Origin of the sequence: Ochrobactrum sp. C6C9 (assembly GCF_022627935.1) — a bacterium.
GTDB classification, from domain to species: Bacteria; Pseudomonadota; Alphaproteobacteria; order Rhizobiales; family Rhizobiaceae; genus Brucella; species Brucella teleogrylli.
The window spans coordinates 228,498-285,860 of the sequence record NZ_JABXGB010000001.1 but is presented as its reverse complement, the minus strand read 5'-3'; the positions used below and the strand labels follow the sequence as shown (position 1 = coordinate 285,860).

Genomic DNA, 57,363 nt, shown 5'->3' with positions numbered 1-57,363 from the left:
GCTCGTTTCGAGCCCGGCGATATTGGCGAAGACGAAGCGGCGCAGTCGATCGGGGCCGCCCTCACCTCGCAGACGATCCATACCGGCACGGCGACGACCGGACGCATCAATCTTTTTGCCAGCTTCGATGGCGTTTTCTGCGTGAATGCTTCAACAATCGATACGGTCAACGTCTATGACGCGCGCATTTCTCTAGCGACAATACGCAATCATATGCGCGTGGAAGCAGGCCAGATGGTCGCGACGGTCAAGATCATTCCCTTTGCCGTACCAAAAAATATTGTCGATGCCATCTGCCCCCTCCTCCACGGACAACAGGCGATGGACGTCAAGGCGTTTCGCCCGCTGCGCATCGGCCTGATCCAGTCGCGACTTCCCTCGATCCGCGAGACCGTGCTCGACAAGACGCGTGAGCTGATGGAAAAGCGCGTTGCGCGCAATGGCGGCACGCTCATCGTGGAAAAGCGTGTCGCGCATGACACGGAGGCGCTGGCCAGCGCGATTTCGGGCATAAGCATTGGCTGCGACATTCTCGTGGTTTTCAGTGCATCGGCGGTTGCCGACGCCACCGACATCGTGCCGCGTTCGATCCTCCAGAGTGGCGGAGAAATTCTGCGCATCGGCATGCCGGTCGATCCCGGCAATCTGCTGGTGCTTGGAAGGCGCGACGGCAAATATATCATCGCGGCACCGGGTTCGGCCCGCAGCATGCGGGAAAACAGTCTCGACTGGGTGCTGGACCGCCTGATGGCAGGCATCGACCTCAATTCGACCGACTTGTCCCGCATGGGCGTGGGCGGGCTTCTGTTATAGGCTAATGGTCAGATGTCGAAATCGAACACCAGAATGCCGTCGACACCGCCTTCCGCAGCTTCGACGAGAGCCTTACCAACCTTGACGTGTTCGGGATGCGGCAGATAGGCGTCACGCGCCGCAGCATCGGAAAAATCCACCACAAAACCGTGGCGAAAGCCTTTTTCCAACCCTTCGGGGCTGTTGTTGGCCCCGGTCGTGACAGAAACTATGCCGTCGATCTTGCCTTTGAGAGCAACAACCGAAGCAAGTGCCCGCTCGATGGCCGCGCCATCAAGTTCCCGCTTGAATTTGATGAGAACGATGTGGCGTATCATGGAGCCTATCCGTTTCCAGAAACAGTGTTCCGTCGCCCCTGCCTGAAAAGCGGAAAGCCATAGGCAAGGAAACCAAAACGAAAAAGGCCGGGATGGACCCGACCTTCCGCTTTCACCTGAGTTGACGCCGGTTCATCCGCGGTCGTCGTCCCAGGTGAATTCCCGATACGGAGGCAGATATAAACCCTCTCCGTTTCAAGATTGTGACATCCCCCGAGATTTCTGCCAAAGAGCAGAAATCGCCCGCCGAAAATGAGCCACCCGATATCAGGCAGCCATCGCCGTTTCGGCAAATTCGGGATGGTTATAGTTCCAGACCTCGACCAGACACTGATGCATCAAATCAAGATCGACCGGACCAATCCGGCTCAAGACCAGATCAAGATCATCGCGCTCAACACCACGGTTAAGAAGCTCGACAATCGCTTCCGTGAGAATCATTTTATCGTCAAATCTGTAGCGCTGCATAAACCTGCTCCGCTAACTGCCCCAGCTTTTCATGGATTCAGACTAGACACTTATAGTTAACCGAAGCTTAAGCCACGGAAAACCAACGCAACTTTGACTGACGCCACGCAACTGACGCGAATGCTTGCCCCTGACGGCTTATGGCCGTCGCCCGATATGAAATATGTAACCAAAGCTATCCAAAAAACGGCCAGAATATCGCCAGGCCGAACAAGAATAAGTCTCATTCTTACTCCATGCTCCGCCAAAGCCAAGCAAAAACTGGCGATAGAATTTATTTCATAAAACTCTTTTAAAGTGTTCCCATGAGCTTTTTCAAAATATACGCCCAATGGTCCGTCAACCGCGTCAGAATTGGCGCTCTTGCTGCTTTGGTGGGAGCAAGTATGTTGGGCGGCTATCTCTATACGATCCAGTATAACGGCAATGTCCATGAAATTGTGCCCGGAGAGGCCTATCGTTCGAACCAGCCTGATCCGGCGCGGATCGCAAAACTGCAAAAGGCCTACGGTATCAAGACCATCATCAATCTGCGCGGTCCGGAACCGGGTGCGGATTGGTATGACGACGAAATCAACGCTTCACAAGCGCTTGGCATCCAGCATGTTGATTTTGAAATGTCGTCCAGCAAGCGGCTGTCGCCCCAGCGCGCGCAGGAGCTGATCACGCTGATGCAGAATGCCGAAAAACCGATCCTCATTCATTGCAAGGCTGGTGCCGATCGCACTGGCCTTGCCGCGGCGCTTTATGTGGCGGCTATCTCCAAGGGCGGCGAGCGCAAGGCCGAGGGGCAGATGTCCATAGCCTATGGGCATTTCGGTTTTCCGGGCAGTCCGACCCATGCGATGGATGACACCTTCGAAGAGCTTGAACCGACGTTCAACTTTTCCGGGTCCTGAACTGCCTTCTAATATTTATCTGAACGCAAAAACGCCGGGACAAGCCCGGCGTTTCTGATTGTCTGTCGAGGGCGTCTTATTCGAGGCCGACGATCTTGCCGTCATCCCACTTGAAGATGTCGAAGCTCGGCGAGCTGAGGTCGCCATTTTCGCCATAGGTCAGCGTGCCGATTGCGGTTTCGATCGGCTTGCCGTCATGCAGAGCCTTGGCAACGGCAGCCGAATCTTCGGCAGAACCAGCGCTTTCGATGCCAGCCTTGATGACTTCAACTGCGGCATAGGCGTTCATGGTGAAGGCTTCAGCCGGGATACCCTTGGCCTTCAGCGCTTCGATGGCGTCCTTGGATGCGGGGTTCTTCGTGGCGTCCTTGGCATTGGTGAACAGCGTGCCCTGGGCGTTGGTGCCGCCGATTGCCCAATATTCGGTGTTGGACAGGCCTTCGCCACCGAGAACCAGCGCCTGCATGCCAGCGTCATGCAGCTGACGCGACAAGAGACCGCCTTCGGCATGGTAGCCGCCGAAATAGACGACATCAGCGCCTGCCGACTTCAGCTTGGTGACCAGTGCGCTGAAATCCTTGTCGCCCGGCGTGACGGAATCGTAATGCACTTCCGTAACACCGCCCTTATTGATCGCAGCCTTGAAAGCGTCGGCCAAGCCCTTGCCATAGGCGCCCTTGTCGTGGATCACAGCGACCTTCTTGTCCTTGAAGTTCTTCAGGACATAATCGGCCATGACTTCGGCCTGCTGGTCGTCGCGGCCGCAGGTGCGGAACACGTTTTCCAGCTTGCGTGCGGTCAGATCCGGGCCAGTTGCGGTCGGGGTGACCATCAGCACGCCGTTTTCAGAGAAAACGTCGGATACCGGAATGGCAACGCCGGTCGTGACCGGGCCAACGACGAACTTGATGCCATCGCCGACGATCTGGTTGGCAGCAGAGACGCCCTGCTTCGGTTCACCGGCGTCGTCGGCAAACTTCAGAACGATCTTCTCGCCCTTGATGCCGCCAGCCTTGTTGATGACTTCGGCAGCGGTTTCTGCGCCCTTCTTCACCTGATCGCCGAAAGCGGCAACCGGACCCGTCAGCGGTGCAACCACGCCGATGGTGATGTCGGCATAAGCAGCGCTGGCAAAACCGAGAGTAGCAGCGAAAGCTACGCTGGACAGAAGTTTCAGGTTCATTCTTTTTCTCCTTTGGTGGGGCGCCGTCCTGGGACGCGCCCTCATCTAACCCATGATGGCAACCCATCCGGTCAATTGTCAGCGCTTACGTGCTGCCGAATTGCCGGGCCCTCCCTTTTGTTTCATCTTACGATCTCAAAGGGTCGATCCAAAAGCGCGCCGCACCGCACCCAAAAAGGGACTGGAGCCATAATATTATCCAAAACAGCCTCGGCGGTTTCGGAAAACTGCTCCAAAACGGGAGCCGCTTTCGTGATGTGCTAAGAATGCATTTCCGGCTTTCGATTGCAAGGGGCCAAGTGCCCACAGTGACAGCGAAAATCGGCCTCCTCCCAAAGTCTAACTCCCTCCCTTCCATGATGGTGATTGCTTCGCAAAAAAGGCCGCGATCCCTTCCGCGGCCTCCGGTGTTTCCCATGTGTCGGCAAGACGGGTGAGCGTCATGTCGATGACGGCTTCGTCAATCGGCGCGACCAGCGCGCGGACGAGCCGTTTCGACGCCGCAACCGCCGCCGGTGCGGTGGAAAAATACGGTTTGATCTCCGCCTCGACCGCCACATCCAGCTGCTCAGCCTCGACCACCTCATGAAGGAGGCCGATACGCATTGCCTCCTGCGCGTCGAACAGTCGGGCAGAGGTAAATGTGCGCAGTGCATGGGCCTGACCAATGCGCGCCACGACATAGGGGCTGATGGTGGCAGGTATCAGACCAAGCTTCGTCTCCGTCAGGCCGAAGCGCGCGCCGGACACGCCGATGGCTGCATCACAGACACTGATGAGGCCGATACCACCACCATAGGCTTGTCCATTGACGCGCGCGATCAGCGGTTTTGGCAGATCGCGAAGCGCCTTCAGCATCAAGGCGAGCTTGCGCGCTTCCTCGATCCGCTGCGCACGGCTGGCATTCACCTGCGCCTGCATCCAGCCAAGGTCGCCGCCCGCGCAAAAGCTCGTGCCCGCACCGGTCAGAACCACAATCCTCACCTTCGGATTATCCGCCAGATGCAGCGCCGCAGTGGTCAGTTCATCGATCATCAGGCCGGACAGCACATTGTGCTGCTCGGGCCGGTTCAGCGTCAGCGTTGCGACGCTGCGCGCGTCAATGGCAAGCTGAATGGTCTCGAAAGGGTTCATGCGGCTCTATCCTGACGCAGCGCCTGCGCGAACAATGCCGCCGACCGCAGCTTGTCCAGATCAAGGCCGGTTTCAAAACCCAAACCGTGCAAAAGTTCGGCCACTGCCACCGTATCGACATTGCCCTTGGCACCCGGCGCAAAAGGACAACCGCCCAGACCGCCGACCGATGCATCGAACACCCGCAAGCCCTTTTCCAGACTGACGCGAATATTGTCGAGCGCACGTCCGCCCGTGTCGTGATAATGGCCCGCAAGGCTGTGCGCAGGGGCGATGGCAAGCACCGCATCCAGCATGGCCGCGACCTTGTCGGGCGTACCGCGCCCAATCGTGTCGCCAAGGCTCACCTCATGGCAACCGAGCGAGAACAGCTGCTCAGTCACATCGGCAACGGCCTGTGGCGCGGTCGGCCCGTCATAGGGGCATTCGATGGCGCAACTGACATAGCCGCGCACCGCAAGCCCGTCATTGATTGCAGCGCCAATCACCGGCGACAGGCGTTCGATGCTCTCGGCAATCGTGCAGTTGATGTTGGCTTTGGAAAAACCCTCCGAGGCGGAAATGAAAACCGCACACTCATCGACATTGGCCGCAGCCGCCGCCTCATAGCCCTTCATGTTCGGCACGAGCACAGAATAGCGCACGCTGTCGGCGCGACGAATGCCCGCCATCACGTCTGCCGCATCGGCCAGCTGCGCCACCCATTTCGGGCTCACGAAACTTGTCGCCTCAATGCGGGCATAACCGCAGCCGGACAGGCGGTCGATCAGCGCGATCTTGTCCGCCGTCGGCACAAAACGTTTCTCGTTTTGCAGGCCGTCACGTGCTGCCATTTCAACGATTTCGACGTGTTCAGCCATGTTCATCCTCCAATTCGACAAGCAATGCGCCTTCACTGACCTGATCGCCAGCCACAACGGTAATGGATGTGATCTTGCCGTCGCGTGGCGCAGTCAGTGACAGTTCCATCTTCATCGCCTCCATCGTCACCAGCGGATCGCCTTTGGCGACGCTGGTGCCTTCCACGGCGGATACGAGCCGCACGAGTCCTGGCATCGGTGCAAGAATGCGGCTTTCCGTGGACGCATCATCTTCCGCTCCGGCAGACAACACATGATGAAATATGGTGTCGCGCCCGTCGAACTGCACCGTCACATCATGCCCGATGCGAACGACAGACGCTTCCGACACACGAGCATCGACGGAGAACCGAACCAGCCCGTTTGCGTGACTGCGGATTTCGACCGCGCCGAAATCGAAGCTGAAACGCCGTTGATCATTGATCGTAAAGCTGATTGTCCGGCGTTCGCCCTGATGGTCGAGCAGCACCGAGCGCGATGCATCGCCCCACAGACGAAATCCGCGCAGGCTCGACCATGGATCGTCGCTCAGCGGCGCATCCAGCAGATCGAGCGCCGCCAATGCCGCCAGTGCAAAGGCGATTTCCGATGGCGGCTCGTCAGCAAATAATTGCCCTGCCTCGCGGGCAATCAGCCCGGTATCGACATCGCCGGTGCGAAACGCATCCAGCTTGCAAAGCGCAGACAGGAACTGCCGATTGGTGACAAGACCGGCAATGCGGGTCTTGCCCAACGCCGTATCCAACCGGTTCAGCGCCTCTTCGCGATCCCGGCCATGGACGATAATCTTCGCGATCATCGGATCATAGAACGGCGTGATGGTATCGCCTGTCCGCACACCGGAATCGACACGCGCATGTTCAGGCGGCGCGAACAGCGCGAGCCTGCCTGTCGCAGGCAGGAAGTCGCGGGCCGGGTCCTCTGCATAGAGCCGCGCTTCAAAGGCCCAGCCGTGGATGGCAAGCTCGTCCTGCCGCTTCGGCAAGGTTTCGCCCGAGGCCACGCGCAACTGCCATTCGACCAGATCGAGACCGGTGATCGCTTCCGTCACCGGATGTTCCACCTGCAAGCGCGTGTTCATTTCCATGAAGAAGAACCGGTCAGGCCGCAGCCCTTCCGACACATCGGCGATGAACTCCACCGTGCCCGCGCCGGAATAGCCGATGGCCAAAGCGGCCTTCACCGCAGCTTCGCCCATCACCGCGCGCATATCCGGCGTCATGCCGGGTGCAGGCGCTTCCTCGATCACCTTCTGGTGGCGGCGTTGCAGCGAGCAATCGCGCTCAAAAAGATGCACCGCATGGCCGTGATTATCGCCGAAGACCTGCACCTCGATATGGCGCGGCTTGGTCATATATTTTTCCACCAGCACGGCGCTGTCGCCGAACGAGGCTTCCGCCTCGCGACGCGCGCTGTCCAGCGCTGCTGCAAAATCCACCGCCTGATCGACGCGCCGCATACCTTTGCCGCCGCCACCCGCCCGGGCCTTGATCAGCACCGGATAGCCGATGCGATCCGCCTCGCTTTTGAGGAAAGCGCCGTCCTGGTTGTCGCCGTGATAGCCCGGCACGACGGGAACACCGGCTTTTTCCATCAGCGCCTTGGCGGCATCCTTTAACCCCATGGCGCGGATGGCTTTTGCCGAGGGACCGATAAAGACCAGCCCTGCTGCCTCGACGGCATCCACAAAACCGGCGTTCTCCGAGAGAAAGCCATAGCCCGGATGGATTGCCTCCGCGCCGGTTTCAAGTGCAGCTTTGATAATCGCCTCGACATTGAGATAGCTCTGCGCCGAAAGCGCTGGACCGACGCGAACGGCCTCATCGGCCATTTCCACATGCAGCGCATTGGCATCCGCATCCGAATAGATCGCCACCGTGGCGATACCGAATTGACGCGCCGTACGGATAACCCGGCAGGCAATTTCCCCGCGATTGGCAATCAGTATCTTTTTGAACATCTGATCGCCCCCTCACATTCTGAACAGGCCAAAACGCGTCGGCTCGACTGGCGCATTCAGCGTTGCGGAAAGCGAAAGGCCCAGCACTTCGCGGCTCTTGCGCGGATCGACGATGCCGTCATCCCAAAGCCGCGCCGAGGCATAAAGCGGATGGCTCTGGCGCTCGAACATTTCAAGCGTCGGACGCTTGAACTCCGCTTCCTCTTCCGCCGACCATGTTCCACCGGTGCGTTCGATCCCGTCGCGCTTGACGGTCGCCAGCACGCCCGCCGCCTGCTCGCCACCCATCACGGCGATGCGGCTGTTCGGCCAGGTCCACAGAAAGCGTGGGGAATAGGCCCGTCCCGCCATACCGTAATTGCCCGCGCCATAGGATGCACCGATCAGCATGGTGATTTTCGGCACATTGGCCGTCGCCACCGCCGTCACCAGCTTGGCGCCGTGCTTGGCGATGCCTTCCGCCTCATATTTGCGCCCGACCATGAAGCCGGTGATGTTCTGCAAAAACACCAGCGGAATATTGCGCTGGCAGCAAAGCTCGATGAAATGCGCGCCCTTGGTGGCCGCTTCGGAAAACAGCACACCATTATTGGCGATGATGCCCACCGGCATCCCGTAAATGCTGGCAAAGCCACAAACCAGCGTAGCGCCATAACGCGCCTTGAACTCATCGAAATCCGAACCATCGACCAGCCGCGCAATCACCTCGCGCACATCATAGGGAATGCGCGTATCGGCGGAAACCACGCCCAGAAGCTCTTCCGGGTCATAGAGCGGGGCCGAACCGTCGCCCTTCGCAATGAAGGAGCGTTTCTCACTGTTGAGATTGGCCGCGATGGCGCGCGCAATCTGCAAGGCATGGGCATCGTCATTGGCCAGATGATCGGCCACGCCGGACAGCCTTGTATGCACATCGCCACCGCCGAGATCTTCCGCCGTCACCACTTCGCCGGTCGCGGCCTTCACCAGCGGCGGGCCAGCCAGAAAGATCGTACCCTGATTGCGCACGATCACCGTCTCGTCGCTCATGGCAGGCACATAAGCGCCGCCCGCCGTGCATGACCCCATGACCACGGCGACCTGCGGAATGCCCGCTGCCGACATCTGCGCCTGATTATAGAAAATGCGTCCGAAATGGTCGCGATCCGGGAACACCTCGTCCTGATTGGGCAGGTTGGCCCCGCCTGAATCGACCAGATAGATGCAGGGCAGACGATTCTCGCCCGCGATCTCCTGCGCGCGCAGATGCTTTTTCACCGTCACCGGATAATAGGTGCCACCCTTCACCGTTGCATCGTTGCAGACGATCATACATTCGCGGCCCGATACGCGCCCAATGCCGGTGATGATGCCGCCGGAAGGAGCTGCACCGCCATACATGCCGTGACCCGCCGTCAGACCGACTTCCAGAAAGGGCGAACCCGGATCAAGCAATTGCGCAACGCGGTCACGGGGAAGCAGCTTGCCGCGTGCGACATGACGTTCGCGCGCTTTCTCGCCGCCGCCATCGATGGCAAGGCGGGACGCCTCGGCCACGATATCGATGGCCTCAAGCATGGCCTTGCGGTTAGCCTGATAGCTAGTGCTTCGCGTCGATATCTCGGATTTCAGAACCGGCATCAACGGGTCTCCTGAAACAATTCCCGCCCGATCAGCATACGCCGGATTTCCGACGTACCCGCACCGATTTCGTAAAGCTTGGCATCGCGCAGCAGACGCCCGGTCGGATAGTCGTTGATATAGCCATTGCCGCCCAGCGACTGGATTGCCTGCAAGGCCATCTGGGTCGCATTTTCCGCGGTGTAGAGAATGCAGCCCGCCGCATCCTTGCGCGTCGTCTCGCCCCGGTCGCAGGCCGCCGCCACGGCATAGGTATAGGCACGCGAGGCGTTGAAGGTCACATACATGTCGGCGAGCTTGCCCTGCATCAGCTGGAACTCGCCAATCGGCTGATCGAACTGCTTGCGCTCATGCACATAGGGCACGACGACATCAAGACAGGCTGCCATGATGCCAAGCGGGCCGCCCGCGAGCACCACACGCTCATAGTCGAGGCCGGACATCAGCACGTTGACGCCCTTGCCGACCTCGCCCAGCACATTCTCGGCAGGCACTTCGCAATTTTCGAACACCAGCTCGCAGGTGTTGGAGCCGCGCATGCCAAGCTTGTCGAGCTTTTGCGCGGTCGAGAAACCCTTGAAACTTTTCTCGACGATAAAGGCACTCATCCCGCGCGAGCCAGCCGACGGATCGGTCTTGGCGTAGACCACCAGCACATCGGCATCCGGGCCGTTGGTGATCCACATCTTGTTGCCGTTCAGCACATAGGCGTCGCCGCGCTTTTCGGCGCGAAGCTTCATCGAAACCACGTCCGATCCGGCTCCCGGCTCGGACATGGCGAGCGCGCCGACATGTTCACCGGAAATGAGCTTTGGCAGATATTTGGCGCGCTGCTCGCTTGAGCCGTTGCGCTTGATCTGGTTGACGCAGAGATTGGAATGCGCGCCATAGCTGAGGCCAATCGAGGCCGAGGCGCGGCTGATCTCTTCCATGGCCACGCAATGGGCGAGATAGCCGAGACCCGCGCCGCCATACTCTTCCGGCGCCGTGATGCCCAGCACACCCAGCTCACCCAGTTCACGCCACAGATGCATGGGAAATGCGTTATTACGGTCGGTTTCAGCGGCAAGCGGCGCAATGCGGCTTTCCGCGAAACGGCGCACGGTCTCACGAAGGGCTTCGATCTCCTCGCCAAGACCGAAATTCATGCCCGAAGCAAACATACTCGTCCTCCACAAGTTCTGCCCGGTATCCATCTTTTTCAAGACGGCTATGTCTGGTCAGAGTGTCCCGTGGCGGTCAAATAGGCAATGGCTTTGCGCGGCGTTCTGTGGCTATTTATTACCGGATAAAGAAATTTTGTTGCGCGAAAACCGGCGACCTTCGTCGCCGGTTTAGACTTTTTTTCGCATTTCCGAACGCAAAACTGCTTCACACTTTTGCTGGAAATGCTCTCGATCAGTCCGCTTGAAGCTCCGCAATGTCGCGATAAAGCTCCAGCGCTTCCGGATTGGCCAGCGCCTCACGGTTTTTCACGTCGCGGCCATGCACGATATCGCGAACGGCAAGTTCAACGATCTTGCCCGATTTGGTGCGCGGAATATCCCGGACGGCGACGATCTTTGCCGGAACGTGGCGCGGCGTAGCGCCGGTACGGATCTTAGTCTTGATGCGCGCCTTCAGATCGTCATCCAGCGTCACGCCTTCAGCAAGCCGCACGAACAGCACAACCCGCACATCCTTGTCCCAATCCTGACCGATGCAGAGCGCCTCGGCGATCTCCGGCATCTGCTCGACCTGATTGTAGATTTCCGCCGTGCCGATGCGCACGCCGCCGGGGTTCAGCGTCGCGTCCGAACGTCCATGAATGACGATGCCGTCATGTTCGGTCCATTCGGCAAAATCACCATGGCACCAGATATTATCGAAGCGCTCGAAATAGGCGGCCTGATATTTCGCCCCGTCCGGGTCGTTCCAGAACTGCAGCGGCATGCATGGAAACGCCTTCGTGCAGACCAGTTCGCCTTTCTGCATGCGCACCGGCTTGCCGTCGTCGTTCCAGACATCGACGGCCATGCCGAGGCCAGCGCCCTGAATTTCGCCCAGCCAGACGGGTTCCGTCGGCACGCCCAGCACAAAGCAGGACACGATATCCGTTCCGCCGGAAATGGACGCAAGATGCACATCCGGCTTGATGGCATCATAGACGAAGGCAAAGCCTTCCGGCGACAACGGCGAGCCGGTGGACGAAACAGTGCGCAGCGCCGAGAGGTCGTGCGTTTCGCCCGGCTTCAGCCCGGCTTTCAGCACGGCGTCGATAAACTTTGCCGATGTGCCGAAATAGGTCATGCCTTCGGCGGCGGCATAATCGAACAGCACATTGCCATCGGGATAGAATGGTGAGCCGTCATAGAGCAGCAAGGTGGCCCCGGAACCGATGCCCGACGCCAGCCAGTTCCACATCATCCAGCCGCAAGTGGTGAAATAGAAGAACTTGTCGCCTTCGCGGATATCTGCATGGAGGCGCTGCTCTTTCAGATGCTGCAACAGCACCCCACCGGCGCGATGGACGATGCATTTTGGAATGCCGGTCGTGCCGGAGGAAAACAGAATATAGACCGGATGATCGAAAGGCAGGCGTGTGAATTCGACAGGCTTTGCGGCAAAGGCGCTCAGCGCTTCATCAAGCGCAACGCCCTTCTCGGCCTTCTGCGCGACGGCTTCCGCTTCGCCCAGATAGGACACGATCACCGACCGACGCAATCCCGGCAGCTGTGCCGTGACCTGCGCCACCTTGTCGGCCACCTCGATGCGCTTGCCATTGTACCAATAGCCATCGCAGGCAAAGAACAGCTTCGGTTCGATCTGGCCGAAGCGGTCGAGCACACCCTGCACGCCGAAATCCGGCGAGCACGACGACCAGACGGCGCCGATGGAGCTGGCGGCCAGCATCAGCGCAACGGCCTCCGGCATATTGGGCATCATGCCCGCGATGCGGTCGCCCGGCTCTACGCCTTCGGCCAGCATGAATTGCTGGAGTTTCGAGACAAGCGCGTGGAGATCGTTCCAGCTCAGGCGACGCTCCACCTTGTCCTCGCCACGGAAGACGATGGCGTCGTCATGGCCCTGCTGGCGCAGGAGATTTTCCGCGAAATTAAGCCGCGCTTCGGGAAAGAATTTCGCCTCGCGCATGTGTCCCTTGTCGACAAGGGCGGTTGCACCGCGCTCGCCAATGACCTCGCAGAAATCCCAGATGAGCGTCCAGAAGCCCGCGCGATCTTCCACCGACCAGCGATGCAGCGCCGCATAATCCGACAGGCTGAGGCCGGTGCGCTGTTCGGCGCGAATGCGGAATTGTTCCAGCGCGCTGGCTGCGATGCGTTGCGCATCGGGCTGCCACAGCGGATGGTCGTGCGAAAACTGCGTGGAAACGGGCTCGGTGCTCATCATTCCTCCATGACACGGGCGCAGCAGACACCAGTTACGGGCTGCGCCGCCAGAGGTTTCTAAAAGAGACTTTCCGGTACGTCCATGCTTTTCCGGGTCATGCGTCGCGTCGGCGCATCATCGGTGCGCTTTCACCCTGTCTGTCCATACACAAGTCGATGCGGCGCACCGCCCAGCGGTGGATCGGATTTTCAAACAGATGCCATGCAGCAATGGCGACAAGCACACTGATCAACGTGCAGCCGGAAATCAGCAGAAGCGCGCTGAAGCCACTCTGCGCGGCTTCTGCCGGAAGTATCGCGAAGGCGATCTTGAAGAAAAACTGGCCGACCAGAGGGTGAAGAATGAAAATTCCGAAACTGTAACGCGACAATTTCACGAAGCCGTTCCATCGCAACGGCGTGTAGATGTTCTGCATGCTCGCGGCATAGAGAATATAGGTGCAAAAATAGAGGAAGACGAGCCGCCAGGGCCCTTCCAATGTTTGAACGCCATCCATCGCGCTTTGTGGATGATAAAACAGAAACACCACCAAACAGCCGGCGAGAGCGAGCATAATCAGCGGTTTCGGCAGATCGGTATGCTTTCGCCGCGCCAGCCACATGCCGAACAGAAACGACGGCAGCGCGCGAAACACGCCGATATCGGCAAATTGTATCCGCGTCAGCGATGCTGTGCCGACCGAGCGCGCCAGATATTCGCCGCCCAGCAAGGCAATGGCGACCACAACCAGCACACCGCTGCCCAGCCGTTTGCAGAACCAGTCGAAGAGCGGGAAACACAGATACATCAGGAACAGCGCGCTGAGCGACCAGCTGACGTAATTATAGGACAGGCTTTCGCCGAATCCCCAGCTTTGCACGAGGAACAATTGGGCCACACCGTCCCACACATTCATGTTCGGCAGCACAGCGGGGTGTAAAAACCCCTTGGCCGTCAGCACCGATATGAGCGCGAAACAGAAAAAGGTCACCAGATGCAGCGGATAGATTCGCGCAAGGCGCTTGCCCATAAAAGCAGCGTAGTGGCGCGGGTCCCAGATATAGTTTGCGCGCCGCGCCAGAAAGAGACCGGAGACTATAAAAAAGACATCGGTAAAATAAGCAAATGTTGATATAAGATCAGACAGTGCATCGTTCTTCACGGAAATCCGAAAAGAATAATGGAAGAATGCGATCCCGAGACACAATACAAACCGGAGACCGTCGAAGTCAGGAAGCCGTTTCATTACAAGACATCTTAAACAATATGCACAGGGATGTCAGTATATGCTTCCGCGATAAAGTCGAGTGTGAAATGATCTTGCGGACAAGAAATTCGACAAAAATCGAACGTCGGGCTCTCAGAGCCTGAATCAAAAAGCGGCATGTGTGCGAAAATGGTGATTCTCGAATACCAGAGCGAAGCGTATTCATGGCACGTGAGCACCGGAAGCCTCGCATAATCCCAAAAAGCTGCAGACTTTTCGGTTCAGATTATGCGAAAGCAAATCTCAAATTGCCATTTTCGCATATATAGGACGTTTTTTGGAACAGGCTCTCAGCAATCACCGTCTTCTGGCTTCCGCGATGAGCCTTGAAATTAAACAGGATGAACCATCCGAGCAGTTAACGATTATTCGAGAAGAAGCATCGATAGCACAGAAGTTGAGATGTCATGTGGCACAATACGGGATAAACACTTAGTGGAACTATCCGTGACAATCGGATTCTGTATCTGGTCTTCCACTAAAGAAGCACTCCTCTTCTGTCGTGTGTGTCTCCTTATTTGATAAAGTCGCCCTCCTAAAACGCCAACTCTCTCCCACTGATCAGGATCTAAAGGTGTTATGCGATAATTTGTACTGCTTTCTCTGTAAAGATGCGTAAGATCAGCAGATATTTGTCGAAGCAGCCCTTCATTTCCTGATGGATCTTGAATATAATTATACATATTGCGATTAAGTCGACTGAGATACTGAAATCTATCACGTCCTACAATGTATTCTGCATAAATTTCAAAACCTTCATTCTCGTTTTGATATCGAGGATCATTTCGCGGCGCGTGCGCGGGATCATCCACTCTATTCATGCCTGATGGCCCCTCAAACAAGTTTCCCGGAGCCCACAAAAAATAGTCGCTGAACGCATCTAAGCCCTCTGGCTCAATCGTTCCTCCAGGCACCACTCGACCACTCGCAAAACCATCCGCAAGATCCATAGCCTGTGCAACTTCAGCATACGTTATTGCAGGACAAGTAGCCGTTCGCCTGCGATCAAGAGAATCCGCAGCCATCCGACCAAACGTACTCCGCGCCATAGTCCTGAAATTAACCCAGGCTGTATGCAACCTCCGTAAATGGCCTGGGTGCGCCACTACGGTTGCAAAAAAAGCTCGAAGACGTTCTTGAGGAATAATATGGTGGCGACTTGCCTCAATGGGAAACTCTTGCGGAGAGCCTTGACGAGTCGCTGTATTCCTCGTCAGATCAAGCGTGTATCGGGACAACGAAAGAAAGGGGGCGACCGCCCTTAATTGACGCGCTAATGAAAATGCACCTTTGAGAGGAGGATCAACTGCATTGGCCCTCATCGGAAAAGTAACGAGAACGACTATAAGAGAACCAAGGATAGCCTTCTTTATATACATATGATTACTCAATAAATTATATAAATATAAAATAATATCAGAAATTATTTCCAATATATTTAACAAATAATAAAAATATATTACTTTGGATCCATATCGATTTTATTTACATCACCAGTACTATTATCGCAAAATAAATTTACAGGATAATAACCAGATTTAGCTGCAAGCAAAAGAGCATAAATAGCGCGACCATATTCTGTGTTTAATCCAGATTTTTTCGACAAAGTTAGCCACGTATTTCTATTATCCTCTTCTATCGAAAATGTTGGGTAATAATTAGGTGCTTCATAGGAAATCGCCTTAATATGCACCTTGGTTGTATTGTCCGGACATTTTTTGTAATCATTAGCGTAAGCATTCTCATGCATAGCGATAAATGAAAATACGATCGAAGCGAAAGTAAATAATTTAGAGGGAATTTTCATAAACTATCCTTTTTAATTATAATAATATAGTATGCTTCAAAATTAATAACATGAAGATATTTCAAGCGATTATCAGCCGTACTTAGAGGGTTCTATTCAAGATATTTTAATAAAAAAAGAATTATACAGAACTGGTTCCAACAAAATATGCTTTGTATATTCTAGAGCAGTTGCGGTTGAAACGGAATCGTGGGACCGCTCTATCCATTTGTTTATAGGCATCGAAGCGGGATCAGACACCAGTCCAGTCGACTGATTTCCCCGCGTAGACGCTACGCACTTTTGCTGGAAATGCTCTAGTTGCAATAATTAGCAGAAGCTTACGCAACAATATACAGCAGTATATTGCTACATATTCGTCTTTCGCAGATTTTGCGCTTAGAGCCTGAATCGTAATGAATGGAGCGAATCAGACAGATGCAGGTATGAACTTGGTCAGTACCGTGGTACGCGTTTGTGGCACGCGAGCGAATGTGGCGTCATGCCAAGACATCGAAAATCAAAGGGAAATTCAATTCACAAAGTGAATGGTGGAGCCAAGCGGGATCGAACCGCTGACCTCCTGCATGCCATGCAGGCGCTCTCCCAGCTGAGCTATGGCCCCATCAGACCTCTTTCGAGGTGGGCCAGACAGAACTTGCTGTCCGGTGTGGCGGCTTATTAAATGGCGTTTGCCAGAAGATCAAGAGCTAAATCGCAACTCTTTTCACATCTGCGAAAATAATTTGCCGATTGTCCGCTTCTGCCGCCGGAGGCTGTGGAAAGCTGCCTCTGCGCAGGCCGAAAAAGAAAGGGCAGCCCGTGGGCTGCCCTGTCGTAAACACTGGGAAATCAAGCTGATTCTGCGGGATCAGCCTTCTTCGTCGTCGCCACCGACGCCACCACCGAGGATGCCCGACATATCGTCGTCCTCGTCTTCTTCCTCTTCGAGGAAGGTGTCGTCATCGTCGTCGCCCAGATCGACATCGTCGTCGTCCAGATCCGGCAGATCGTCGCCGCCACCCTTCGCTTCATCGTCGGCGTCTTCAAGAGAAACGAAATCCGGCTTTTCCAGTGCCGTATCCAGTTCTTCCTCTTCGGCTTCTTCTTCAACGACGCGCGCTTCTGCATTCGCGTCGAAATAGGACCGCGGATAGGCGATGCCGGTGTAAGGCGAAACGATCGGATCGCGATTCAGATCGTAAAACTTCTTGCCCGTTTCCGGGTCGATGCGCTTGGTACCAAGTTCAGCTTTTGCCACGTTGAGCCTCGTGAGTTTTATTCCCGTTACGCCTGTGGCGGGGGCCACTTTTCATCCGGGGGCATAAATTCATTTCAAAAACGCGCCGGCTGATCCTGTCAGACCACCCATATGCCCGCAATATACCGAAAGACCGGTCCACAGCAGGAACAGCGGAGGGTGCCGCGTCTTTGCCTTTGTTGTTCGGTGCATAAACGCAATTTAGCGGGTTTGTCAAAGCGAAAGACGCCGAATAGCCAAGACTCTTTATTATAGGCGTGTCCGGCAGACCATCGATGGCGTATTCGCGGATGACCGCATGGTATTACTATGCTAGTGAAGCCCCGCTTATCTCTCAATCCCGGCGCGCGATCGCGCCAAAAATGCGACAGTGAAAAATCCATGTCCCATTCCGCTTCCCCGAAACCTGCAGTCGCCCGCCGCTCGGAGGCACTGGCCGGCGAAATTCGCATTCCGGGCGACAAGTCCATTTCTCACCGTTCCTTCATGTTCGGCGGCCTGGCATCGGGCGAGACCCGTATTACCGGCCTGCTTGAAGGTGAAGACGTCATCAATACCGGTCGCGCCATGCAGGCCATGGGCGCCAAGATCGAAAAGGATGGCGATACCTGGATCATCCATGGCGTCGGCAATGGCTGCCTGCTTGAACCCGAAGCACCGCTCGATTTCGGCAATGCCGGCACGGGAGCGCGCCTGACCATGGGCCTCGTCGGCACCTATGACATGACCACAGCCTTTATCGGTGATGCGTCCCTTTCGCGCCGGCCGATGGGCCGCGTGCTTGACCCGCTGCGCCAGATGGGCGTGCAGGTGAAGTCAACCGATGGCGACCGCATGCCGCTGACCCTCGTTGGACCGAGCGTCGCCAATCCGATCACCTATCGCGTGCCAATGGCTTCCGCGCAGGTGAAGTCGGCAGTGCTGCTGGCCGGTCTCAACACGCCGGGCGTCACGACCGTCATCGAGCCGGTCATGACCCGCGACCATACCGAAAAGATGCTGCAGGGTTTTGGCGCTGATCTCACCGTCGAGACCGACAAGGATGGCGTGCGCCATATCCGCATCACCGGACAGGGCAAGCTGATCGGCCAGACCATCGATGTTCCGGGCGACCCATCCTCAACGGCTTTCCCGCTGGTTGCAGCGTTGCTGGTCGAAGGTTCGGATATCACGATCCGCAATGTTTTGATGAATCCGACCCGCACGGGCCTGATCCTCACCTTGCAGGAAATGGGCGCTGATATTGAAGTCCTTAATGAACGTCTCGCTGGCGGTGAAGATGTCGCCGATCTGCGCGTGAAATCGTCGAAGCTCAAGGGCGTCACCGTTCCGCCGGAGCGTGCGCCTTCGATGATCGACGAATATCCGGTGCTGGCCATCGCTGCGACTTTCGCGGAAGGCGAAACGATCATGGACGGGCTTGATGAGCTGCGCGTCAAGGAATCGGATCGTCTGGCAGCGGTTGCCCGCGGCCTCGAAGTCAACGGCGTCGATTGCACGGAAGGCGAGATGTCGCTCACCGTTCGCGGTCGTCCCGACGGCAAGGGCATCGGCGGCGGTGTCGTCGCCACCCATCTCGATCACCGTATCGCGATGAGCTTCCTTGTCATGGGCCTTGCCTCTGAAAAGCCTGTGACCGTTGACGACAGCACGATGATCGCAACCTCCTTCCCGGAATTCATGGACCTCATGACCGGAATGGGCGCGAAGATCGAGCCGAGCGAAGCCGAATGAAGCCATTCATCGTCGCCATCGATGGACCGGCAGCCTCGGGCAAGGGAACCCTTGCCCGGCGCATCGCCACGCATTACGGCATACCGCATCTCGATACCGGGCTGACCTATCGCGCAGTCGCCAAGGCGCTTCTCGACAAGAACCTGCCGCTTGATGATGAGCTGCTGGCAGCCGATGCGGCCCGCCATCTCGACTTACGCGAAATGGACAAGACCGTGCTCTCCGCCCATGATATCGGCGAGGCCGCATCCAAGGTTGCGGTCATGCCAGCCGTGCGGCGTGCGCTTGTCGAAGCCCAGCGCCATTTTGCGGCGGCCCTTCCGGCCAGCGTCCTCGATGGTCGCGATATCGGCACGGTGGTCTGCCCCAAGGCGGAGATAAAGCTGTTCGTCACCGCTTCGCCGGAAGTACGCGCCGAGCGGCGTTACGACGAGATTGTTTCAAAGGGCGGCGCTGCCGACCTTGGGGAAATTCTCGCCGATCTGAAGAAGCGCGACGAGCGCGACACCAACCGCACTGATTCTCCTTTGCGCCCTGCCGAAGACGCGCACTTGCTTGATACGAGCGAAATGAGTATAGAAGCGGCATTTCTGGCGGCGAAAAACCTCATCGATGAGGCTCTCGCGCGTCATAAGGCATAACGGACCAGCATTTTAAGGCTCTTTGGCCTGAATTTGCCCCGGAAATGCTGGAAAAATGCCCGGTCGGCCCTATATAGGCTGCTCGAATAACAAATAGTCTGACTTCGCGTTCCACGCGCCGGTTGTCTGCAAAGACGGAGCCGAGGTCGGACAGTGTACAACACGAACCCCCGGCGCCGCATCCGATGAATTTTCCGGATGCATCAGGAGTATATATGTCTCAATCCAACCCCTCCCGCGCAGATTTCGAGTCCCTGCTGGCAGAATCCTTCGCGCAAAACGATCTTGCTGAAGGCTATGTCGTCAAGGGCCGCATCGTCGCCATCGAAAAGGACATGGCGATCATCGACGCCGGTCTGAAGGTCGAAGGCCGCGTACCGCTGAAGGAATTCGGCGCAAAGGGCAAAGACGGCACGCTGAAGCCGGGCGATGAAGTTGAAGTTTACGTCGAGCGTATCGAAAACGCTCTCGGCGAAGCTGTTCTCTCGCGCGAAAAAGCACGTCGTGAAGAAAGCTGGGTCAAGCTCGAGCAGAAGTTCGCCAATGGCGAGCGCGTCGACGGTGTGATCTTCAATCAGGTCAAGGGTGGTTTCACCGTCGACCTCGACGGCGCTGTTGCCTTCCTGCCGCGTTCGCAGGTCGACATCCGTCCGATCCGCGACGTCACCCCGCTCATGCACGTCCCGCAGCCGTTCGAAATCCTCAAGATGGACAAGCGTCGCGGCAACATCGTTGTCTCGCGTCGTACCGTTCTTGAAGAGAGCCGTGCGGAACAGCGTTCGGAAATCGTCCAGAACCTTGAAGAAGGTCAGGTCGTTGAAGGCGTCGTCAAGAACATCACCGATTACGGTGCGTTCGTTGACCTCGGCGGCATCGACGGTCTCCTGCACGTCACCGACATGGCATGGCGCCGCGTCAACCATCCGTCGGAAATCCTCACCATCGGCCAGACGGTCAAGGTGCAGATCATCCGCATCAACCAGGAAACCCATCGTATCTCGCTCGGCATGAAGCAGCTCGAGAGCGATCCTTGGGATGGTATCGGCGCGAAGTACCCGATCGGCAAAAAGATCACCGGCACCGTCACGAACATCACTGACTACGGTGCATTCGTGGAAATCGAGCCGGGCATCGAAGGCCTGATCCACGTTTCCGAAATGTCGTGGACCAAGAAGAATGTCCATCCGGGCAAGATTCTCTCCACCACCCAGGAAGTCGAAGTCGTTGTGCTCGAAGTTGATCCGGTCAAGCGCCGCATCTCTCTCGGCCTCAAGCAGACCCTCGACAATCCGTGGACGACGTTCGCTCAGAAGTACCCGACCGGCACCGTTGTTGAAGGCGAAGTCAAGAACAAGACCGAATTCGGCCTGTTCATTGGTCTCGACGGCGACGTTGACGGCATGGTTCACCTCTCCGATCTCGACTGGAACCGTCCAGGCGAACAGGTTATCGAAGAGTACAACAAGGGCGAAGTGGTCAAGGCTGTCGTTCTCGACGTCGACATCGACAAGGAACGCATCTCGCTTGGCATCAAGCAGCTTTCCGGCGACAAGGTCGGTGAAGCAGCAGCTTCGGGCGAACTGCGCAAGAACGCCGTTGTAACCTGCGAAGTGACCGCTGTTACCGATGGTGGCCTCGAAGTTCGTCTGGTCGATCACGACCTCGACAGCTTCATCCGCCGTTCGGATCTTTCGCGTGATCGCGAAGAACAGCGTCCGGAACGCTTCACGGTCGGTCAGAAGGTTGACGCGCGCGTCATCGCTTTCGACAAGAAGACCCGCAAGCTGCAGGTCTCGATCAAGGCGCTCGAAATCGCCGAAGAAAAGGAAGCTGTCGCTCAGTACGGTTCGACCGACTCCGGCGCTTCGCTCGGCGACATCCTCGGTGCCGCTCTGAAGAAGCAGGAAAAGAACTAATCTTTTCCCTCTTCTTGCAAACACGGAAAAGCCCGCTTTATAGCGGGCTTTTTCTTTTGGTTTTTCATAATAATACGCAATTTTTGTATTTTAATTAGTTCTAAAATTAATTTGACTCCTCTCTATATTCGTTTTATTTGCGGATGTTACTTACATTTGCTTTGTTATATTTAGGAGAAATATATTGGGTGCAAGATTTTCCATGATCGCGTCTGGCATTTTGGCTCTGATGGCCACGAATGCCTATGCCGCAGACGTCATTGTTCCCGAGGCACCTGTTGCACCAGCAGTCCCGATTGCCACTCCCTTCAACTGGGGCGGCGCTTATATCGGCGGGCAGGTCGGCTACGGATGGGCAAATACCAAATACACGGTCGGACCGTCCTATAACTCCAAAGGAAAACTGGACGGTTTCCTCGGCGGTATTTATGCCGGGTATAATATTGATACCGGGACAAATGTTATCTTGGGCGTTGATGGCGATTTCACTGGCACAGCGGTTGGCAAGACCGAATCTGTCGGAGATCTCGCATCAGGCAAAACGCAATTGCGTTGGTCTGGGGCAGCCCGCGCGCGCGTGGGTTACGCCGTTGACCGTTTCCTGCCTTATATCGCTGGCGGCGTGGCGTTCGGCAATATCGAAGACAAGCTGCATGTTCTAGGCGAGAAGCTTTTGTCGGAATCGAAAACACAGGCCGGCTGGACCATCGGAGGCGGTATTGATTACGCTGTGACCGACAATATCGTCACCCGCGTTGAATATCGTTACACCGATTTCAACAAGCACAACTTCAATTTTGATAATACCAGCGTTGGTGGCAGTGGCAAGCTGTCGACAAACGAAGTTCGTCTCGGCGTCGCTTATAAGTTCTGATTGAACATTTGTCCTGAGATCAGGAAACAGCCCTGTCCTCGCATCGAGGCGGGGCTGCTTCCGTCACACGACACCGAGCATATGAATCAGCCCCAGACTGATGATACCGAGCGCCAGCAGCGAGAGAACCGCCGTCAGCGTTACCCGCCCGCCAGCCTGTGCGACCGAGCGCACATCGACACCAAGACCAAGCGCCGCCATTGAAATGATGGTCAGGAGCGTCGAGGCATATTGAATACCCGGAAGAAGCGCTTCCGGAATGAGATGCAGCGAGTGCAGCGCCATCATTCCAAGAAAGCCAATGATGAACCACGGCACCAGTTGGAAAAAGCCCGGCTTTGCATGCGCGTTTTTATTACCGGCAAGAACCGCCAGCGCCAGAATGACCGGACCGAGCATCAGCACGCGCACCAGCTTCACCAGCGTGCCCAACTGCACACTGATGGCGGCGACCGGAGCTGTCGCAGCCAGCACCTGCGGCACAGCATAGACCGTCAGCCCCGCCAGCACGCCATATTGCGTGTGCGACAGGCCGAGAAGCGGCACCAGCAATGGCAGGCACAGCACGACAACCACGCCGAGGATCGCCGTAAAAGCGATGGAGGCGGCAACATCTTCGCTTTCGGCCCCGATGACCGGAGCCGTTGCCGCTATGGCCGAGTTACCGCAAATCGAGTTGCCGCAAGCCACCAGCACCGCCATGCGATGCGGCAGCTTGAGCAGCCGCCCGATACCGTAGCTCAATCCAATCGCCAGAAGGACCACGCAGGCGATGCCGAGAATAAGGCCCGAACCTGCCGCGATCACTGCGCTGACACTGATCGAAGCGCCGAGAAGCACCACGGCGATTTCCAGAATCATCTTTGCCGAGAAGCTGATGCCCTTGCTGAATTGCTTGCCCGGACGCAGGAAAGTCCGCACCGCCGTGCCAAGCAGAATGGCAATCACCAGCGCTTCCAGCCATGCTCTGCCCGCATAATGCACTTCGATCTTCTCGAGACCGATCGCCATTGCGGCTATGCCAACGCTGAGCGCAAGTCCGGGCAGAATTTTCTGGATTTTTGAGTATGTCATTATCGGCATTTCGTATCGAATGAGAATTTCATTCCGATCTGATGCCTTATTTCCTCTGTTCAATCCATTTCATTATATGGCATATTTCATTCGATATAATCGAACGAATGACGCTATGACCCTGGAACAACTGCGTATTTTCATTGAAGTGGCGGAGCGGGAACATTTGACCCGCGCCTCCGAGGCTCTACATCTGACGCCCTCGGCCGTCAGCTCGGCAATCCGCACCCTCGAAGAGCGCTATGGTGCAACATTATTCAACCGCATCGGGCGTCGTATCGAACTCTCCGGAGACGGACGACTGTTTCTGGATGAAGCACGTGCAACGCTGGCGCGCGCACGTTCTGCCGAACGTATGCTGTCTGAATTCGGTGGCGGCAAGCGTGGCATTCTCTCCATCCATGCCAGTCAGACCATCGCAAGCTATTGGTTGCCGCCCTTTCTGGCACAGTTTCACAGCATCTTTCCGCTTGTCGAAGTGCGGCTGACCGTGGGAAATACGGAAAGCGTGACTGCGGCAACGCAGGAAGGCGCAGCCGATATCGGCCTCGTCGAAGGCTCCGTGCAGGTGCCGGCGCTTTCCATCAGCAAGGTGGCGACGGATCAGCTTATTCTGGTCACGCGCCCTGACCACACATGGAATAGCGCGGGACGCCTCTCGTGGGACCAGCTATTTGAAGGAAAATGGATATTGCGCGAACAGGGATCTGGAACGCGCAGCGTCTTTGAAGATGCCATGCGGGCCAGCGGCTATAATCCCGCACGATTGAACGTGGCGCTGGAACTGCCCTCCAACGAGGCCATTTGTTCAGCCGTGCGCTCCGGCGATTACGTCACCGCCATATCGGAACTGGTCGCTGCCCCGCATCTTGCCGCAGGAACGCTCGTCAAAGCAAACTTCATCCTGCCGCAACGCCAGTTTCTTATGCTATTGCACAATGACCGCTACAGAACAAAAGCGCTTCAAGCCTTTGCAGATGGGCTTCTTGCCGATACCAATCAGCGGATCTGACGCAGCAGTTCAGGCTGCGGAAAACAAGTCGAAGCCAAGCCGTTCTTTGCCTGCCACATGCCGATGGAGCGGCGTGTCTTGAAGCCCGGCAATCCGTCCGGCTTGCCGACATCATAGCCCTGCGCCTGAAAGCGCTTCTGCATGGCGCCGATATCCGAGCGATACATCGTGCCGACATTGCCCCACGGCCGCTGGAAATCGCCTGCACCATAAGCAATGCGGTCGCCGACATGGCCGATGAAGAGCGCATAGAGATCGCTCATATTATAGTCCTTGAGCACGTAGAAATTCGGGCTCACGATGAAGGCGGGGCCAAAACGACCGGCAGGCATGAGCAGAAAGCCTTCGCCCTTCATTTCGCTGGCTGGAAAAGCCTTGCCATTGACGCGAGTGATGCCAAGCCTGGCCCACTCGGCAATCGGCTTGCCCTGATCCGGGCCTTCCAGCGAGCAGGACATGCTCTGCGGGACATTGACCTCGAAACCCCAGTCACGCCCCTTCTGCCAGCCATGCAGCTTCAGATAATTGGCGATGGAAGCCAGCGTATCCGGCACAGAATTCCAGATGTCGCGCTTGCCATCGCCGTCGAAATCGACCGCGTGCTTGAGATAGGAGGTTGGCATGAATTGCGGCTGGCCAAGCGCGCCAGCCCATGAGCTTTTCATGGCGCTTTCGTCGATATAGCCTTTGGACGCAATTTCGAGCGCCGCGATCAGTTCCTTGCGGAACATGTCCTTGCGCGTCGCCATAAAGGCCTTCGTGCCCAGAACTTCAAACACATTATAGGGAATCTTGACCGTGCCGAAGCCCGATTCACGGCCCCATATCGCAACAATGATCGGGCCCGGAACGCCGTATTTCTGCTCGATGCGTTCCAGAAGACTGGAATACTGGCTGTAACGCGCCTGACCACCGCTTGTGACCGAGGCCATGGTCTTGGCATTGAAATACTTGCCCGGCGCGCCGAACTCAGCCTGTTTCTGCTCTTTGGGCGTCGATGGCTTTTCACCGGGGATGACCAGATCCGGCAATTTCCAATTGATGGCCACACCGGCAAAGGCCTGATCGAAGGTAGCGCGCGAAACACCCGCCGCCTTGGCCTCAGGCCAGAGATCTTGCTCGATCCAGTTGCGATACTGGCTTTCGACCTGCGCCTTGGAGGGCGCTGCGACGGCAGGAGAAACAGCAAGAATGACGACAAGCCCCAGAGCAGTTTTCAAAGCATGCTTCCAACGGCTTGCTGCCATCATGTTTCTCCTGAATAACTAAAGGGTGGTTCTCGCTCGCAAGGCGGCAGCCAGCGTGCCCTCATCCAGATAATCGAGTTCGCCGCCCACTGGGACGCCATGAGCGAGCCGTGTGACGCGAACCTCGAAATTCGCCAATTGATCGGTAATGTAATGCGCGGTGGTCTGGCCTTCGACAGTCGCATTGACTGCGAGAATCACTTCTTTGATCTCGCCGGTCGCGACACGTTCCACCAGCCCCTTGATATTGAGGTCGTCGGGACCGATGCCATCAAGCGGCGACAGGCGACCGCCCAGAACATGGTAGCGGACATTCATCGTACCCGCCCGCTCCAGCGCCCAAAGATCGGACACGTCTTCCACCACGATCAGCGTGGTGGGGTCGCGGCGCTCGTCCGTGCAGATGGTGCAGGGATCGGACGTATCGACATTGCCGCAGCACGAACAAATGCGCACCTTTTCGGCAGCTTCCTGCATGGCGCCGCCCAGCGGCACCAGAAGCGCTTCCTTCTTCTTGATGAGATGCAGCGCCGCACGGCGCGCCGAACGCGGCCCCAGACCCGGTACGCGGGCCAGAAGCTGGATCAGTCGTTCGATTTCGGGACCGGCGATTCGTTTGGACATTTTTTGTAAGGGAGTAAGGGAATAGGGGAATAAGTGAGTAGGGGACGAGAATGAGCGAATATGCGACATGGCGGCAACCAGCCGACCAAACATACTCCCCTATTCCCTTATTCCCCTACTCCCTTAAAACGGCAGCTTGAAACCCGGAGGAATCGGAAGACCCGCCGTCAGCGACTGCGTCTTTTCGGCCATTACGGCTTCAAGCTTTGCCTTGGCATCGTTGTGGGCCGCGATGATCAGGTCTTCGAGGATTTCGACCTCGTCTTCCTTGGCCAGCGACGGATCGATCTTCAGCGCCGACAAGGTGCCCTTGCCGGACAGGGTGATCGTCACCAGACCGCCACCGGAAGAGGCCGTGGCTTCCAGATTGGCGATTTCGTCCTGCATGGCCTTCATCTTGGCCTGCAATTCCTTCGCCTGCTTCATCATGCCCATCATGTCACGCATGGGTTTACTCCATAGTCTTCAATAATTCAGTCGTCTTCAGACGGCACACCGGGCACGTCAGCAACGGCGTCGAGGTCAATGTCCTCGTCATCGTTCTGTTCCGCCACGGCAATGCGCACGTCGGTGATTTTCGCGCCCGGAAAGGCCGCGAGAATGGCTGCCACATCTGGATCGGCACGTGCGTCGGTCACGAGATTGTCGCGACGCTCCGTTTCCGCTTCGGCAACCGTCTGGCTCGCGACATCACGCGCCACCGTCACCACCCAGCGAATGCCGGTCCAGTTCAAAAGATGCTGCGCGATCTCGCTCGGCAGCGATTTCGGCGCATCGTCGGTCAGGCCGATTTCAAGCCGCCCCGGCGCAATGGACGCCAGCCGTACGCAGTTCTTGACCAGAATCTTGAACTGCATGTTGCGATGCTTGTCGGCCATCGCAACAATGTCGTTCAGACTGTTGATCGGCACGGAAGGCTGCGGCGCAGTCTCAGCGACCGGCTGCGGAGCAGGCGGCTGAACCGGTTGTGGAGCCGTTTCCACGATACGCATGGCCGTGGCCGGGCCGCCCGAGGCGGATGCCATCGAGGCCGAACCGACGGCATCGGCCGCGAAACGTGCTTCCGGCGCGCCGTTGCCATTGGAGCGAGGATTGCCCGAAGGCTGCGGACGCGGAGCAGAAACAGAACCGTTTTCAAGGCCGCGCAAGGCTTCGTCCAGCGTCGGCAGATCGGCAGCATGCGCCAGACGGATCAAAAGCATTTCCGCAGCCTGCACCGGCCTTGTCGCCGTGTCCACTTCCGCAATCCCCTTGAGCAGCATCTGCCAGGTGCGCGACAGCACGCGCACGGAAAGCTTTTGCGCAAAATCTCGACCGCGCACGCGTTCATCTTCCGACAGCGACACATCTTCCGCCACATCGGGCGTGAAGCGCAGTCGTGTTACCAGATGATTGAAATCGGCCAGATCGGTCAGCACGACCGAGGGATCGGCGCCGACATCATATTGGGCGCGAAACTCGGTGAGAGCGCCAGCCACATCGCCGCGCATCAGCATTTCGAACAGGTCGATGATGCGGGCGCGGTCGGCAAGCCCCAGCATGGAACGCACGGCTTCCGCACTGACCTGACCGGCACCATGCGCAATGGCCTGATCGAAGATCGACAGCGAATCGCGGGCGGAACCTTCACCGGCTCGCGCAATCATGGCGAGCGACGCATCATCGACTTCGATCTGCTCGGCCTCCGCAATGCGGCGCAAATGCTGCGCCAGCGTGCCCGATTCGATGCGGCGCAGGTCGAAGCGCTGGCAGCGCGACAGAACCGTGATCGGCACCTTGCGGATTTCGGTGGTGGCGAAGATGAATTTCACATGCGGCGGCGGCTCTTCCAGCGTCTTCAACAGACCATTGAAGGCCTGATTGGACAGCATGTGCACTTCGTCGATGATATAGACTTTGTAGCGCGCAGAGACCGGGCGATAGCGCACCTGCTCGATGATCTCGCGAATATCATCGATGCCGGTATGCGAGGCGGCGTCCATCTCGATCACATCGACATGGCGGCCTTCCATGATTGCCTGACAATGCTCGCCGGGCACGGAAAGGTCGATGGTCGGCTGATCGACAGTATCGGTCTTGTAATTGAGCGCCCGCGCCAGAATGCGTGCCGTCGTCGTCTTGCCAACGCCGCGAACGCCGGTCAGCATCCAGGCCTGCGCGATGCGACCGGTCTCGAACGCATTTTTGAGCGTGCGCACCATCGGCTCCTGGCCGACGAGATCGTTGAAATTCTGCGGACGGTATTTGCGGGCGAGAACGCGATAGGCCCCATCGGCAGCTATGCCAGCGGATTTCGTATCCATGGCGACCCTTCCGTTCTTCCTGTTACGCTTTTTTCTCGACCGACAGTTTGGACCGGACGTATGAGCAAGGTCAACAACGGACACTGTTCATCAACAGCCGCCAGATAGCCAAGAAAAGTGGCGAATGAGAAAAAGGTGGGAGGCTGGCACGGCGACCCGTGCCTGGCTCGTTAGGGCTGCTTCCTTCCGGACCTGACCCGGTTGGCGAGTGGCTCGTCCACCACCAACCTCCCACGCTGCATATCGTCAATCGCAGCGCAAAAAGCAAGCGCAGAACGAAAAAAACTGATAGGAAACAGCTTATGACACAGTTCGAACTCGATAAACGGCTTGATGCCGACACTTTTTCCGTCGCCGTGCTCGGCCTTTGCGAGTTGCGACTGATGAATGACCGCCGCTGGCCGTGGCTTATCCTCGTGCCGCGCAGGGCCGATCTTTCAGAAATTCACGATCTGACGCCGCTCGACCAGACGATTCTTACCTTCGAGGCCGGACTGGTGGCGCAGGCGCTGAAAACCGTGACCGAGTGCCAGAAGATCAACACCGGAGCCCTCGGCAATATCGTGCGCCAACTTCATCTCCATGTGATTGCCCGCAACGAGGGCGATGCGGGATGGCCCGGCCCCGTCTGGGGCCATGGCACGCGTGAAGCCTATGACGAAAAAGACGCCCGCAAGCTAATCGACGACATTCGCGCGGCGCTGTAATTCTCCCAACAACAGCAATTCGAGAGCATCATGGCTTTCCGCCTCTACGATCTGCCGGAAATAGAACCGAGCCGTTTTGTCGGCTTTGGTGGCAACCGCATCGACCGCCAGTCCGAAAAACGTCAGGACGATTCGGCCTTCACCGCGCTGGAACTGCCAGAAACGCGCGTCATGCTTTTGGGCGGCAACAAGCTTCTGCTCGATTACACCGATGAAAAGACGCCGCGCGCGCTCTTCCGCTTCAGCGAAGCGAGGGACTTTGCACCCGATCTGCAGGAGCCGGTGTTTCTGGGGTTGCAGGATGGCACGCCGCTCGTCGCCCTGATGGCCCCCATCGATCCCGAGGCGCTGGAAGTACCGTTTCGGGCGCAGGACTATCGCAGCATCTATATGGAAGGGCTGGTTTCAGCCGATCTGCTGGGCGCGCTGGCGCAAGCAGCGGCACTAACTGCCTGGCACAACAATCACCGTTTCTGCGGGCGTTGTGGCACAAAGACCGAAATGCGCGCCGGTGGTGCCAAGCGTCAATGTCCAAATTGCAGCGCCGAGCATTTCCCGCGCACCGATCCGGTGGCGATCATGCTGCCGGTGCGCGGTGACAAATGCATTCTCGCGCGCAGCCCGCATTTTGCCGCCGGTTCCTATTCCTGCCTTGCTGGTTTCATCGAACATGGCGAGACGATTGAAGCCGCCGTGCGCCGCGAAAGCCAAGAGGAAATGGGGCTTGCCATTGGTCGTGTCGGCTATCATGCCAGCCAGCCCTGGCCGTTTCCCTATTCGCTGATGATCGGATGCCATGCTGAAGTGTTGTCGGACGACTTCACCATCGACCGCTCGGAACTGGAAGACGGACGCTGGTTCGGCAAGGATGAGGTTCGCGCCATGCTGGCGGGCACCCATGAAAATGGGCTGCGAGTGCCACCATCCGGCGCCATCGCAACCCATCTGATCAAGGCATGGGCGGAAAACTGATTCTGCCCGATATTTTCGTGAATTATTCCGCGGCGAGCAACTGCGTGCCGCGAATGTCGCTGCCCCGATAGACGCCGAGAATACGTACTTCCTTGGAGAAGAATTCGAGTTCCTCCAAAGCGAGCTGTACATTGCGGTCTTCCGGGTGGCCCTCAATATCGGCATAGAACTGCGTGGCAATGAAACGCCCGCCGATCTGATAGCTTTCGAGCTTGGTCATGTTGACGCCGTTGGTGGCAAAGCCGCCCATCGCCTTGTAAAGCGCTGCCGGAACGTTGCGCACGCGAAAAACAAACGTCGTCATGATGCGTTCGCCGTTTTCCGGGCGTGGTGCCCATTGCTTTTCCTTGGAAAGAACCACGAAGCGGGTCACATTGTCTTCCGCGTCCTCGACATTTTCTTCCAGAATATCGAGGCCGTAGAGATCGGCGGCCAGACGCGGCGCGAGCGCTGCCATCGAACGGTCCTGCATGTCGGCGACGAGACGGGCAGCGCCCGCCGTATCACCCGCGATGACCGGCTTCCAGCCGTTCTGGCGGATGACCTTGCGGCACTGGCCGAGCGCGTGAATATGGCTGTGAACCGTCTTGATTTCCTCGCGCTTGACGCCCGGAAGCACCATCAGCTGAAAATGGATCGGCAGGAAATATTCGCCCACAATGTGCATATCGGCCAGCGGCAGCAGATAATGAATATCCGCAACGCGACCAGCCAGCGTATTCTCGATCGGGATCATCGCCAGATCGGCAGCGCCGGTCTCGACCGCGTTGAAAGCGTCTTCAAAAGTCGGACACGGCAAAGGCTCCATACCGGGAAACATGTTGCGCGACGCCGTATCGGAATTGGCACCCGCTTCACCCTGAAAAGAAATCCGGTTGGTTTTCATCGTCGTCGTACTTTCTCAAACGCCCCTCACTCGCGGGGCTTTCCTGGTTGTTGACCTTGTCAAAGACCCTTTGCGACAAGAAGTCGGGCGCGGTCAAGGTCGGCGGGCGTATCGACGCCCAGCGGCACCGTTTTCACCACTTCGACATCGATGCGCATGCTGGCTTCCAAAGCGCGCAATTGCTCAAGCTTTTCGCGCTTTTCCAGCGGCGACGGCCCGAGTTTCACGAATTTCTCCAGCGCCGAACGGCGATAGGCATAAAGGCCGATATGATGATAGAGCGGGCCTTCGCCATAAGGTGCGGTGGCGCGGGTGAAATAGAGCGCGCGCAGACGCGAACTGCCCGCCAGCGGCGAGCCGACGATCTTCACCACGCTCGGATTGGTCTTTTCCGATTCTTCCTCAATCTCGACGCCAAGCGTCGCAATATCTGCCGGGCCGTCTTCGAGCGGCAGAAGAGCGCGGCGGATGATGTCGGGATCTATGGTCGGCAAATCACCCTGCACATTGACCACGGCATCGAACTCGCCAGCCGGATCGAGCTTCAAAAGCGCTTCATAGATGCGGTCCGAACCCGATTCGTGATCGGTGCGGGTCATGACGGCTTCGTGGCCATGCGCAGTGACGGCGGCAAAAATTTCCTCGCTATCGGTCGCAACGACGGCGCGCCCAAGCTTGGCGGCGGCGGCTCTGTCGGCCACATGCACGATCATCGGCTTCCCGCAAATATCGGCCAGCGGCTTGTTCGGCAGGCGCGTGGCGGCCAGTCTTGCCGGAATAAGAGTGAGGGTCTTTAAGGTCTGAAGCATGGTCGCCTCTTGTTGTCTCGTCGGATCGTGGCCGTCTTTCGAGGAGTTTTATCCGCACTGTAAATGCTGCAAAAGTGTCAAAAAGTCACGGGTCTGGTTACCCTTATAGGTGTTGCATCGCCCTGGTAAAAGACCTAGTTTCCGCCCGATGCCGCGGAGAGAATTGCAACCTCATATGAGGTGCGGATGTCGGCTGAGGAGAGCGTTCTCGGGGAGAGCGTTTTGGTAGAGGGAGCGCTGACCGGCGATGAATTCAACCCGGACTAACAAGTTTATCATGGCTTTTCTGGCAACGGTTTTCGTTGTCATGACGACGGGCATCCTGTCCGATGCGCTGTTTCATTCGCCAGCACCGGAGAAGCCCGGCTTTATAATCGAAGCGGCGGAAGCGTCGACCGGTGAAGGGGGAGCTGCACCGGCCAAGGAAGAAGTTTCCATCGCAACATTGCTGCAATCCGCCGATCCGGCGCGCGGCGAAGCAGTCTTCAAGCGCTGTGCTGCCTGCCACACCGGCGAAAAGGGCGGCGCAAACAAGGTCGGCCCGCATCTGTGGGATGTCGTGAACCGTCCGGCGGCTTCCGTTGAAGGTTTTGGCTATTCGTCCGCCATGAAGGAATTCGGTGCAGGCGGCAACAAGTGGGACTTCGAGCATCTCAACAAGTTCCTGACGTCGCCAAAGGGCTTCATCAAGGGCACGGCCATGGGCTTTGCGGGCGACAAGAAGGACAATGAGCGCGCCGATCTGATCGCCTATCTGCGCACGCTGTCCGACAACCCGGCTCCGCTTCCAGCCGCTGACGCCGCACCTGCGGGCGGCGATGCCAAGCCTGCGGATGCAGCGCCTGCACCGGAAGGCGAAAAGCCAGCCGCACCGGCGAACTAATAGCGCAAGAATGATCGAAAAGCCCGGTTTCAACCGGGCTTTTTCATTTGGACGATGAAATTTATTGTCCCGGTGCCTTTCTTCCTCCGCAAAAACCCATAAGACTCATACAGATGATCCGAAGCAGAAACGGAGAGACTGGATGAAAGCGTTTTGGGCGGGTGCATTTGCGGTTGCCATGCTTGCAAGCACAATGTCTTCAAGCCATGCGAGCGACGTGGAACCCCAATGGCGCAGTTCTTCCAGCCTGCTCGGCGAGCCCAAATATCCGGCTGATTTCAAGCATTACGACTACGTAAACCCGCAAGCGCCGAAGGGCGGCACGCTCAATCAGGTGGCCGTCGGCACATTCGACAGCCTCAACCCGTTTGTCGTGCAGGGCGTCGCCGCAGCGGGCCTGTCCGACTTCGGCGGCGGCATGCTTTACGATACGCTGATGACGGATTCGCTCGATCAGGGATCGACGCAATATCCGCTGATCGCCGAAGCGCTTCAGTACCCGGATGATTATTCCTGGGTGAAGTTCAAGCTCAACCCGAACGCCAAATGGCATGACGGCCAGCCGATCACCGTGGAAGACGTGATCTGGTCCTTCAATGTGCTGAAGAAACAGTCGCCACTTTACAACAAATATTATGGCGACGTGGAAAGCGCGGAAAAGACCGGCGACCACGAGGTGAAGTTCAACTTCAGCCAAAAGGGCAATCGCGAACTGCCGCAAATCATGGGCCAGCTCGCAGTGCTGCCGCAGCATTGGTGGGAGGGTAAGGACGCTCAGGGCAAACAGCGCGACATCAGCCGCCCGACGCTGGAAATTCCGCTGGGTTCCTCTGCCTATAAGATCGACCGCGTTGCGCCGGGACGATCCATCACCTGGGCGCGCGTCGATGATTACTGGGGCAAAGACCTGGCCGTGAATGTCGGTCGCAACAATTTCGACCGCGTCGTCTACGAGTATTACTTCAACGAAGATGCAACCTGGGAAGCCTTCAAGAAGGGCGGCCAGTATGATTATCGTAACGAAAACCGCGCCCAGCGCTGGGCGGAACAGTATAATTTTCCGGCAGTCGAGCGCGGTGACGTCTTCAAGAAGTCCTTCCCGTATAATGCCGTCGGCCGCATGCAGGGCTATTTTCTGAATACGCGGCGCGACAAGTTCAAGGACCCGAGGGTTCGTCAAGCGCTGACCTATGCTTTCGACTTCGAATCCATGAACCGCATGCTGTTTTTTAATCAGTATAACCGCATCAACAGCTATTTCGCTGGCAATGAGTTGCAGTTGAGCGGCCCGCCGACCCCGGCGGAGCAGGCCATTCTCGAAACCGTCAAGGACGCGCTGCCCGCAGAGGCCCTGACCAACGAATTCAAGCTGCCTGTTTACGACACGCCGCAGGCCACCCGCGATAATCTGCGCACGGCCCTGAAGCTGTTTGCGGAAGCGGGTTGGAAATTGCAGGGCAACAAGCTGGTCGATGCGAATGGCAACCCGTTCACCATCGAATTTCTCGGCAAGGACCCGACCGACGAGCGCATCTACAATCCGTTTGCGGCGAGCCTGCGCAAGATCGGGATCAATGCGACAGTGCGCATCGTCGATACCGCGCAATATCAGGCGCGGGTCAATGATTTCGACTATGATATCATCACCTCGGTCATCGCGCAGACCGCCTCGCCCGGCAATGAGCAGCGCGACATGTGGGGCTCAAAGGCTGCAGATTTCAAAGGCAGCCGCAACTATGCCGGTATCAAGAACCCAGCCATCGACACGCTGATCGACCGCGTGATCTATGCCAAGGATCGCGAGGAACTGGTGGCCGCAAGCCATGCGCTCGACCGGGCGCTGCTGTGGAATTATTACGTGATCCCGCAATGGTATTCCGACCACATCAATGTGGCCTATTGGAACAAGTTCGGCATGCCTGAAAAGCAGCCGGATTATCTGGGCATCGATCCATTCTCATGGTGGGTCGACCCCGCGAAGGAAGCCAAACTGAAGACCGGCAGCGAATAGGGACAAGCGGAGAATGACGATGCTTCGCATGAACCGCCGCCATTTTCTGGGTGTTTCGGGCAGCGCCGCAATCGCGGCCTGCCTGCCGGGTCAGGCTGTCATTGCCAACGCCTTTGCGGAGGTGCCGACGGGCAAGTCCCTGCATGGCCTGTCCGCCTTTGGTGAGCTGAAATATGGCAGCGATTTCACCCATTTCGATTACACCAGTCCAGACGCGCCGAAAGGCGGCACGTTCAGGTTTGCGCCAGCAAGCTGGACCTGGAACCAGAACACGCAGACCTTCAACACGCTCAGCACCTTTACCTTCAAAGGCGACGCGCCGCCGCGCATGGAGCTGACCTATGACAGCCTAATGGTCCCGGCGCTCGATGAACCGGATTCCGTCTACGGACTTCTCGCTGAAAGCGTCACGCTGTCGAAAGATCGTCGGGCCTGCACCTTCAAGCTGCGCAAGGAAGCGCGGTTCCATGACGGATCACCGATCACGGCGAAAGACGTGCTGTTCACCTATACGGTGCTGAAGGAAAAGGGCCACCCGCTCATACGTCAGTCGCTCGCCGGGCTGGAAAAGGTGGAACTGACGGGCAAGAACGATATTCGCATGCGTTTTGCGACGGATCGCGGCCCCAACGCCATCCTTGACGCCGTGGTGCTGCCGATCCTGTCGGAGACCTGGTTCAAGGATCGCGATTTCGAAGCGACCACGATGGAACCGGTGCTCGGTTCGGGCGCTTACAAGGTGGGGAATTTCACCGCCGGTCAATTCATTGAATATGATCGTGTCGAAGACTACTGGGCCAGGGATTTGCCAGTGCGGCGCGGTTCCAGCCATTTCGACCGCATCCACATCGAGTTCTTCCGCGACCGGCAGCCGGAATTCGAAGCCTTCAAGAAAGGCGATATCGATTTTCGTTCCGAAAGCGTGTCCAAGAACTGGGCTACCGGCTACGACTTCCCGGCCATTCAGGAAAAGAAAATCATCAAGCGCACCTTCCCGAAAGAGAAGAGCCCGCTGATGCAGGCCTGGGCGCTGAACCAGCGTCGCGAGCGTTTCCGCGACCCGCGCGTGCGGGAGGCAATCAGCCTCTGTTTTGATTTCGAGTGGACCAACAAGAACCTCTTCTTCGACACCTATGAGCGCTCGCAATCGAGTTTCAACGGGTCGGATTTTCAGGCCAGGGGCCTCCCCACTCCGGATGAGTTGAAAGTGCTGGAACGCTATCGCGGCAAGCTTCCCGATGCCGTGTTCGGCGAGGCCGTCATCATGCCGGTTTCGGATGGAACAGGGCGGGACCGCGCGCAATTCGGCAAAGCCGTCAAACTGATGGAAGAAGCCGGTTTCGAGCGGCGCAACGGGCAGTTTCACGACAAGGACGGCGCGAAATTCGCGCTGGAAATTCTCAGCGATTCGGAAGCCTTCACGCGCGTCTACAATCCGTTCATCCAGAAACTGCGGGCCATCGGTATCGATGCCAATTTGCGGCTGGTGGATGCCAGCCAATATCAGGCACGGATGCAGGATTTCCAGTTCGACATGGTGGGCATTGCAATGCTGTTTGGCGCGACGCCGACGTCAGAATCGCTTTCCAGCATGTTTGGTTCGCAAGCGGCCAAGACGCCCGGAAGCTATAATCTGCCCGGCACTGCCGACCCGGTGATCGACGCCCTGATCGACGATGCCGGAAAGGTTACGACCCGCGACGATCTTGTCGCGACCATCAGAGTGCTGGATCGGTACTTGCGTATCCGGCGCGACTGGATTCCAAATTGGACAACAGCGAATCATCTCGTCGCCTATTGGGACCGGTTCGGTTTCAAGGAACCGAAGCCCGATTACGGCTTTCCGGTCGAGACGCTGTGGTGGATTGAAGAAGAAAAGGCAAAAGTTGTTGGTAAGCCATAAGAGAAACACGGATCTAACGCGAGAGCCAAGCTAATGGGCGCCTACATCCTCCGCCGCTTGATCTTAATGATCCCGACCATCTTCGGCATCATGGCTATTTCCTTCGCCGTTGTTCAGTTCGCTCCCGGCGGTCCGGTCGAGCGCGTGATCGCGCAGCTTTCCGGTCAGGGCGGCGACGCGCTGGACCGCCTTTCCGGTGGGGGCAGCGATTTTGGCCAGAGCGCGGTCGATAGCGGCTCGGTCAATTCGAAATATCGCGGTGCACAGGGGCTCGACCCCCAATTCATTGCCGATCTTGAAAAGCAGTTTGGCTTCGACAAGCCGCCACTGGAACGTTTCGGTCAGATGCTATGGAATTATCTGCGTTTTGATTTTGGGCGCAGCTATTTCCGCGACATCAGCGTCATCGATCTGATCAAGGAAAAGATGCCGGTTTCAATCTCGCTCGGCCTGTGGCTGACGTTTCTGTCCTACATGATCTCGATCCCGCTTGGCATTCGCAAGGCAATCAAGGAAGGCACGCGCTTCGATACATGGACCAGCGCGGTCATCATTGTCGGCTATGCTATTCCAAGCTTCCTGTTCGCCATCCTGCTGATCGTGCTGTTTGCGGGCGGTTCCTTCTTCGACTGGTTCCCGCTGCGCGGTCTCACTTCGCCCGACTTCGCGCAAATGTCGTTCTGGGGCAAGATCGGCGACTATCTCTGGCACATGGTTCTGCCGGTCACCGCGCTGGTGCTTTCCGCCTTCGCCACCACAACACTTCTGACGAAAAACTCGTTTCTCGAGGAAATCCGCAAGCAATATGTGACGACGGCGCGCGCCAAGGGCCTTACCGAAAATCAGGTGCTTTATCGCCATGTCTTCCGCAACGCCATGCTGATCGTCATCGCCGGTTTTCCGGGCGCTTTCATCTCGGCTTTCTTCACCGGCTCGCTTTTGATTGAAACCATCTTCTCGCTCGACGGTCTTGGCCTGCTCGGCTACCAGTCGGTCATCAACCGTGATTATCCGGTTGTATTCGCCAATCTCTTCATCTTCTCGCTGATCGGTCTGCTTGTCGGGCTCCTGTCCGATCTGACCTATACGTGGATCGATCCGCGCATCGATTTCGACCGGAGGGACGTGTGATGACGGATGCTGCCCTCACCCCCACCGTCAAGCCCGTAAAGCGTCCATGGCTGTCGCCGCTGAACCGTCGTCGCTGGCAGAATTTCAAGGCCAACAAGCGCGGTTACTGGTCGCTGTGGGTTTTCCTGTTCCTGCTCATTGCCGCCCTTTGCTCGGAATTCATCGCCAATGATCGCCCCATTCTCGTTTCCTACAAGGGCGAGTTGCTGGCGCCGGTCTTTGTCGATTATCCGGAAGAGAAATTCGGCGGCTTCTATGCGGTGACCGACTATCGCGATCCGGTGATCCAGGAAGAAATCGCCAATAATGGCTGGGCGATCTGGCCGCCCATTCGCTATTCCTACAACACCGTGAATAATGAAATCCCGGAAGCGGCGCCGTCCAAGCCTTTCTGGCTCTATTCCGCCGAGGAACGCTGCCAGCGCTATCCGCAAGGTGTGAGCGATCCCAATTGCCGTTTCGGCAATTTCAACCTGCTTGGCACCGACGATCAGGCGCGCGACGTCTTTGCGCGCGCGCTTTATGGCTTTCGCATTTCGGTGCTGTTCGGCCTGATCCTCACCTTCTTCTCGGCCATCATCGGCGTGACGGCAGGCGCGGTTCAGGGCTATTTCGGCGGTTGGGTCGATCTGATCTTCCAGCGCATCATCGAAATCTGGTCGTCTATCCCCGTGCTTTATCTGTTGCTGATCATAGCGGCGATCCTGCCCCCTGGCTTCTGGGTACTGCTTGGCATCATGCTGCTGTTCTCATGGGTGGCGTTCGTCGGCGTGGTGCGCGCTGAATTCCTGCGCGCCCGAAATTTTGAATATGTGAACGCGGCGCGCGCGCTCGGCGTGAAGAACGGCACCATCATGTGGCGGCATCTTCTGCCCAATGCCATGGTGGCGACGCTGACCTTCCTGCCCTTCATCCTCAACGGCTCGATCACCACGCTGACCTCGCTCGACTTCCTCGGCTTCGGCCTGCCGCCCGGCTCCGCCTCGCTCGGCGAACTTCTGGCGCAGGGCAAGAATAATCTTCAGGCGCCCTGGCTCGGCATTACCGGCTTCGTGGTCATCTCGGTCATGCTGTCGCTGCTGATCTTCATCGGCGAGGCGACACGCGACGCATTCGATCCGCGAAAGGCATTTCAATGAGTGGGCCAATGAGCGGATCGATGAACAAAACCCTGCTGTCCGTCCGCGACTTGTCGGTGGCGTTTCGTCAGAACGGCGAAGAGCGCATTTCGGTCGACCGCGTGTCCTTCGACATTGCCGAAGGCGAAACTGTGGCACTGGTCGGCGAATCCGGCTCGGGCAAGTCTGTATCCGCTTTGTCGGTGCTGAAACTTCTGCCCTATCCGGCGGCCAGCCACCCTTCCGGTGAAATCCTTTTCAACGGCAAGGACCTGATGCAAGCCTCCGAGCCGGAATTGCGGCGCGTACGCGGCAACGACATTGCCATGATCTTTCAGGAGCCGATGACCTCGCTCAACCCGCTGCACAGCGTCGAGCGGCAGGTCGGCGAAATCCTGCGTGTGCATCAGGGCATGGGCGACGCCCAGGCACGAGCACGCACGCTGGAGCTTTTGAACGAAGTGGGTATTCGCGAGCCGGAGAAGCGCCTGTCGGCCTTCCCGCATCAGCTTTCGGGCGGACAACGCCAGCGCGTGATGATCGCCATGGCGCTGGCCAACAAGCCGAAACTGCTGATTGCCGATGAGCCGACAACCGCGCTTGATGTGACGGTGCAGGCGCAGATTTTGAAGCTGCTGGCCGAGCTCAAGGCCGCGCAGGGCATGTCGATGCTGTTCATCACCCACGATCTCGGCATCGTGCGCAAGATCGCCGACAAGGTCTGCGTGATGAGCAAAGGCAAGATCGTCGAGGCTGGACCGACAACGGAAATTTTCGACAATCCGCAGCACCCCTATACAAAACATCTGCTTGCCGCCGAACCAAAGGGCGAGCCGCCCGCTGCCGATCCGGCAGCGAAAACGGTGATGGAAGGCAAGGGTATCCGCGTCTGGTTCCCGATCAAAAAGGGGTTCATGCGCAAGACGGTTGACCATGTGAAGGCGGTGGACGGTATCGATGTCAATCTGCGTGCCGGTCAGACACTCGGTGTCGTCGGCGAATCGGGCTCTGGCAAGACCACGCTTGGCCTTGCCCTTTCGCGCATGATTTCATCCAAGGGCGATATCCACTTTGAAGGGCGCGATATCGCGAAATTCAGCTTCAAGGACATGCGTCCGCTGCGTCGTGAAATGCAGATCGTGTTTCAGGACCCGTTCGGCTCGCTCTCACCGCGCATGACCATTGCGGACATCATCGCCGAAGGTTTGCTGGTGCATGAGCCGAAACTCTCGGCAGACGACCGCGATGCGCGTGTCGTCTCGGCACTTCAGGAAGTGAACCTCGATCCCGAAACCCGCTTCCGCTATCCGCATGAATTTTCCGGCGGCCAGCGCCAGCGCATCGCCATTGCGCGCGCCATGGTGCTGAACCCGCGGTTCGTCATGCTGGATGAGCCGACCTCGGCGCTCGACATGAGCGTGCAGGCGCAAGTGGTCGATCTTTTGCGTGGATTGCAGAAGAAGCATGATCTCGCCTATCTTTTCATAAGCCACGATCTCAAAGTGGTGCGGGCACTGGCCAATGATGTGCTGGTGATGCGCAACGGCAAGGCGGTTGAGTATGGTACGGCGAAGGACGTCTTCGCCAATCCCAAGACCGACTATACCAAGGCGTTGATGGCGGCAGCCTTCCATATGGAGGCGCTCTAGTGGAGTGAATTTGACATTTGGACACCGCCCGACCGATACGCAGGTTCAAATGTCAAATTCAAAACTCCACTAGATACAGAATTGATAAGTGGTCCTTTGATTCCGACATTTGCTCGGAGCTAAAGGCAATTGAAGGCAAATGTCGGAATCGGACCACTTGGGGAGGAGTGAGGCAATGACCACGAACGACGACAAAGGCAATATTCTTCTGGCGATCACCGATTGGGATCCGGAAATCTGGCTGAAGACATTCAAGGACAATGCGCCGGATCGCCCCGTGGTGACCGAGCGCGCCGAGACCGATCCTTCCGTCAAATACGCGCTCGTATGGAAGCAGAAGCCCGGCTCGCTCGCCAATCTGCCCAATCTGAAAGTCATCTTCTCGCTTGGCGCTGGCGTGGACCATGTGTTCCGCGATGACCGCATTCCCGATGTGCCGCTGGTGCGCATCATCTCCGACGATCTGACCATGCGCATGACCGAATATGTGGTCTGGCAGGTGCTGGATCATCACCGTCTGGGCTCGCGCTATCGCAAGCAGCAGCAGAACCATGTCTGGCACGAAGATCGCCGCCAGCCTGCCGCGCATGAGGTGACGGTTGGCATTATGGGGCTTGGCGTGCTGGGTCGCGATGCGGCTGAAAAGCTGACCGCGCTCGGTTTTAACGTGACCGGATGGAGCCGCCGCCCGCAGGAAATCAAGGGCGTCAAAACCTATCACGGTCGCGACGGCTTTGGCGCTTTCCTCAAGACCGCCGATATTTTCGTCTGCTTGCTGCCGCTGACGCCGGACACCAAGGGCATCCTGTCCATGTCGATGTTCGCGCAGTTGAAAAGCGACGGACCGTTCGGCGCGCCGGTATTGATCAATGCCGGACGCGGCGGCTTGCAGAACGAGGCTGATATTCTGGCCGCGCTGGACCGTGGGCTGCTTTCGGCAGCGACGCTCGATGTGTTCAATCAGGAACCGCTGCCGGCCACCAGCGCGCTCTGGGATCATCCGCGCGTGACGATCACCCCGCACGCCGCCGCAAGCTCGTCAGCGACCGCGCTGGTGCCGCAGATCATCCGGCAGATCGAAGCCTTTGAGCGCAATGGCACGCTGGAGCATATCGTCGACCGCAACACGCAGTATTGATGTTGATATTCGGCTTGATCGGCAGCTACCGGCTGCCGGTCGTCTCACCGCCTATCCCTGCACGATTTCCTTGCGCATGGTGATGGAGGTCGTGCGCGTATAGCCGGGATGCGCCGTTTCCGCGATCTTGCAATAACCGAGCTTTTCAAACACTGCCCGGTTGCGCGTCAGTTCGATACGCACCTGCAATTCAATCGCCGGCTTGCCCGTCGCGATAGTTTCGGCCTCCACACAATGCATAAGGGCGCGCGCGATCCCTTGCCCCTCGAAAGCAGGCGCAACGGCCAGCTTGCCGAGATAAAAGCTGTCGCTTCCTTCTTTGATGAAAACGCAGCCTACCAGTTCTTCGCCGATCAGGGCGACAAAGCCGATTTCATCGCTGGCCTTTTGTTTCAGCCCTTCCGCGGTCAGAAGATGCGCGGAAGACGGCGGATCGATCACGCCGTCCATATAGGCAAAGCTGTCGCGGATGAGTTTCAGAAGCTCGTCCCAGCGGGCGAAATCCTGAGTGATGGGTACGATACGGGGCGTGGTCATTTGGGCGTGCGCGCCTTGTAGCGAATGGTTTCGAAGCGGACATTCAGCGCGTTATAGAGCAGCAGGCGACCGACCAGCGGCTCGCCGATGCCAGTGACGAGCTTGATAACCTCCATCGCCTGCAAGCTACCGATCACGCCCGGCAACACGCCCAGCACGCCCGCTTCCGCGCAGGTCGGGACGGTTCCCGGTGGTGGTGCTTCCGGGAAGAGATCGCGATAGGAGGGATTGGGCGCGCCATCTGGTCCCGTCAGATAAGGCATCAGCACCGTCACGGTGCCATCGAAACGACCCATAGCGCCAGTCACCAGCGGGCGCCCGACCTTGGCTGCCGTATCCGCCAACACATAGCGCGTCGTGAAATTATCGGAACCATCGACGATTACATCGTAAGCGGCAATGAGCGCTTCGGCATTGTCCGCACTGAGACGCAGGGCGTGGCCTTCGACCGCCACATGCGGATTGATGCGCGCAATGGCGTTTCGCGCGCTCTCGACCTTTTGTTGCCCGATGCTTTCCGTGTCGTGGATGACCTGACGCTGCAGGTTGGACAGCGAAACCGTGTCGTCATCGACAATGCCAAGCGTTCCTATGCCCGCTGCCGCCAGATATTGCAGCACGGGCGCGCCGAGACCGCCAGCGCCGACGACCAGCACGCGGGCCGCCTTCAGCTTCTGCTGGCCGGGACCGCCGACTTCCGGCAGCACGATATGGCGCGCATAGCGTTCAAGCTCTTCGGACGAAAATGGTCTGGATGGTGCATTCATGATGGTCACAACATAAGCCGCCGCGACGATGCTGTCAGCGGATATTTTAGCTCTTGGTGAGGACGCCGCCTGCGACACTGAAAAACTGCGCATCGCCGCCAAGCGTATCGAACAGCGCCCTGTCGGTTCCGGTCATGAAGGCCTGTCCGCCGAGATCATCGAGAATGCCGAACAAGGCGGCACGACGACCTGAATCGAGATGCGCGGCGATTTCGTCCAGAAGGAGAATCGGGGCCATGCCGGATAATTCGCCGGTCAGGCGCGCATGGGCGAGGATAAGACCGATCAGCAATGCCTTCTGCTCCCCGGTCGAACAAAGGGCGGCAGGCATCGCCTTCGGCCGATGCTGCACGATGAGGTCGGTGCGGTGCGGCCCGTCCAGCGTGCGGCCAGCCGCTCGATCCCGGATACGCCCGTCACGCAAGTTGCGGCGGAAATCCTCTTCCAGATCGAGCGCCGCCTCAACGCCGATCCGCTGTTCCAGCGAACCTTCCAGAAAGCAATCCGCCTTCGGGAAAGGACCTTCTGCCGGCAACCGTTCGATCATGGCTGCAATCAGCCGCATGGCTTCCGCCCGCGCTGCGGCAATGGCGGTGCCAAGCTCCGCCATCTGACTTTCAATGGCGTCGAGCCACCGGTCGTCATTATTGCCTTCGTTCAAAAGCCGGTTACGGCTGCGCATGGCCTTCTCATAATCGAGCACACGCTTGCCGTGCGCGGTATCGATGGCGAGCACCATGCGGTCGAGAAAACGCCGCCGGTCTGACGCGCCACCGGTGAAAAGCCCGTCCATGGAAGGAACGACCCAAAGAATGCGGGCATAATCGAGCAGCTCGTCGCCAGAGGCCGCAACGCCGTTGATGCGAACCTTGCGCCCGCCTTCTCCGCCGCCCGCAGTTCCGGTGCCGATTTCTGCTTCGCCGTAAATCATACAGTCGAGCGTCGCATGGATGGCAAAGCCATCAGGCGCGACCGTTCGCGCCACATCGTCATAGGAGGCCCGGCGAAGGCCGCGCCCCGGCGACAGAAAGGAAAGTGCTTCGATGAGATTGGTCTTGCCCGAACCGTTCTCGCCCGTCAGCACCACATGGCCGGGACCAAGCGGCAGCGAGAGTTCCGCATAATTGCGGAAATCAGTCAATTTAAGCCGCCGGACCGAAACCCGGTCAGGGCGGCTCGTTATATCGTCTTTTATATCCACAATCGGGTTCTTTAAGAGGCCTCTTCCAGCAAGATGCCGTGGCTGTCGAGATTTTGGTTATGGCGAGCCGAAAATGGTGGGATTTGAAAACCGGAGCGGAGTGTACTTCACCGCATAATCCCGAAAAGTTGCAAACTTTCGGGTCAAGATTATGCGACGAAAAATGCCACGTGAGCACCGGAAGCGAAAAATCACGCCATTTGCAGGCCGCCAGAGCCCAAATATTCCAGCCCCTAGACGCGCATCGGCATCAGGACATACAGCACATCTTCGTCGCCGGTGTCGCGCACCAGTGTGGGCGAACCGGCATCAGCCAGCATGAAGACAGCATCCGAGCCGGAAAGCTGGCTGGTGATGTCGAGCAGATATTTGGAGTTGAAGCCGATATCCAACGGATCGGAATCATAATCCGCTGCCAGCTCGTCGGTTGCACTTCCCGAATCGGGATTATTGACCGTCAGCGTCAGCTGGCCATCGGCGATGGAAAGCTTGACCGCACGGCCACGCTCGCTCGAAATGGTCGAAACGCGGTCCACCGACGCGGCAAACTCCTGGCGTCCGATGGTGAGCTTCTTGTCATTGCCGGAAGGAATGACGCGCTGGTAATCCGGGAAGGTGCCGTCGATGAGCTTGGAAGTAAGCACCACCGAGCCGACCGTGAAGCGAATCTTGGCATCCGACAGTTCCACCGTCGCGACCACATCAGGGGCATCGACCAATTTTTGCAGTTCGGCAACCGTCTTGCGCGGGATGATAATGCCCGGCATGCCTTCCGTGCCCGATGGCGCTTCCAGTTCGGCGCGGGCCAAACGGTGACCGTCGGTCGCCACGGCGCGCAGCTTCAGAGCGCCGTCGCTTTCAATGGCATGGAAGTAGATGCCGTTCAGATAATAGCGGGTTTCTTCCGTCGAGATCGCAAACTGGGTGCGGTCGATAAGGCGCTTCAGCGCCTGCGCTTCGATGCGGAAGGAATGGGTGAAAGACCCGGCTGTCAGTTCCGGGAAGTCCGACTGCGGCAGACACTGGAGACGGAAGGACGATTTGCCGGAAATGACCGACATCGAACCGCCATCCGGATTGGTCGACAGCATGACTTCCGCGCCATCGGGAAGCTTGCGCACAATGTCATAGAGAAGGTGTGCCGGAACGGTCGTCGCACCCGCCTGCTCGACCATGGCGGCGGTTGCTTCATTCACTTCGAGGTCGAGATCGGTCGCCTTGAGGGCGAGGCTTGCGCCTTCGGCCTGCAAAAGCACGTTCGACAGAATCGGAATCGTGTTGCGACGCTCCACGACGCGGTGGACGTGGTTGAGAGATTTGAGAAGGTTCGATCGCTCTAGGGTAACACGCATGTTCAAACGCACTCGCTCGCTGGGACCAGGGCGCTTGCATCTGACGGGCAGCGGCCCTCGTCGGTACGGCGCCAGAGGCGCCAGAAAGGTCCGTTAAAGTGGCAGATTTTTAAGGAGAAAAGCAAGCCCGCGCCGTGCCGTAATGCGACAGGGCCCGGGCTTTTTGTTGATAACCGCCTTTGATAGCGGGGAAGCTGGTTTTATCAGGCAGCCTGATCGTTGATGAGGCGCTTCAGAAGCTCCAGTTCCTGTGCCAGCTTGGTGTCGGCACCCACCAGATCTTCGATCTTGCGCACAGCGTGCAGCACGGTGGTGTGATCGCGTCCGCCAAAGCGGCGGCCAATTTCAGGCAGCGAGCGCGGCGTCATCATCTTGGCGAGATACATCGCCACCTGACGCGGCTTCACGATGGTGCGGGTACGACGATTCGAGAGCAGATCCTGCTTCGAAACATTGTAATGGCGCGCCACGATGCGCTGGATCTCCTCGATGCGGATGCGCTTCGGTTCACCTGCGCGGGTCAAATGACCCAGCAGCTCATCCACGCGGTCGATTGACAGATTCGGCTCGAAAGACTGGCGGAACAGAAGCTGGTTGAAAGCACCTTCCAGCTCCCGACCCGATCCGGTGACGGTGCGGGCAACATGCGAGAGAATCTCGTCGCCAATGTTGAGGCTCGGATCTTCAACCTGTGCCGTGTTCAGACGACGACGCAGCATTTCAACGCGCATGTCGTAATCCGGTGCGGCCACTTCAAGCGCGACGCCGCCCTGCAGACGCGAACGGACGCGAACGTCGAGCGATTCCAGTTCCGACGGTGCACGATCAGCGGCAACCACGACCTGCTTGGCGCTGTCGAGCAGCGTGTTCAGGAGATGGCAGAACTCGTGCTGAATGGACTTGCCCTGCAGGAACTGCATGTCGTCGATGACCAGAAGGTCGATGTCGCGCAGCTGCTCCTTGAAGGAAAGCGCATTGTTGTCACGGATCGCGGTCGCAAAGCGCCACATGAAATATTCAGCTGTCAGATAAACGACGCGGGCCTTTTCCTGACGCTGCAACGCTGCCGCTGCAATGGCCTGGAGAAGATGCGTCTTGCCGAGACCGACCGAGGCATGGATGAAAAGCGGGTTGAAGCGCACGGCGCTGGAACCGGCTTCCGCAATGGTGCGGGCGGCAGCAAGCGCCACGCGATTCGATGCGCCATCGACGAAGCTGTCGAAGGTGTAGCGCGGATCAAGCGGCGAACCGAGAATCGAGCCCGAAGCGGCAGCCGATTCTGCGACCACGGCGGAGCCGCGCTTGTCGCCGATATGCTGACCGGCAAAGGACTGGCCGACCGGGAACATCATCTTTTCGCGCGGCGCCACGACCGGCTTGGTTTCAGCCGATTCTGCCGTTTCTGCGGGAGCGGCGCTGCGAACCACACGGTTCATGCCGCGCACCACGACTTCGACCTTCAGGATCTGCGCGTTTTCTTCCTGCCAGAGTTCGGTCAGGAGTTCGGAATAATGATTGTTGATCCAGGAGCGCAGAAAAGCGGTCGGAACCGACAGACGCACAATGCTCTTGGAAATATCGTCAAGTTTCAACCGGCCAAACCAGCTCGAATAGATTTCGCTGCCCACGCGGGCTTTCAGCTTTGCCGTCAGGCGCTCGAAAGCCTCTTCGCTAACCGCAGCGTCCACGTTCGTCAGGCTCTTGTCATTGCCGGTAGCAGAAGATCCATGGATACGGTTCGCATGTGCATCATCACCCATCGTTGCCGTCGCCTTGCCGCTCGTCATTGCCATCGCTCGCCTGCCTTCACATTCGTACGCGCCATTTTCCGGCGCTTGTCATTTTTTCCAGCTCGTCGTTCCGGATCTGTCGTCCTTCAACGTCGGCGGTACTCATTCATACACTCAGGCCCGCAAACATCCGGGCCAAACACAAACTCAATCGAACCCAACAGGTCCCAAACCGAAATACTCCTTTCCGGTTACCCGCGCACGACTCATACAACTGTTCACCGAAGGCTGATTGCCCGGAACCCCTTCCACGACAACCACTCAATTGCCCGCCATCTGTCCAAAACGACTTTCCGGTTAATGGCCAGTTAATGGCCCGGTCATTGAATGATAAGCAATCGCCTGAAAGAAAGAGGACCTTGGAGACCAGAAAATAGCGCCCGCGGATTGAACATCCACGCTGACATTCGACAGCAATAAGCGCTAACTCCGGGCCGGTGGCCCACCCCTCTTGATGAGCTGACTTTAGCGAAGGGCCGGCGCAAAGAGCAAGCCTGAGATTGCCAGTTTTTTTTCATAAAACCCCTTGCATAGGGCAGTGCGACAGACAGGGAATCGGACGCCAGCGAATTAACACCTTTGGATTCAAGGCATTTTCCACATGGTCAAATTATATGGTCCTGATCTGTTCCGCCTGAAAAATAAATTTTAAAATTCTGCTTGACTCAAACGGCCTTCCGAGTCCGGTCGGACCCCTGTGGATAACTCCGTTGGAATCTCCGCAAATGATTGAAATTACAATTGAAAATTACCCAATCATTGCTTTTGGAAACCTCGGAAACTGGCCTTTTCACATTGAAAAAACTGCGAAAAAATGGCGACCTCTCCTTGCGCAGTCTTTTGGCAGAAACCTGAAAAAAAGAAAACCCGGCTAACAATGAGCCGGGTTTCGAAATTTACATATAAAAATAGGCGGCAATTAGGCGTTGAGTGCCTTCACGCGCTTGGCAAGACGAGACACCTTGCGAGCAGCAGTGTTCTTGTGCACGACGCCCTTGGAGGCTGCGCGCATCAGTTCAGGCTCAGCAGCCTTGAATGCGACTTCCGCAGCCTGCTTGTCGCCGCTCAGCAGAGCGTCTTCCAGCTTGCGGATGAAAGTGCGAACGCGCGAGCGGCGCGACTTGTTGATTTCGGTGCGGGCAGCGATCTTGCGCACTGCCTTCTTGGCCGAAGGAGTATTGGCCATAAATGCCTCTCTTTTTCTGTCAGCTAGCCAGGGGCTTAAACCGCCGGGCACAAAACCTCTAGGGCAGCCGAAATCCCTAGAAATCCCGGGAAGGCCGCCGATCCGTGGGCGGGCTTATAGATCAGCTTTGCCCTCACGTCAACGAGGATTCTGCCTCAACCGCCAATCAAAAAGCCGGATTTGCGCCTGCGCGCGGGCTTTTCGGCCCTTACAAGGGGCCATCATACCGCATCGGGCAACGGTAATGGCTGCCCGATGTGCTGTCAGTCTTATCGATTCTTGAAGCTTGGCGTGCGCTTGTCGATGAAAGCGGCCATGCCTTCCTTCTGGTCTTCCGTCGCAAAAAGCGAATGGAACAGGCGGCGCTCATAGCGCAGTCCTTCGTTCAAGGTCAATTCGTAGCTGCGGTTGACGGCTTCCTTGGCCATAAGCACGGACGGACGCGAGAAGGAGGCGATGCGCTCGGCTGCCTTCAGCGCTTCTTCCAGCAGGACTTCCGGCTCGACGACCCGCGAAACGAGACCCGAACGCTCGGCTTCCGCTGCATCCATCATGCGGCCAGTCAGGCACATATCCATGGCCTTGGACTTGCCGACAAAACGGGTCAGGCGCTGCGAACCGCCCATGCCCGGAATGACGCCCAGCGTAATTTCCGGCTGGCCGAACTTGGCATTGCTGCCCGCGATGATGAAGTCGCACATCATGGCCAGCTCGCACCCGCCACCCAGCGCATAGCCGGAAACGGCGGCGATGATCGGCTTGCGCACGCGGTCCACCTTCTGCCAGTCGGCGAACATATCCTGCAGATAGGCATCGACGAAATCGATCGACTGCATTTCCTTGATGTCGGCACCCGCCGCGAAGGCTTTTTCGGAACCGGTCAACACCACGGCGCCAATCTTGTCATCGGCGTCGAAAGCCGAGAGCGCATCCGTCAAATCATCGAGCACTCCCCGATTGAGCGCATTGAGCGCTTGCGGGCGATTGAGGCGGATAAGCCCGACATTGCCGCGCGTCTCGACGATGATCGTTTCATAAGCCATGGAATTCTGCTCCTCCTTCATCAGGCATCGCCATCCGGTTCAGGCCCCTATAAGGCCGATACCATGACAGCTTCAATTTCCGGGCGGCAAGGTGAACCGGCCATCCCCGTTTGGCAAGGTCTTATGTCTGGCACGAGGCACAGAAAAAAGTCGAACGTCCCGCCTGAACCGCACGCTCGACCACGCCATTGCAGGCGGGATTGCGACACGGCTCCCCTTCCCGCCCATAGACCGAGAAGGAATGCTGGAAATAGCCGAGTGCGCCATCGGCCTGAATATAATCCTTCAGGCTCGATCCGCCCGCAGCAATCGCCTCCGCAATCACTGTGCGGATATCGCTCGCCAGACGCTCCATAAGTGCTGCATCGTCCGCCACGGCCCCGGCTGCCCGCATGGGCGACAGGCCGGAACGCCACAGCGCCTCGCAGACATAGATATTGCCGAGACCGGCGATCAGCCGCTGATCAAGCAGCGCTGCCTTGAGCGGCGTGCGCCGTCCCTGGAACAACTCCGCCAGTACCGCCCCCGACAGAAGATTGCCGGTCGGTTCGATCCCGAGGCCGCTCAGAAACGGATGCGTATCGAGCGCGCCTTTTTCCGCAAACAGCATGAAGCCGAAACGGCGCGGATCATTATAGATGATGCGCGCGCCCGAACCGCCCGGCCGCAACAGGTGAAACACCACATGGTCATGGGCGCTGTTCTTCGAACGCTCATGCTGGAAGGCGCCGGGCGTGTCGGCATCGTCGTCGGCCTCGATGCGAAACGAGCCGGACATGCCAAGATGGCTGATGACGGACAGGCCGTCATCGAGGTGAAGCGTGAGATATTTCGCACGGCGACCGAGCGCCTCGATACGGTGACCGGTCAGTCGCTCGACAAAATGCTCCGGGAATGGAAAGCGGAGATCGGGTCTGTTCTGATCGACACGTTCGATGGTTGCGCCTTCCATGAAGGGTTGCAAGCCGCGGCGAACGGTTTCTACCTCTGGCAATTCTGGCATGAAAACAAATCCTGAAGGGGGCGGTTTGGCCTTTCCTTCTATATGTTGGGTTTTGTCCACATTGCCAAGCACTACAGTTGCATTCTTCGTGATGCCGGTCTGCAACGAGCAATTTCCTGCGCTCCGGTGCTCACGTACGTTGAAGTACGCTCCGCTCCGGTGCTCGAAAATCACTCGTTTCGCCGCGGGCTGACGAATTTGCAACTGTAGTGCAAGGGGCAGAGCCAAGAGACGGGTTCAGCAACCGCTGCAGGGAATGGTGTTGGTATAGCGCGGCGCGAGGTAATAGGTCTCGCTCATCGGTATGCTGGTCGATATCCAGGAATTCAGCGGCTTGTAGTCCAGTTCGACATCGACCTTGATGAAATAGGCATCGCTTGCGACCAGCGCCTCGGGAAGATCGGCCTTGCTGCCAGCCAGCGCCGCGAAATTTGCGACATTGGCGCGCGACCAGTCAACAGTCACGGAAAAGGTGCTGGACGACTGCGCCTTGGTGACCTTGATGGCTGTCACCCTGATCTTCGGGCTTGTCCGGCGATAGGGCAAAAGCGACGTGCTGCCGATGGCGAACATATCGTCGATATCCGTGGCTTTGACGGATATCTGGCGTGTGACCAGATCGGCAAGGCTGCTCGCGGACCGCGACACCTTCTTGTTGACGTCGAGACCATCGGCCAAATCGGTGGAGCCCAGATAAATCAGGAGCAGAACCGGGACGATCAGCGCGAATTCAACCGCGCCGACCGCGCGCTTGTCGCGGAAAAATCTCTTCAACAACCGGGATAATGCTGTTCGCATGGCGATATAGGTCCAGTCCGGGCCACAACCCGATATTCGTCGTCAGTTTGGAAACGGCTCGTTTTGCCATGTCAGCGTGGAGAATAACGGCATAGTGCCGCTTTCCGCATCGGCGCTATCGGTCATGTAGAGAATGTTGGTCAGAACCGGCCAGCGATAAAGCACATTGAGCTGGTTGATGGTCGAGGTGCCGTTCGTGCCGGTGATGCCGGTGCGCGACAGATAACCTTTGTCCGTCAGAATCTCGCGGGTCGGGACCGAGGCAAAGCCGGAATATGTTCCGAGATTGAATGACAACCCCTCGCAACCGGTTTTCACCATGAACTGGATCTGATCGCAAAGCATGGTCTGGATTCTGGTCTGCGTGAGATCGCTTCCCCGGACCTGCCCGGTCTGGATCTGGCGCGCCACGTTCTGCGTGGCGTTCCATAACACCTGTCGGGCGGTGAAATTCATGCCTGTTTCAATGATCGAAAAGACGATGAGGAGAAACGGGATGATCAGGAGCGTGAATTCAATGGCCGTGACGCCGTCTCGCGCCCGACCGAACAGCCGCAACTGACGGATGGCGGCCTGCAACCGCAGCCGTCCTTCTCCGCGCCTTTGACGGAAATCCATGAATGCCATGCCCCACCCAAACCCGCCGGTTCAAACCATGGCGCATGATTACATCAGGACAACCTGAAAGAGTATTAACGACGCAGGTCGGATTTTAGAGAGGGGTGTTATTTATCGTCGCCGGTCTTGGTGGATGCCTTTTCGCAATAGGGTGTGCAGGACAAGGTCTGTACCTCTGCCTGGCGATAAACGCGCATGGTGCCGCGCGCATTGCTGGAAACGACGAGTTCCCGGTCGATGATCGGCTCGCCGTTCTTATCCATGACAACGATATTGGTAACGCCAAAATCCTTGCCGGTCAGCACGATGGTCTGGGAATCCTGCACCACTGCATCCGCAATGGCGGGATTGCCGATCACTACCGTGTCGGCGGGTCGGGCCAGACGAAGGATGCGCGCCTGACTGGTTTCCAGCTTGATATATTCTTCCGCCTGCGCAGCCTGAAGCCCTGCTGAAACCAGCATCATTGCGGCCAAAGCAGATGCCTTCCGCAACTTTTCCGAAGAGAAAAACCGACGCGCCACTCTACGACCCCCGTAATATGCCTAGCAAATAATGAAGAGGATTGGTGAAGGAAGCATTAAGCCGCCCCGCCTCATGCGCCAGCGGCGAGCCAATCGACCGGGAAACGCTTCATTAACCCTGATTGTTAAGGGCCCTACAATGCGTGTCGATTATCTTTCCGCCATCCGAACAGAGCGACGGCCATGATGGGGCAACCGTCTTCGGAGAGGTGAAGGAGCGTGCAATGCCGACATTGATGACGCGTTTTTTGAAGAACCGGGCCGGTTCCACAGCGATTGAATATGCGCTGATCGGCACACTGGTTTCGATTGCGATCGTCAGCGGCGTGGCGCTCATGGCCGACAGCGTCGGCGAAAAATTCGACAGCGTTGCCACGAGCTTTCAGAACGCGACCAACGGCCAATAACACTTATTGAATGGATCGGGGGATTCGATGGTCATAGCGGCGCTGATGACGGCGATATTCGTGGCGGCGATGGTCACGGCCATGGTCACCGATCTTCTGTCGATGACCATTCGCAACCGGGTTTCGATTGGGCTCGCCGCCGGTTTCATCATCCTTGCACCGTTTTCCGGTCTTGCCCTTGCCGATTACGGCTGGCATCTGCTGGCAGGCGGGCTGATGCTTTGCATCACTTTCCTGCTCTTCTGCCTGCGCACTATGGGCGGCGGCGATGCAAAAATGATTGCAGCAACCACATTGTGGTTCGGCTTCAATCCGGGTCTGGTGGATTATGTCATCAAGTTTTCGCTGATTGGCGGCGCCCTCACGCTTCTCATCATTCTTTACCGCCTGATGCCGCGCCCGGCGCATGCGGATCGCTATGCCTTTTTGGAACGGCTGTCGCGCAAGGATGTCGGGATTCCCTACGGTATTGCGCTGGGTGCTGCCGGTCTCTGGAGCTTCCCGCTCTCACCCGTTGGCAAGACCATGCAGTCGATTTTGTTCGCTCCCGCGTAACGGCCAGCACGAAATTGCCCTGCGGAACTTATATTTCTTAATACGAATAAGATTATATTAACCATAATTACACGATTGCCAGTGCAATTTTGGAACACGTCGTTCGGACGTGGGGACTTGCACGGGGCGCATCATGAAATCAGCTCGTCTGCTCATTCTTGGGGTAGCCGTCATCGCTGCTGGCGGTGCGGGCTATATCGCCATGAATCTGGCGGCACCGCCGCCAGCGCCGGTCGTGGTTGCGTCCGAAACCCCACAGATCCAGCTGGAAGAAGTGCTGGTCGCCACGGAAAACCTCGGTGTCGGTGCTGAACTGACCTCGCAGATGCGCTGGCAGTCATGGCCTGCGGAAGCGATATCCGACGGCTATATCACCCGGTCCAGCGAACCAGACGCGATCAATCAGCTCAATGGCGCAACCGTCAGGCTGCAACTTTTCCCCGGCGAACCCATTCGCAAGGTGAAGCTGATCGGCCCCGGACAGAGCTTCCTCTCATCAATCCTGCCGCCCGGCATGCGTGCGGTTGCGACCCAGATCAATGCCGAAAGCTCAGCGGGCGGTTTCATCCTGCCCAATGATTTTGTCGATGTCATCATGACCCGTCGCAAGCCGGACAATGCAACCAGCACCTCCATCGCGCCTTTCACGACCGAAACAGTGCTGCAAAATGTGCGTATTCTCGCCATTGACCAGACCATTCAGGAAGACGAACAGGGCCGCAAGGTCATGGTCGGCCAGACCGCGACACTGGAACTGACGCCCGATCAGGCGGAAATCATCACCGTCGCCCAGCAGATGGCCGACCGGTTGACCCTGTCCCTGCGCTCCATGCACGATGCGGAAGACAAGGACATCAAGCAGGCCGACTATCTGGTTTCCTCGCCGACGCGCAGCGGAACCGTCAAGGTCATCAAGTCCGGCAGCATTACAGAAGTAGGACCGCGCTCATGAAACAGGGAAAACGCGTGCGCCCGTATTTTGCCAAATCCGCCCTCATTGCCGCAAGCCTGGCACTTTGCGCCCAGCCTTTCTTCGAAGCGCCTGCCATGGCAGCGGGTGGCGTCGTCAAGGTCGGCGCACAGGGCCGCGCCCAGCGCATCGCGCTTGGTCTCAACAAATCGCTTGTGCTGGACCTGCCGCAGGACGCCTATGACGTTCTCGTCTCCAATCCATCCATCGCGGATGCGGTCACGCGCACATCGCGCCGCATCTATCTGTTCGGCAAGCAGGTCGGGCAGACGAATATCTTTGTCTTCGGCCCGAATGGCGAACAGATCGCCTCGATCGATGTTGAAATCGAGCGCGATGTCAGCAGCCTTTCGACGCAATTGAAACGTCTCGTTCCAGGTTCCGATATCCGGGTTGAACTGATCAACGACAACGTCGTTTTGACCGGCACGGTTCAGACGCCACAGGATTCGGCGCAGGCCGCAAAGCTTGCAAGCCTTTTCGTAACCGGTGGTGAGGCCACGACGGGCCAGTATTCGACGACCGCTTCGGCCCCGACCGATGGCGGCGGAGTAGCAATCGACAATCCCGATGCAGGGCGGCGCACCAGTAAAGTGGTCAATATGCTCACCATCGTTGGGGAAGATCAGGTCACGCTGAAGGTGACGGTGGCCGAAGTCAGCCGCACCGTCATGAAGCAGCTCGGCGTCAATATGACGGGCAGCGGAACCAGCAACGGCATTTCTTATGGCGGCATTTCGGAAAGCCTGCCCGGAGCCATTGGCGATACCCTGTCAAATACTGGCTTCGGTCTCGCAACCAGCAATTTCTCTGCCTATCTGCGCGCGATGGAAACAGCAGGCGTCATGAAGACGCTGGCCGAACCGACGCTGACTGCGATTTCCGGCGAAAAAGCTGCATTCAATGTGGGCGGCGAATATAATGTCATCAACAGCGTCACCTATGACGATGATGGCAAGCGCACCAACCAGCTGGCCAAGATCAACTATGGCATCGGACTGGAGTTCATGCCGGTGGTGCTCGGCCCGGGTCGCATCAGCCTGAAGATCAGAACATCGGTTTCCGAACCCACAACGGAAGGTTCCTCATCGACCAACCAGGCAGACGGCCTCGGCGCGAGCATTCTGTCGCTGCGCAAACGCGTGGCAGACACCACGGTGGAGTTGCCATCCGGGGGCTCGATGATGATCGGCGGCCTTATCCGCGATGAAGTGCGCCAGTCGGTTTCCGGCTTTCCGGGTCTTACCAAGATTCCCGTCCTCGGCGCGCTGTTCCGCAGCAAGGACTTCATCCGCAACGAATCCGAACTGGTCGTCATTGTGACGCCTTATCTCGCTCGCCCGGTGGCGCGGCAGCAGCTTGCGCGCCCCGACGACAATCTTAATCCGGCCAGCGATGGCGCCGGTTACATTCTCGGCAAGGTCAACCGCGTTTACGGGACGATGGAGACCAAGCTGCCGCCCGGCCGTTACAACGGCGTTGTCGGGTATATCTACAAATGAGCGGGGAAACGGGAATGACAATCCGGGGCAAAAAGGTTTCCATCAAGTCGGCGATGCTGGTTCTGTCGGTCGCGCTTCTGGCCGGTTGCGCCAACCGACAGCACGTGACCGTCGGCGCATTGCCTGACGATTACCGCACCAATCATCCCATCACGATTGCCGAGCGCGAGCAGGTGACGGATATTCCGGTCGGCAGCGCCGATAGCCGGCTTAATACCATGCAGCGCGGCATCGTGCAGAAGGCCGTCGCCAACTATCGCTATAACGGATCGGGCATGGTCTATGTGCTGGTTCCAGCTGGTGCAGCCAATCAGGCTGCCGCCTATCGCCTGAGCACGGAAATCTCCGCAGCGCTGCGCAAGGGTGGCATCAAGCAGACCAATATCGCCATTGAAAACTATCCCGTTCCATCACCGGATGCCGCAGCGCCGATCCGCATCAGCTATTATGCGATGACGGCTGGCACGACGCCTTGCGGTCGCTGGCCGGACGATATTGCGACCACGCCGGAAAACAAGCATTACGCCAATTTCGGCTGCTCGATGCAAAACAATCTCGCAGCTCAAGTCGCCAATCCAGCCGATCTTCTGGGGCCGCGCGCTTCCTCTCCAATCGATTCCGACCGCACGACGGAACGCCTCAATGGCGATCAGGGCTACACGAAAATGTCGACTGCGCAGACGGATAATTGGCAAGAACCCCGCAGCGAACAGGCAAATTACTAAGAGGGCGAACCATGACAAATATCGCCTTCGAACCGGACAATGGCAGCGAAATTGCCGAACAGCGCGCGCCGATCATGCTGGAAAATGTGCGGCCGATTCCGCGCATTTCCATCCAGGCCTTTTGTGAAAACGAAAGCGTCGCTATTCCCATCGAACGTGCCGGCAACGACCGGCGCATGGCCAAGACGCATCTCAAAGTCTCCGGCGGCGGCATAGAAGCGGCCATCGAGTTCTACCAGACAGCCTCAACGCCCAATCTGATCATTGTCGAATCGTCGTCGGAACCGAGCATTCTGCTCGACGAGCTCCAGCGCCTGTCGGAGGTCTGCGATCCCGGTTCCAAGGTGCTCGTCATCGGCCACTCCAACGAAGTCTGGCTCTATCGCGAATTGCTGCGCCGCGGCGTATCGGAATATATCGTAGCGCCCGTTTCGCTAGCCGATGTTCTGGCCATCGTCTCATCGATATTTCTCGATCCGGGTGCCGAACCGCTTGGACGTTCCATCGCGGTTATCGGCGCGAAGGGCGGTGTCGGCGCATCGACCATCGCGCACAATGTTGCCTGGTCGATCTCGAACCTGTTCCGGCACGACGTGGTTCTGGCCGATATGGACCTGCCCTTCGGCACGGCCAATATCAATTTCGATCAAGACCCGACGCTCGGTATCGCCGATGCCGTGTTTTCGCCTGAACGGGTGGACGAGGTCTATCTCGACCGCCTTCTGGTGCAATATGGCGAACATCTCTCGATTCTCGCCGCCCCTTCCAGTCTGGAGCGCACCTTCGATTTTCAGGAAGACGCCTTTTCCGAAATAA

The 57,363-nt window shown here is 57.7% G+C and carries 53 protein-coding genes, 1 tRNA gene and 1 other RNA gene (2 of these 55 running past the window's edge); 22 read left to right on the top strand and 33 right to left on the bottom strand.

Annotation, left to right across the window (positions count from 1 at the left end; genetic code table 11):
- Positions 1-813, top strand: partial view of a molybdopterin-binding protein gene (locus HWD97_RS01375; RefSeq protein WP_140024511.1) — the 3' portion only. The gene continues 153 nt to the left of window position 1, outside the view; the window shows 813 of its 966 coding nt (coding positions 154-966); its start codon lies off the left edge, out of view; its stop codon occupies positions 811-813.
- An 8-nt stretch (positions 814-821) separates the two neighbouring features.
- Here HWD97_RS01375 and HWD97_RS01370 read toward each other — a convergent pair whose 3' ends face one another.
- Both HWD97_RS01370 and HWD97_RS01365 read right to left on the bottom strand, forming a co-directional pair.
- Positions 822-1,130, bottom strand: a complete 309-nt coding sequence (locus tag HWD97_RS01370) for a Dabb family protein (protein WP_140024512.1) — start codon at positions 1,128-1,130, stop codon at positions 822-824.
- 267 nt (positions 1,131-1,397) lie between these two features.
- Positions 1,398-1,598, bottom strand: coding sequence for a hypothetical protein (locus tag HWD97_RS01365; RefSeq protein WP_109368090.1), 201 nt, complete (start codon positions 1,596-1,598; stop codon positions 1,398-1,400).
- 386 nt (positions 1,599-1,984) lie between these two features.
- On the opposite strand from HWD97_RS01365, the gene HWD97_RS01360 reads away from it, so the two are divergent.
- Complete coding sequence (locus HWD97_RS01360) at positions 1,985-2,497, top strand: dual specificity protein phosphatase family protein (protein WP_235942792.1); 513 nt, start codon at positions 1,985-1,987, stop codon at positions 2,495-2,497.
- Positions 2,498-2,573: 76 nt separating this feature from the next.
- On the opposite strand, the gene HWD97_RS01355 is transcribed toward HWD97_RS01360, so the two are convergent.
- The 12 genes from HWD97_RS01355 to HWD97_RS01300 all read right to left on the bottom strand — a co-directional run bounded on the left by HWD97_RS01355 (position 2,574) and on the right by HWD97_RS01300 (position 16,937).
- Positions 2,574-3,680: a branched-chain amino acid ABC transporter substrate-binding protein gene (locus tag HWD97_RS01355; protein ID WP_140024535.1), complete on the bottom strand. Its 1,107-nt coding sequence runs from the start codon at positions 3,678-3,680 to the stop codon at positions 2,574-2,576.
- Positions 3,681-4,019: 339 nt separating this feature from the next.
- Positions 4,020-4,814 carry a crotonase/enoyl-CoA hydratase family protein gene (locus tag HWD97_RS01350; protein ID WP_140024536.1) on the bottom strand — a complete coding sequence of 265 codons (795 nt, stop codon included), beginning with the start codon at positions 4,812-4,814 and terminating at the stop codon, positions 4,020-4,022.
- On the bottom strand, positions 4,811-5,674 hold the full coding sequence (locus tag HWD97_RS01345; protein WP_371834613.1) for a hydroxymethylglutaryl-CoA lyase: 864 nt from the start codon (positions 5,672-5,674) through the stop codon (positions 4,811-4,813). Before HWD97_RS01345 ends, HWD97_RS01350 begins: the two co-directional genes overlap by 4 nt.
- Positions 5,667-7,634 (bottom strand): acetyl-CoA carboxylase biotin carboxylase subunit, encoded by a 1,968-nt coding sequence (locus HWD97_RS01340; RefSeq protein ID WP_371834612.1) that lies wholly within the window; start codon positions 7,632-7,634, stop codon positions 5,667-5,669. The genes HWD97_RS01345 and HWD97_RS01340 overlap by 8 nt, the downstream gene beginning before the upstream one ends.
- A gap of 12 nt (positions 7,635-7,646) precedes the next feature.
- Complete coding sequence (locus HWD97_RS01335; RefSeq protein WP_371834611.1) at positions 7,647-9,254, bottom strand: carboxyl transferase domain-containing protein; 1,608 nt, start codon at positions 9,252-9,254, stop codon at positions 7,647-7,649.
- Complete coding sequence (locus HWD97_RS01330; protein ID WP_171317214.1) at positions 9,254-10,402, bottom strand: isovaleryl-CoA dehydrogenase; 1,149 nt, start codon at positions 10,400-10,402, stop codon at positions 9,254-9,256. The genes HWD97_RS01335 and HWD97_RS01330 overlap by 1 nt, the downstream gene beginning before the upstream one ends.
- 250 nt (positions 10,403-10,652) lie before the next feature.
- Positions 10,653-12,641 carry an acetoacetate--CoA ligase gene (locus tag HWD97_RS01325; protein WP_371834610.1) on the bottom strand — a complete coding sequence of 663 codons (1,989 nt, stop codon included), beginning with the start codon at positions 12,639-12,641 and terminating at the stop codon, positions 10,653-10,655.
- 97 nt (positions 12,642-12,738) lie between these two features.
- On the bottom strand, positions 12,739-13,869 hold the full coding sequence (locus HWD97_RS01320) for an acyltransferase family protein (RefSeq protein WP_371834609.1): 1,131 nt from the start codon (positions 13,867-13,869) through the stop codon (positions 12,739-12,741).
- A gap of 386 nt (positions 13,870-14,255) precedes the next feature.
- Entirely contained in the window at positions 14,256-15,269 is a 1,014-nt protein-coding gene (locus HWD97_RS01315; RefSeq protein WP_371834608.1) for a hypothetical protein, read from the bottom strand.
- 80 nt (positions 15,270-15,349) lie between these two features.
- Positions 15,350-15,697, bottom strand: a complete 348-nt coding sequence (locus HWD97_RS01310; RefSeq protein ID WP_371834607.1) for a hypothetical protein — start codon at positions 15,695-15,697, stop codon at positions 15,350-15,352.
- A 528-nt stretch (positions 15,698-16,225) separates the two neighbouring features.
- Positions 16,226-16,301: transfer RNA gene (locus HWD97_RS01305), tRNA-Ala, on the bottom strand.
- 246 nt (positions 16,302-16,547) lie between these two features.
- Entirely contained in the window at positions 16,548-16,937 is a 390-nt protein-coding gene (locus HWD97_RS01300) for a TIGR02300 family protein (protein ID WP_371834606.1), read from the bottom strand.
- A 381-nt stretch (positions 16,938-17,318) separates the two neighbouring features.
- Between HWD97_RS01300 and aroA the strand changes: the two genes are divergently transcribed.
- The 4 genes from aroA to HWD97_RS01280 all read left to right on the top strand — a co-directional run bounded on the left by aroA (position 17,319) and on the right by HWD97_RS01280 (position 22,102).
- On the top strand, positions 17,319-18,671 hold the full coding sequence (aroA, locus tag HWD97_RS01295; protein WP_171316908.1) for a 3-phosphoshikimate 1-carboxyvinyltransferase: 1,353 nt from the start codon (positions 17,319-17,321) through the stop codon (positions 18,669-18,671).
- On the top strand, positions 18,668-19,312 hold the full coding sequence (gene cmk, locus HWD97_RS01290; RefSeq protein WP_109368077.1) for a (d)CMP kinase: 645 nt from the start codon (positions 18,668-18,670) through the stop codon (positions 19,310-19,312). The genes aroA and cmk overlap by 4 nt, the downstream gene beginning before the upstream one ends.
- A gap of 215 nt (positions 19,313-19,527) precedes the next feature.
- The gene (gene rpsA / locus HWD97_RS01285; RefSeq protein ID WP_109368076.1) at positions 19,528-21,228 is read left to right on the top strand and encodes a 30S ribosomal protein S1; all 1,701 of its coding nucleotides are present in this window, start codon (positions 19,528-19,530) and stop codon (positions 21,226-21,228) included.
- A gap of 202 nt (positions 21,229-21,430) precedes the next feature.
- Positions 21,431-22,102, top strand: a complete 672-nt coding sequence (locus HWD97_RS01280) for an outer membrane protein (protein ID WP_371834617.1) — start codon at positions 21,431-21,433, stop codon at positions 22,100-22,102.
- 63 nt (positions 22,103-22,165) lie between these two features.
- Here the strand turns inward: HWD97_RS01280 and HWD97_RS01275 are convergent, their stop codons facing one another.
- Positions 22,166-23,185 carry a YeiH family protein gene (locus HWD97_RS01275; protein ID WP_371834605.1) on the bottom strand — a complete coding sequence of 340 codons (1,020 nt, stop codon included), beginning with the start codon at positions 23,183-23,185 and terminating at the stop codon, positions 22,166-22,168.
- A gap of 106 nt (positions 23,186-23,291) precedes the next feature.
- Here HWD97_RS01275 and HWD97_RS01270 point away from each other — a divergent pair, with 106 nt between their 5' ends.
- Positions 23,292-24,188 carry a LysR substrate-binding domain-containing protein gene (locus HWD97_RS01270; protein WP_371834604.1) on the top strand — a complete coding sequence of 299 codons (897 nt, stop codon included), beginning with the start codon at positions 23,292-23,294 and terminating at the stop codon, positions 24,186-24,188.
- Here HWD97_RS01270 and HWD97_RS01265 read toward each other — a convergent pair.
- From HWD97_RS01265 to ffs, 5 genes are all read right to left on the bottom strand, one after another.
- Positions 24,176-25,435, bottom strand: coding sequence for a lytic murein transglycosylase (locus tag HWD97_RS01265; protein ID WP_371834616.1), 1,260 nt, complete (start codon positions 25,433-25,435; stop codon positions 24,176-24,178). The genes HWD97_RS01270 and HWD97_RS01265 overlap by 13 nt on opposite strands.
- 18 nt (positions 25,436-25,453) lie before the next feature.
- Complete coding sequence (recR, locus tag HWD97_RS01260) at positions 25,454-26,059, bottom strand: recombination mediator RecR (RefSeq protein WP_078337776.1); 606 nt, start codon at positions 26,057-26,059, stop codon at positions 25,454-25,456.
- A 123-nt stretch (positions 26,060-26,182) separates the two neighbouring features.
- Positions 26,183-26,506 (bottom strand): YbaB/EbfC family nucleoid-associated protein, encoded by a 324-nt coding sequence (locus tag HWD97_RS01255; protein WP_078337775.1) that lies wholly within the window; start codon positions 26,504-26,506, stop codon positions 26,183-26,185.
- Positions 26,507-26,532: 26 nt separating this feature from the next.
- Positions 26,533-28,362 carry a DNA polymerase III subunit gamma/tau gene (locus tag HWD97_RS01250; RefSeq protein WP_371834603.1) on the bottom strand — a complete coding sequence of 610 codons (1,830 nt, stop codon included), beginning with the start codon at positions 28,360-28,362 and terminating at the stop codon, positions 26,533-26,535.
- Positions 28,363-28,497: 135 nt separating this feature from the next.
- An RNA gene (gene ffs, locus HWD97_RS01245) (signal recognition particle sRNA small type) lies at positions 28,498-28,594 on the bottom strand.
- Between the two features lie 70 nt (positions 28,595-28,664).
- Between ffs and HWD97_RS01240 the strand changes: the two genes are divergently transcribed.
- Positions 28,665-29,069 carry an HIT domain-containing protein gene (locus tag HWD97_RS01240; RefSeq protein ID WP_371834602.1) on the top strand — a complete coding sequence of 135 codons (405 nt, stop codon included), beginning with the start codon at positions 28,665-28,667 and terminating at the stop codon, positions 29,067-29,069.
- A 30-nt stretch (positions 29,070-29,099) separates the two neighbouring features.
- A complete protein-coding gene (gene nudC, locus HWD97_RS01235; protein ID WP_371834601.1) occupies positions 29,100-30,041 on the top strand; it encodes an NAD(+) diphosphatase in 942 nt (313 codons plus the stop codon).
- 22 nt (positions 30,042-30,063) lie between these two features.
- Here the strand turns inward: nudC and HWD97_RS01230 are convergent, their stop codons facing one another.
- Together HWD97_RS01230 and HWD97_RS01225 are read right to left on the bottom strand one after the other, a co-directional pair.
- Complete coding sequence (locus tag HWD97_RS01230) at positions 30,064-30,927, bottom strand: prephenate dehydratase (protein ID WP_109368066.1); 864 nt, start codon at positions 30,925-30,927, stop codon at positions 30,064-30,066.
- A gap of 59 nt (positions 30,928-30,986) precedes the next feature.
- Positions 30,987-31,736 carry a 3-deoxy-manno-octulosonate cytidylyltransferase gene (locus HWD97_RS01225; protein WP_140026099.1) on the bottom strand — a complete coding sequence of 250 codons (750 nt, stop codon included), beginning with the start codon at positions 31,734-31,736 and terminating at the stop codon, positions 30,987-30,989.
- A gap of 247 nt (positions 31,737-31,983) precedes the next feature.
- On the opposite strand from HWD97_RS01225, the gene HWD97_RS01220 reads away from it, so the two are divergent.
- The 7 genes from HWD97_RS01220 to HWD97_RS01190 all read left to right on the top strand — a co-directional run bounded on the left by HWD97_RS01220 (position 31,984) and on the right by HWD97_RS01190 (position 41,569).
- Positions 31,984-32,619 (top strand): cytochrome c family protein, encoded by a 636-nt coding sequence (locus tag HWD97_RS01220; protein WP_140026098.1) that lies wholly within the window; start codon positions 31,984-31,986, stop codon positions 32,617-32,619.
- 142 nt (positions 32,620-32,761) lie between these two features.
- A complete protein-coding gene (locus tag HWD97_RS01215; RefSeq protein WP_371834600.1) occupies positions 32,762-34,630 on the top strand; it encodes an extracellular solute-binding protein in 1,869 nt (622 codons plus the stop codon).
- A 13-nt stretch (positions 34,631-34,643) separates the two neighbouring features.
- Positions 34,644-36,533: an extracellular solute-binding protein gene (locus tag HWD97_RS01210; protein WP_371834599.1), complete on the top strand. Its 1,890-nt coding sequence runs from the start codon at positions 34,644-34,646 to the stop codon at positions 36,531-36,533.
- Between the two features lie 33 nt (positions 36,534-36,566).
- A complete protein-coding gene (locus HWD97_RS01205; RefSeq protein ID WP_140026095.1) occupies positions 36,567-37,664 on the top strand; it encodes a microcin C ABC transporter permease YejB in 1,098 nt (365 codons plus the stop codon).
- Positions 37,664-38,803 (top strand): ABC transporter permease, encoded by a 1,140-nt coding sequence (locus HWD97_RS01200; RefSeq protein WP_140026094.1) that lies wholly within the window; start codon positions 37,664-37,666, stop codon positions 38,801-38,803. The genes HWD97_RS01205 and HWD97_RS01200 overlap by 1 nt, the downstream gene beginning before the upstream one ends.
- A gap of 20 nt (positions 38,804-38,823) precedes the next feature.
- The gene (locus tag HWD97_RS01195) at positions 38,824-40,431 is read left to right on the top strand and encodes an ABC transporter ATP-binding protein (protein ID WP_171316936.1); all 1,608 of its coding nucleotides are present in this window, start codon (positions 38,824-38,826) and stop codon (positions 40,429-40,431) included.
- 175 nt (positions 40,432-40,606) lie between these two features.
- The gene (locus HWD97_RS01190) at positions 40,607-41,569 is read left to right on the top strand and encodes a 2-hydroxyacid dehydrogenase (RefSeq protein ID WP_371834598.1); all 963 of its coding nucleotides are present in this window, start codon (positions 40,607-40,609) and stop codon (positions 41,567-41,569) included.
- A gap of 51 nt (positions 41,570-41,620) precedes the next feature.
- Here the strand turns inward: HWD97_RS01190 and HWD97_RS01185 are convergent, their stop codons facing one another.
- From HWD97_RS01185 to HWD97_RS01135, 11 genes are all read right to left on the bottom strand, one after another.
- Positions 41,621-42,106 (bottom strand): GNAT family N-acetyltransferase, encoded by a 486-nt coding sequence (locus tag HWD97_RS01185; RefSeq protein ID WP_109368057.1) that lies wholly within the window; start codon positions 42,104-42,106, stop codon positions 41,621-41,623.
- On the bottom strand, positions 42,103-42,873 hold the full coding sequence (locus HWD97_RS01180; RefSeq protein ID WP_371834597.1) for a molybdopterin-synthase adenylyltransferase MoeB: 771 nt from the start codon (positions 42,871-42,873) through the stop codon (positions 42,103-42,105). The genes HWD97_RS01185 and HWD97_RS01180 overlap by 4 nt, the downstream gene beginning before the upstream one ends.
- A gap of 46 nt (positions 42,874-42,919) precedes the next feature.
- Positions 42,920-44,074: a DNA replication/repair protein RecF gene (gene recF, locus HWD97_RS01175; protein WP_121537022.1), complete on the bottom strand. Its 1,155-nt coding sequence runs from the start codon at positions 44,072-44,074 to the stop codon at positions 42,920-42,922.
- A 233-nt stretch (positions 44,075-44,307) separates the two neighbouring features.
- Positions 44,308-45,426, bottom strand: a complete 1,119-nt coding sequence (gene dnaN / locus HWD97_RS01170; protein ID WP_109368055.1) for a DNA polymerase III subunit beta — start codon at positions 45,424-45,426, stop codon at positions 44,308-44,310.
- A gap of 203 nt (positions 45,427-45,629) precedes the next feature.
- A complete protein-coding gene (gene dnaA / locus HWD97_RS01165; protein WP_109368053.1) occupies positions 45,630-47,213 on the bottom strand; it encodes a chromosomal replication initiator protein DnaA in 1,584 nt (527 codons plus the stop codon).
- A gap of 922 nt (positions 47,214-48,135) precedes the next feature.
- Complete coding sequence (gene rpsT, locus HWD97_RS01160; protein ID WP_078337759.1) at positions 48,136-48,402, bottom strand: 30S ribosomal protein S20; 267 nt, start codon at positions 48,400-48,402, stop codon at positions 48,136-48,138.
- 269 nt (positions 48,403-48,671) lie between these two features.
- Complete coding sequence (locus HWD97_RS01155) at positions 48,672-49,445, bottom strand: enoyl-CoA hydratase (protein ID WP_109370351.1); 774 nt, start codon at positions 49,443-49,445, stop codon at positions 48,672-48,674.
- Positions 49,446-49,566: 121 nt separating this feature from the next.
- Complete coding sequence (gene mutM / locus HWD97_RS01150) at positions 49,567-50,448, bottom strand: bifunctional DNA-formamidopyrimidine glycosylase/DNA-(apurinic or apyrimidinic site) lyase (protein WP_371834596.1); 882 nt, start codon at positions 50,446-50,448, stop codon at positions 49,567-49,569.
- Positions 50,449-50,685: 237 nt separating this feature from the next.
- Positions 50,686-51,225, bottom strand: a complete 540-nt coding sequence (locus HWD97_RS01145; protein WP_371834595.1) for a TadE/TadG family type IV pilus assembly protein — start codon at positions 51,223-51,225, stop codon at positions 50,686-50,688.
- A 63-nt stretch (positions 51,226-51,288) separates the two neighbouring features.
- On the bottom strand, positions 51,289-51,873 hold the full coding sequence (locus HWD97_RS01140; RefSeq protein ID WP_371834594.1) for a TadE/TadG family type IV pilus assembly protein: 585 nt from the start codon (positions 51,871-51,873) through the stop codon (positions 51,289-51,291).
- 98 nt (positions 51,874-51,971) lie between these two features.
- Positions 51,972-52,331, bottom strand: a complete 360-nt coding sequence (locus HWD97_RS01135; protein ID WP_109370131.1) for a pilus assembly protein N-terminal domain-containing protein — start codon at positions 52,329-52,331, stop codon at positions 51,972-51,974.
- Positions 52,332-52,531: 200 nt separating this feature from the next.
- On the opposite strand from HWD97_RS01135, the gene HWD97_RS01130 reads away from it, so the two are divergent.
- From HWD97_RS01130 to HWD97_RS01105, 6 genes are all read left to right on the top strand, one after another.
- Positions 52,532-52,795, top strand: a complete 264-nt coding sequence (locus HWD97_RS01130; RefSeq protein ID WP_371834593.1) for a Flp family type IVb pilin — start codon at positions 52,532-52,534, stop codon at positions 52,793-52,795.
- Between the two features lie 27 nt (positions 52,796-52,822).
- Positions 52,823-53,350, top strand: a complete 528-nt coding sequence (locus HWD97_RS01125) for a prepilin peptidase (protein WP_371834592.1) — start codon at positions 52,823-52,825, stop codon at positions 53,348-53,350.
- 133 nt (positions 53,351-53,483) lie between these two features.
- Positions 53,484-54,302 (top strand): Flp pilus assembly protein CpaB, encoded by an 819-nt coding sequence (cpaB, locus tag HWD97_RS01120; protein ID WP_109370128.1) that lies wholly within the window; start codon positions 53,484-53,486, stop codon positions 54,300-54,302.
- The gene (locus HWD97_RS01115; protein WP_109370127.1) at positions 54,299-55,822 is read left to right on the top strand and encodes a type II and III secretion system protein family protein; all 1,524 of its coding nucleotides are present in this window, start codon (positions 54,299-54,301) and stop codon (positions 55,820-55,822) included. Before cpaB ends, HWD97_RS01115 begins: the two co-directional genes overlap by 4 nt.
- Positions 55,823-55,836: 14 nt before the next feature.
- Positions 55,837-56,547: a CpaD family pilus assembly protein gene (locus tag HWD97_RS01110; protein WP_109370126.1), complete on the top strand. Its 711-nt coding sequence runs from the start codon at positions 55,837-55,839 to the stop codon at positions 56,545-56,547.
- An 11-nt stretch (positions 56,548-56,558) separates the two neighbouring features.
- Positions 56,559-57,363: the 5' portion of a CpaE family protein gene (locus tag HWD97_RS01105; RefSeq protein WP_124915148.1), read on the top strand. Its footprint extends 479 nt past the window's final position; 805 of the gene's 1,284 nt are visible here — the first part of the coding sequence; its start codon is at positions 56,559-56,561; its stop codon lies off the right edge, out of view.

Excerpts from the sequence above, each read along its gene's own strand:
- HWD97_RS01370 (WP_140024512.1), bottom strand. The coding sequence starts at position 1,130 with ATGATACGCCACATCGTTCTCATCAAATTCAAGCGGGAACTTGATGGC.
- HWD97_RS01365 (WP_109368090.1), bottom strand. The coding sequence starts at position 1,598 with ATGCAGCGCTACAGATTTGACGATAAAATGATTCTCACGGAAGCGATT.
- HWD97_RS01360 (WP_235942792.1), top strand. The coding sequence starts at position 1,985 with ATGTTGGGCGGCTATCTCTATACGATCCAGTATAACGGCAATGTCCAT.
- HWD97_RS01355 (WP_140024535.1), bottom strand. The coding sequence starts at position 3,680 with ATGAACCTGAAACTTCTGTCCAGCGTAGCTTTCGCTGCTACTCTCGGT.
- HWD97_RS01350 (WP_140024536.1), bottom strand. The coding sequence starts at position 4,814 with ATGAACCCTTTCGAGACCATTCAGCTTGCCATTGACGCGCGCAGCGTC.
- HWD97_RS01345 (WP_371834613.1), bottom strand. The coding sequence starts at position 5,674 with ATGGCTGAACACGTCGAAATCGTTGAAATGGCAGCACGTGACGGCCTG.
- HWD97_RS01340 (WP_371834612.1), bottom strand. The coding sequence starts at position 7,634 with ATGTTCAAAAAGATACTGATTGCCAATCGCGGGGAAATTGCCTGCCGG.
- HWD97_RS01335 (WP_371834611.1), bottom strand. The coding sequence starts at position 9,254 with ATGCCGGTTCTGAAATCCGAGATATCGACGCGAAGCACTAGCTATCAG.
- HWD97_RS01330 (WP_171317214.1), bottom strand. The coding sequence starts at position 10,402 with ATGAATTTCGGTCTTGGCGAGGAGATCGAAGCCCTTCGTGAGACCGTG.
- HWD97_RS01325 (WP_371834610.1), bottom strand. The coding sequence starts at position 12,641 with ATGAGCACCGAGCCCGTTTCCACGCAGTTTTCGCACGACCATCCGCTG.
- HWD97_RS01320 (WP_371834609.1), bottom strand. The coding sequence starts at position 13,869 with ATGAAACGGCTTCCTGACTTCGACGGTCTCCGGTTTGTATTGTGTCTC.
- HWD97_RS01315 (WP_371834608.1), bottom strand. The coding sequence starts at position 15,269 with ATGTATATAAAGAAGGCTATCCTTGGTTCTCTTATAGTCGTTCTCGTT.
- HWD97_RS01310 (WP_371834607.1), bottom strand. The coding sequence starts at position 15,697 with ATGAAAATTCCCTCTAAATTATTTACTTTCGCTTCGATCGTATTTTCA.
- aroA (WP_171316908.1), top strand. The coding sequence starts at position 17,319 with ATGTCCCATTCCGCTTCCCCGAAACCTGCAGTCGCCCGCCGCTCGGAG.
- cmk (WP_109368077.1), top strand. The coding sequence starts at position 18,668 with ATGAAGCCATTCATCGTCGCCATCGATGGACCGGCAGCCTCGGGCAAG.
- rpsA (WP_109368076.1), top strand. The coding sequence starts at position 19,528 with ATGTCTCAATCCAACCCCTCCCGCGCAGATTTCGAGTCCCTGCTGGCA.
- HWD97_RS01280 (WP_371834617.1), top strand. The coding sequence starts at position 21,431 with ATGATCGCGTCTGGCATTTTGGCTCTGATGGCCACGAATGCCTATGCC.
- HWD97_RS01275 (WP_371834605.1), bottom strand. The coding sequence starts at position 23,185 with ATGCCGATAATGACATACTCAAAAATCCAGAAAATTCTGCCCGGACTT.
- HWD97_RS01270 (WP_371834604.1), top strand. The coding sequence starts at position 23,292 with ATGACCCTGGAACAACTGCGTATTTTCATTGAAGTGGCGGAGCGGGAA.
- HWD97_RS01265 (WP_371834616.1), bottom strand. The coding sequence starts at position 25,435 with ATGGCAGCAAGCCGTTGGAAGCATGCTTTGAAAACTGCTCTGGGGCTT.
- recR (WP_078337776.1), bottom strand. The coding sequence starts at position 26,059 with ATGTCCAAACGAATCGCCGGTCCCGAAATCGAACGACTGATCCAGCTT.
- HWD97_RS01255 (WP_078337775.1), bottom strand. The coding sequence starts at position 26,506 with ATGCGTGACATGATGGGCATGATGAAGCAGGCGAAGGAATTGCAGGCC.
- HWD97_RS01250 (WP_371834603.1), bottom strand. The coding sequence starts at position 28,362 with ATGGATACGAAATCCGCTGGCATAGCTGCCGATGGGGCCTATCGCGTT.
- HWD97_RS01240 (WP_371834602.1), top strand. The coding sequence starts at position 28,665 with ATGACACAGTTCGAACTCGATAAACGGCTTGATGCCGACACTTTTTCC.
- nudC (WP_371834601.1), top strand. The coding sequence starts at position 29,100 with ATGGCTTTCCGCCTCTACGATCTGCCGGAAATAGAACCGAGCCGTTTT.
- HWD97_RS01230 (WP_109368066.1), bottom strand. The coding sequence starts at position 30,927 with ATGAAAACCAACCGGATTTCTTTTCAGGGTGAAGCGGGTGCCAATTCC.
- HWD97_RS01225 (WP_140026099.1), bottom strand. The coding sequence starts at position 31,736 with ATGCTTCAGACCTTAAAGACCCTCACTCTTATTCCGGCAAGACTGGCC.
- HWD97_RS01220 (WP_140026098.1), top strand. The coding sequence starts at position 31,984 with ATGAATTCAACCCGGACTAACAAGTTTATCATGGCTTTTCTGGCAACG.
- HWD97_RS01215 (WP_371834600.1), top strand. The coding sequence starts at position 32,762 with ATGAAAGCGTTTTGGGCGGGTGCATTTGCGGTTGCCATGCTTGCAAGC.
- HWD97_RS01210 (WP_371834599.1), top strand. The coding sequence starts at position 34,644 with ATGACGATGCTTCGCATGAACCGCCGCCATTTTCTGGGTGTTTCGGGC.
- HWD97_RS01205 (WP_140026095.1), top strand. The coding sequence starts at position 36,567 with ATGGGCGCCTACATCCTCCGCCGCTTGATCTTAATGATCCCGACCATC.
- HWD97_RS01200 (WP_140026094.1), top strand. The coding sequence starts at position 37,664 with ATGACGGATGCTGCCCTCACCCCCACCGTCAAGCCCGTAAAGCGTCCA.
- HWD97_RS01195 (WP_171316936.1), top strand. The coding sequence starts at position 38,824 with ATGAACAAAACCCTGCTGTCCGTCCGCGACTTGTCGGTGGCGTTTCGT.
- HWD97_RS01190 (WP_371834598.1), top strand. The coding sequence starts at position 40,607 with ATGACCACGAACGACGACAAAGGCAATATTCTTCTGGCGATCACCGAT.
- HWD97_RS01185 (WP_109368057.1), bottom strand. The coding sequence starts at position 42,106 with ATGACCACGCCCCGTATCGTACCCATCACTCAGGATTTCGCCCGCTGG.
- HWD97_RS01180 (WP_371834597.1), bottom strand. The coding sequence starts at position 42,873 with ATGAATGCACCATCCAGACCATTTTCGTCCGAAGAGCTTGAACGCTAT.
- dnaN (WP_109368055.1), bottom strand. The coding sequence starts at position 45,426 with ATGCGTGTTACCCTAGAGCGATCGAACCTTCTCAAATCTCTCAACCAC.
- dnaA (WP_109368053.1), bottom strand. The coding sequence starts at position 47,213 with ATGACGAGCGGCAAGGCGACGGCAACGATGGGTGATGATGCACATGCG.
- rpsT (WP_078337759.1), bottom strand. The coding sequence starts at position 48,402 with ATGGCCAATACTCCTTCGGCCAAGAAGGCAGTGCGCAAGATCGCTGCC.
- HWD97_RS01155 (WP_109370351.1), bottom strand. The coding sequence starts at position 49,445 with ATGGCTTATGAAACGATCATCGTCGAGACGCGCGGCAATGTCGGGCTT.
- mutM (WP_371834596.1), bottom strand. The coding sequence starts at position 50,448 with ATGCCAGAATTGCCAGAGGTAGAAACCGTTCGCCGCGGCTTGCAACCC.
- HWD97_RS01140 (WP_371834594.1), bottom strand. The coding sequence starts at position 51,873 with ATGGCATTCATGGATTTCCGTCAAAGGCGCGGAGAAGGACGGCTGCGG.
- HWD97_RS01135 (WP_109370131.1), bottom strand. The coding sequence starts at position 52,331 with ATGATGCTGGTTTCAGCAGGGCTTCAGGCTGCGCAGGCGGAAGAATAT.
- HWD97_RS01125 (WP_371834592.1), top strand. The coding sequence starts at position 52,823 with ATGGTCATAGCGGCGCTGATGACGGCGATATTCGTGGCGGCGATGGTC.
- cpaB (WP_109370128.1), top strand. The coding sequence starts at position 53,484 with ATGAAATCAGCTCGTCTGCTCATTCTTGGGGTAGCCGTCATCGCTGCT.
- HWD97_RS01115 (WP_109370127.1), top strand. The coding sequence starts at position 54,299 with ATGAAACAGGGAAAACGCGTGCGCCCGTATTTTGCCAAATCCGCCCTC.
- HWD97_RS01110 (WP_109370126.1), top strand. The coding sequence starts at position 55,837 with ATGACAATCCGGGGCAAAAAGGTTTCCATCAAGTCGGCGATGCTGGTT.